This window comes from Clavibacter sp. VKM Ac-2873, from assembly GCF_015351075.1.
Taxonomy (GTDB): domain Bacteria; phylum Actinomycetota; class Actinomycetes; order Actinomycetales; family Microbacteriaceae; genus Clavibacter.
Genome location: NZ_JADKRS010000004.1, coordinates 280,340 through 336,787, shown reverse-complemented (window position 1 = coordinate 336,787; position 56,448 = coordinate 280,340). Strand labels below are relative to the sequence as shown.

The window sequence follows — 56,448 nt, the reverse complement described above, 5'->3', positions numbered from 1 at the left end:
GGCATCGAGGTGAGCGTGCGCACCTCGACCGCGCCGCCCGCGAGCTCCACGAGCCGGTCGAGGTCGACCTCGGCGAGCGCCACGCGCTCGGGCAGGTCGAGCTCGGCGGCGAGCGCGGGCAGCAGCTCGCCGGCGAAGCCCACGATCACGGGACCGTCCGCGGTCACGGCCTCGACCGCTGCCGTGCGTCCCGGGTGCATCGCGATGTGGGCACCCTGCTCGAAGCGGATCTCCACGCCCACCGCGTGCGCGAGCTGCCGGACGGCGTCGAGCGCGTCGACGAGTCCCGCGCGCTGCGCCGGGGTGCCCGGCTGCTTCGGCACGGCGTCGCCGAGGATCAGCACGCCGACGTGGCGCGGCTGCGGTGGGATGCCCGCGTCGAGCGCCTGCAGGGCGTCCGGGTCGGGGCGCGCGGCGCCGGGCGGCATCTCGGGAGAGCCGTACGCGACGCCCGCGCGGGGCAGGAACACGGTGCCGGTCTCGAAGACCGCCAGGTCCGTGGATCCGCGCGACAGGTTGCGGCGGGCGATGTCGATGAGCCCCGGCAGCAGCGAGCGGCGGAGGTACGGGAACGCGACGTCGAGCGGGTTCGCGAGGCGCACCGCGGGGGCGTCGTCGCGGTCGGCCGCGCCGAAGCGCGCGTTCTGCGCCTCGGAGGCGAACGGCGATCCCATGACCTCGGTGAGCCCGCCCGCGGCGAGCGCGATCGAAGCCTGCCGACGGAGGCGCTGGGCGGCGGTCAGCCCGCGGCCGGGAGGCGCGACGGGCAGCACGGCCGGGATCCGGTCGTAGCCGACGATGCGCGCGACCTCCTCCACGAGGTCGGCGCGGTGGCGCAGGTCCGGGCGCCACGTCGGCGGCGTGACGACGAGCAGGCCGTCGCGCTCCTCGAGCGCGCAGCCCACGTCGACGAGCGCGTGGCGCACCTCGTCCGCCGTGTAGTCGACGCCCACGAGCGACGCCGGGTAGCCCCGGGGCAGCTCGATCGCCTCGCGCGGCGCCGTCGTGTCGAGGACGGAGCCGATGCCCTTCGCGTGGCCGCCGGCGAGCTCCTCGAGGAGCTGCACGGCGCGCGCCGCGGCGGCGGGGGCGATGCGGGGATCCACGCCCCGCTCGAAGCGCTTGGACGCCTCGCTCGGCAGCTTGTGCCGACGGGCGGTGCGCGCGATCGACACGGGGTCGAAGCCCGCCGCCTCGATCAGCACGCGGCTCGTGCCGGCGCCGATCTCGGTGGCCGCGCCGCCCATCACGCCCGCGAGCCCGACCGGGCCCGAGCCGTCGGCGATGACGAGGTCCTCGACGTGGAGCGCGCGCTCGCGCCCGTCGAGCGTGACGAGCGTCTCCCCATCGGCCGCGCGGCGGACGACGATGCCGCCCTGCAGCCGGTCGAGGTCGTACGCGTGCAGCGGCTGACCGAGCTCGAGCATGACGTGGTTGGTGATGTCGACCACGAGCGAGATCGACCGGACGCCCGCGAGGGTGAGCCGGGACACCATCCACGGCGGCGTCGGACGGGACACGTCGAGGCCGGAGACCACGCGCGTGACGAACACGTCCGCGCCGACACGGCCGCGGATCGGGGCGGCGTCGTCGACGCGCACGTCCACGCCCTGGACGGGCGCGTCGGCCGCGAGCAGCGCGAGCGCGTCGGCGGGGTCGGTGAACGCGGCGCCCGTGGCGTGCGCGTACTCCCGGGCGATGCCGCGGATGGAGAACGCGTAGCCGCGGTCGGGCGTGACGTTCACCTCCACCGCGCGGTCGTCGAGGTGCAGGAGCGCGAGCGCGTCCGTGCCGACCTCCGGGTCGAGGCCGAGCGAGGAGAGGACGAGGATCCCGTCGTGCTCCTCCCCGAGGCCGAGCTCCCGCGACGACGCGATCATGCCGTCGGACACGTGCCCGTAGGTCTTCCGCGCGCTGATGGGGAACGGGCCGGGGAGCACCGCGCCGGGCAGGCTCACCACGACCTTGTCGCCGACGCGGAAGTTGTGCGCTCCGCAGACGATGCCGCGCACGTCCTCGCCGCCGTCGGCCGCCGTGGCGCCCTCGGGCGCGACGCGGACGGAGCACCAGTTGATGGTCTTGCCGTTGGTCTGCGGCTCGGGGCTCGCCTCGAGCACCTGCCCGACGACGACGGGGCCGGAGATCGCGAACGCGTGCACGTCCTCCTCCTCGAGGCCCACCTTCACGAGGGAGGCGTGGACGTCCTCGGGGCTCACGCCCGCGGGGAGCTCGACGTGCTCGCCGAGCCAGCTGATCGGGATCCTCACGACTACACCACCATCCCGAACTGCGCGCCGAATCGGATGTCGCCCTCGACGATGTCGCGCATGTCGGAGAGGTCGTTGCGGAACATGAGGGTGCGCTCGGTGCCCATGCCGAACGCGAAGCCCTGGTACTCGTCGGGGTCGATGCCCGCGGAGCGCAGCACGTTCGGGTTCACCATGCCGCAGCCGCCCCACTCGATCCAGCGGGGTCCGCCCGCGGCGGCCGGGTGCCAGACGTCCATCTCGGCGCTCGGCTCGGTGAAGGGGAAGTAGTTGGGGCGCAGGCGGATGCGGGCGTCCTCGCCGAACATCGAGCGCGCGAAGTGCTCGAGCGTGCCGCGCAGGTGCGCCATGGTGAGGCCGCGGTCGATCGCGATCCCCTCGACCTGGCGGAACGCGGGCGTGTGCGTGGCGTCGAGCTCGTCGCTGCGGAACGTGCGGCCCTGGGCGATCGTGTACACGGGCAGCTCGTCCGCGAGCAGCGTGCGGATCTGCACGGGCGACGTGTGCGTGCGCAGCACCAGGTGGGCGTCGGTCGGATCCACGTAGAAGGAGTCCTGCATCGCGCGCGCCGGGTGGTCGGGCGGGAAGTTGAGCGCGTCGAAGTTGAACCACTCGCTCTCGAGCTCGGGGCCCTCGTTCACCTGCCAGCCCATCCCGACGAAGATGTCGGCGATGCGCTCCTCGAGCATGGTGAGCGGGTGGCGGGCGCCGGCGCGCCAGCGGCTCGGCAGCGCGGTGACGTCGACGGCCTCGGCGACGAGCCGCTCGGCGGCCTCCTGCTCCTGGATCTCCGCCTCGCGCGCCTGGAACGCCTGCGTGACGCGGGCGCGCGACTGGCCGACGAGCTTGCCGGCGTCCTTGCGCTGTTCGGGCGGCAGCGAGCGGAGCGATCCGTTCAGCCGGGCGAGCGGCGAGGCCTCGCCGATGTGGGCGGAGCGCGCCTCGGCGAGCGACGCGGAGCCGGTGGTCGCGGCGAGCGCGGCCATCGCCTGCTCCACGGCGGCGCCGACGGTCTCCTCGGAGATCTGGGGTTCGGACATGAGGCCCGAGTCTACCGATCGGGGGCGGCGCTCCCGGCCCGCGACCGGGCTCCGGGACGCGCCTACGCGCCCTGCGAGGTCCCCGCTGCGACGGTCTTCGCCACGCGCGGTCCGCGCTTCCGGGCGAGGCGCCGCGCGACGGTCGACACGGTGAGGTTGAGCACGAGGTACATGCCCACCATCACCACGAAGATCGGCAGCGAGTTGGCGCGGCTCGTGGCCTCGAGGATCAGCTCGCCCTGCTTGGTGAGGCCGACGAGGCTGACGATCGTGCCGAGCGCGGTGTCCTTGATGAGCACCACGAGCTGGGCGACGATGATCGGCAGCATCGTGCGGAACGCCTGCGGGAACTCCACGAGCAGCCGGTTCTGCAGCGGGCGCAGGCCGATCGCGAGACCGGCCTCGCGCTGTCCGCGCGGGAGGCCGAGGATCCCCGAGCGCAGCGCCTCGCCGATGATCGCGCCGTTGTAGAGCGCGAGCGCGGTGACGACCGACCAGTACGGGCCGATCGGGAAGATCAGGTAGATGAACAGCATCATCAGCAGCACGGGCATCCCGCGGAGGAACTCGAGCACGACGGTGACGGCATAGCGGATGACCCGGTGCTCGCTCATCCGGAGGAGCGCCAGCACCATGCCGAGGAGGACCGCGAGGACGGCGGCCACGGCAGCCGACTGCAGCACCACCCACAGGCCGCTGAGGAGCAGGCCCCACACGAGCGGGTCGTTGAGCACGAGCCAGCGCTCGGCGCTGAACTGCCCAGCCTCCTGGAGCTTGACCGCGGCGAAGGCGAGCACGGCCACGACAACGACGCCCGTGACGACGGAGAGGATGCGGGATCGACGGCGGGCCTTCGGGCCGGGCACGTCGTAGAGGACCTGGCTCATCGGGAGACCGCCACTCGCTTCTCGAGGTGGTCCGCCAGCTGGCCGAGCGGGACCGTGATGATGAGGTAGAAGAACGCGACGCCGACGAACACCCAGACGACCGCGTTCCCGTTGGCGTTCGCGACGTCGCGACCCACGTTGAACAGCTCGTAGATGAAGTACGCGCCCGCGATCGAGGTGTTCTTGGTCAGCGCGATGACCACGTTGATCAGCGGCGGGATGACCGTGCGGACGGCCTGGGGCAGGATGACCGACCCGAGCGTCTGCGAGAACGTCAGCCCGATGCTGCGCGCGGCCTCGGCCTGGCCGACCGGCACGCTGTTGATGCCGGAGCGGATCGCCTCGGCGAAGAACGGCGCCGTGTAGAGCGTGAGCGCGAGCACCGCGGCCGTCATGAACGGCAGCGCGCCCGAGATCGACGTGATCACGACGCTGAAGAAGGTGAAGACGAGCAGCAGCGGGGTGTTCCGCAGCAGCTCGACGTAGACCGTGGAGGTGGCGCGCAGGCTCGCCACCGGCGAGATCCTCATCGCGGCGATCACGATCCCCAGCGGGAGGGCGAACAGCACGGTGAGGCCGAGGAGGCGCAGCGTGCCGCCGAACCCCCGCAGGAACACGTCGAGATTGTCGAGGATCACATCCACGGCGCACCTCCTATGGTCGGCGCCCGGCGCGGCCGGGCGATGGTCGGATCCGGGCTCTTCGTGCCCGGACGAGGGAGGGTCCCGCGCGCGCGTCGGCGCACGCGGGACCCGGTGGGACTAGTAGCGGTCGATCGCCGGCGGCTGCGGCGTGTCGATGACCGTGCCGGCCGTCGCCTCGAACAGGCGCGCCCAGGTGCCGTCGTCGTAGGCCTCCTGCAGCGTGTCGTCGATGAAGGTGCGGAAGGCCACGTCGTCCTTGGCGACGCCGATGCCGTAGGGCTCCTCGGTGAAGGTCTCGCCGTCGCCGACGAGCTTGAACTCGCCCTCGTTCTGCGCGATGAAGCCCGAGAGGATCACGTTGTCGGTCGTGACCGCGGACACCTGGCCGTTGCGCAGCGGGTCGAGGCACTTGCTGTAGACGTCGGTCGGCACGACGACCGCGCCGTAGGTGGCCTCGATGTTCGCGGCAGGGGTGGATCCGGCGACGGAGCAGACCTGCTTGCCGCGGACGTCCTCGGGCGTGTTGATCGTGGTGTCGTCCGCGAGGACCATGAGCGCCTGGCCGGCGACGTAGTACGGTCCCGCGAAGCCCACGACCTCCTTGCGCTTGTCGTTGATCGTGTAGGTCGCGACGACCGCGTCGACCGAGCCGTTCTGGATGAAGGGCTCGCGGTTCGCGGACACCGTCTCCGTGAACGTGATGCCGTCGAACGGGATGCCCATCTTGCTGGCGACGAGCGCCGCGATGGCGACGTCGAAGCCGGCCGGCTTGCCGTCGAGGCCGGCGAGGCCGAAGAGCGGCTGGTCGAACTTCGTGCCGACCTTCATCTCGCCGGCGGCCGCGAGGCGCGCCATGGTGGTGCCCTCGTCGAACGTCGGGTTCTCCGCGAGCGCGAGCTTGTAGGGGCCGTCGCCGTTCTCGGGGGCGTTCGTGCCGGCGTCGATGCCGCTGTTCGACGCGCTGCCGGCGGCGCCGCAGCCCGTGAGGGCGACGACGACGATCGCGGCGGCCGCGGCGATGGTCAGTTTCCTGTTCTTCATGGTTCCCGTTTCTCTGCTGGTGAGGTGGATGACGGAGGCGATGGGGATCGCTCGTGGTGCGTGGTGCGGGTCGTGCCGTGGTGCGGCGCCCGGACGCGCCTGCCTCGGCGGCGTCCGGATGCGGGAGGGCGGGAGGGCGCGTGCCCCCCGCGCGCGTCAGTGGGCGAGGATCTTGGAGAGGAAGTCCTTCGCGCGGGGGCTCTGCGGGTCGTCGAAGAAGGCCTGCGGGGTGGTGTCCTCCTCGATGGCGCCGTCGGCCATGAAGATCACGCGGTCCGCGGCCTTGCGGGCGAAGCCCATCTCGTGGGTGACGACCATCATCGTCATGCCGTCCTTCGCGAGGCCGACCATCACGTCGAGGACCTCGGTGATCATCTCGGGGTCGAGCGCCGACGTGGGCTCGTCGAGGAGGATCAGCTTCGGGTCCATCGCCAGCGCGCGGGCGATCGCGACGCGCTGCTGCTGGCCGCCGGAGAGCTGGGCCGGCATCTTCTGCGCCTGGTTGGCCACGCCGACGCGGTCGAGGAGCTCCATCGCCCGCTTCTCCGCCTCGGCCTTGCCCTGCTTGCGCACCTTGATGGGCCCGAGCGTCACGTTCTCGAGCACGGTCTTGTGCGCGAAGAGGTTGAACGACTGGAACACCATGCCGACGTCGGCGCGGAGGCGCGCGAGCTCAGCGCCCTCGGACGGGAGGTCCTGGCCGTCGATCGTGATGGTGCCGTCGTCGATGGTCTCCAGCCGGTTGATCGCCCGGCACAGCGTCGACTTGCCGGATCCGCTGGGGCCGATGACGACGACGACCTCGCCGCGGTTCACCGTGGTCGAGATGTCCTTGAGGACGTGCAGGTCCCCGAAGTGCTTGTTCACGTGGGATACGACGACCAGGGGCTCGCCGACCGCTGCTGCGGCGGGCGAGGCGGGGTCCGTCGTCGGGCTCTGCTCCATGCGAACACCATATCCATGACGGTGTTTCGTCCGCGTTTCCGCGCGGCATCGTCACCCCATCGTGACGCGTAGGCCGCATTACCGCCGATCAGGGGCGGTCTCAGCGCCGGTCAGACAGCTGGCACCCGACAGGTGTCCGACGCCGGAGGATCAGGCGCGCTGCGCGAACGCGGACTCGTAGAGGCAGACGGATGCGGCCGTCGCCAGGTTCATGGACTCGGCCTGTCCGTAGATCGGCACGACGACGGCGCGGTCGGCGAGGGCGAGGTGCTCGTCCGGGAGACCGCGCGCCTCGTTGCCGAAGAGCCAGGCCGTGGGACCGGCGAGGCCGCCCGAGGTGCGCTCCGCGAGGAGGTCGTCGCCCTTCACGTCCGCGGCGAGGACCTGCAGCCCCGCCGCCTTCACGCGCTCGAGCACGGCGTCGAGCTCGGGCATGATCGCGACCGGCAGGTGGAAGAGCGAGCCCGTCGTCGCGCGGACGACCTTGGGGTTGTAGAGGTCGACGGAGCGTCCCGTGAGGATGACCGCGTCGGCGCCCGCGGCGTCGGCCGCGCGGATGATGGTGCCCGCGTTGCCGGGGTCGCGCACCTCCTCGAGGATCGCGATGAGGCGCGGCTCGTCGCCCAGGATCTGCTTGAGCGAGGTCGGGAACTGCCGGCAGACGCCCACGACGCCCTGCGGCGTGACCGTGTCGGCCATGGACGCGATCACGTCCTCGGTGACGAACTCGACCTCGACGTCCGCCTCGCGGACGGCGCGCGCCAGGTCCGGGTAGCGATCGAGGGCCGTGGGCGTCGCGAACAGCTCCTGGACGAGGTCCGGTCGGAAGGCGAGCGCCTCGGAGATGGCCTGCGGCCCCTCGAGGAGGAAGAGGCCCGTGTCGGCGCGCGCGTCCCGCTTCGCGAGCTTGGCGACGCCACGGACACGCGGGGAGCGGGGGTTGTCGAGCATGGCCCAACACTAACGGCGCGCCCCCGGATGGGGACGCGCCGTCGGCGGTGGGGCGGGATGCGCTACGCGTTCGCCGCGACCTTGGGGGCCGAGGTGTTCGCGGGCAGGGCGGCCTTGGCCGTCTGCACGAGCGACGCGAAGGTCGCGGGCTCGTGGACCGCGAGCTCCGCGAGGATGCGGCGGTCGACCTGGACGCCGGCGAGCGACAGGCCCTGGATGAGGCGGTTGTACGTCAGGCCGTTCGCGCGGGCGGCGGCGTTGATGCGCTGGATCCAGAGGCGGCGGAACTCGCCCTTCTTCGCACGGCGGTCGCGGTACGCGTAGACGAGGGAGTGGGTGACCTGCTCCTTGGCCTTGCGGTACAGGCGCGAGCGCTGCCCGCGGTAGCCAGCGGCGCGCTCGAGGATGACCCGACGCTTCTTGTGGGCGTTGACGGCCCTCTTGACTCTTGCCATTTCAGTGATTCCTATTCGAGTTCAGGTGTCGCGGACGACGAGGGGCCTAGCGGCCGAGGAGCTTCTTGGCGACCTTCATGTCGGCCTTGGCCAGGGGCTGGTCCTGGTTGAGTCGCGCCTTGCGCTTGGAGGACTTGACCTCGAGGTTGTGCCGCATGCCCGCCTGCTGCTTCATGATCTTGCCGCTGCCGGTGACCTTGAAACGCTTCTTGGCACCCGAGTGGGTCTTCTGCTTAGGCATTGTTCTCTTCTCTCGCTTCTCGTGCGCTCGCCTTGGTGGCGTCGCGCTTCGCGTTGGCCTCGGCCTTGGCCTCGGACTTGTTCTTGTGGGGTCCGATGACCATGACCATGTTGCGGCCGTCGATCGTGGGGGTGGACTCGACGCTGCCGAACTCGGCGACGTCCTCCGCGAACATCTTGAGCAGTCGCACGCCCTGGTCCGGACGCGACTGCTCGCGCCCGCGGAACAGGATCATGGCCTTGACCTTGTCGCCGTCCTGCAGGAAGCCCTCGGCGCGCTTGCGCTTGGTCTCGTAGTCGTGCTTGTCGATCTTCAGGCGGAAGCGCACCTCCTTGAGGATGGTGTTCGCCTGGTTGCGACGCGCTTCCTTGGCCTTCTGCGCGGCCTCGTACTTGAACTTGCCGTAGTCCATGATCTTCGCCACAGGGGGCTTGGAATTGGGCGCGACCTCCACGAGGTCGAGGTCGGCTTCCTGCGCGAGCCGGAGTGCGACGTCGATGGATACGACGCCGACCTGCTCGCCTGCTGGGCCAACGAGGCGAACCTCGGGAACTCGGATTCGATCGTTGGTACGGGGATCGCTGATGGACTGCTCCTCTTCGTGTCTTCGGGTGGCCCTGCGGCTGCGTGCCGCTCGGATTCGAGACGAGGAGAGTTCTTCACCAGGGTGCGACGGTACGTCGTACTCGGCAACACGCCCATTCCCCGCGTGTGCGGGGCTCCCGTCCTCCGGTCCCGGTGAGGGGCGCCGTGCGGACGGGGGAGCGAAATCGACCCGGTAACCTATGGAGGCGGTCAAGCGCGGGTGGGAGATCAATCCTCTTTCGAACCGGGACTGTGACAGCCCCGGAGCCGTCGATCAGCATAGCAGACGCCGACCCCGACCCGGAAGGGCGGGTGCCGATGGGCTCCGCGGTGGTCCTGCGCCGTCCGGCCGCCCCGAGCAGGAGGACAGACATGACCGACCCGACCCCCGATCCCGAGGCGACCGCGCCCGACGCGCACGTCCACCGCTTCGAGGAGCCCGCCGACGCGACCGGCGCCGCCGCGGGCGTCCCCGACGACGACACCGCCGACTTCGTGGCCGACCAGTACGCGCGGGACATCGCGGAGGTCTCGGCCGTCGAGGTCATCACGACGACGGCCGTGCACCTCATGAGCGCCGCCGCCGTCAAGTGCGGGCTCGCGGACGACCCGGCCACGCAGACCGACCTCGCCGAGGCGCGGAAGCTCATCATCTCGCTCGCGGGTCTCGTCACCGCCGCCTCCCCGGAGCTCGGCGACCAGCACGCGCGCAGCCTCCGCGACGGCCTGCGCTCCCTCCAGCTCGCCTTCCGCGAGGCGTCCCCGTACCCCGACGCCGTGGGCAAGGGACCGGGCGAGAAGTACACCGGGCCCGTCTCCTAGGCGGCCGTCGCTCCGGGACGGCGCCGGACAGCGCCTCCCGGAGGAGCCGAGACGGCAGCTCAGCGCGCGGAAGTGATGCGCAGGCCCATGCTGTCGACGCGATCGGCGAGGACCGCGCTCCGGGACCACTCCCCCTGCAACCGCGCGATCAGCGCATCCAACGCCGCGCGATCCAAGCCGTCGATGAGCTCGAGCGCGATCATCAGCTCGGGCCCCTCGAGGCGCGCCCGCGGATCACCCGGCGCGACGCTCAGGTCCACGACCGCGGGCTCGTCGGCGACGCTCGCCCGGAGAGCCCGGACGACCTCCGGATCCTCGGGGCTCGGGATCCACGGCAGCGACCGCGCGACCGCCCACACCGCCGGCCGGCGCAGCACGAACTCGGTGTCCGACATCGGGTCGACGACCACGAGGTCGGTCTCCTCGCTCGCCGCCGCCAGCGCGACGCGGACGGCATCGGCGGGGACGGGACGCGCCTTCGCGTTCCACCTGCCCATCGCCGCGACGGACGTGAAGACGGGCATGACGCTCCGGCCGTCGGGACCGGCGACGGTGATGATCGACAGCTCGGCGCTCTTGTCGGCCTTCAGGCCGTGCGCTCCCTCGCCCTCCTCGCCGAGGCGCGCCACGAGCGGGATCAGCAGGCGCGCGTCCCGGAGGGCCTCCACGACCGCAGCCGGCCCGACCTCGCCGCGCGCGTGCCGCGCGAGCGCCTCCGCGACGGCGGGCGGCGCGGAGCCGTCGTCGTCCGGGAACGGGGTCGGCTCGAACGAGCGGCCGGCCCAGGGGGTCCCGGCCGAGTCGGCGTGCGGGGTGGATCCGGTCATCGATCCCCGGCGACGTCGAGCGCCTCGCCGAGCGTGAAGGCGCCCGCGTAGAGGGCCTTGCCGACGATGGCGCCCTCGAGGCCGAGCGGCACGAGCTCGCGGAGCGCGGCGATGTCGTCGAGGCTCGAGACGCCACCCGAGGCGACGACGGGGCGCTCGGTGCGCTCCAGCACGTCGCGCAGCAGCTGGAGGTTCGGGCCCTGGAGCGTGCCGTCCTTGGTGACGTCGGTGACGACGTAGCGGGCGCACCCGGCGTCCTCGAGGCGCTCGAGCACCTCCCAGATGTCGCCGCCGTCCTGCGTCCAGCCGCGCGCGGAGAGCGTGCGCCCGCGGACGTCGAGCCCGACCGCCACGGCCTCGCCGTGCTGGGCGATGACGCTGGCGGCCCACTCGGGGTTCTCCAGCGCCGCCGTGCCGAGGTTGATCCGCGTCGCGCCGCTCTCGAGCGCCACGTCGAGCGACCGGTCGTCGCGGATGCCGCCGGACAGCTCGATCTGCACGCCGTCGATGGCGCGGATCACGCGGGAGATGACCGACAGGTTGTCGCCGCGGCCGAACGCGGCGTCGAGGTCGACGAGGTGCAGCCACTCCGCTCCCTGCTCCGCCCAGTCGCGGGCGGCGTCGACGGGGTCGCCGTACCCGGTCTCCGTGCCGGCGGCGCCCTGCGTGAGGCGGACGGCCTGGCCGCCCGCGACGTCGACGGCGGGCAGGAGGGTCAGACGGGGCGTGCGGGTGAACTCGCTCATGGGGGCCTTCCATCGATCGGGCGTGCGGGCGGTGCCGTCGGCGACGGCGGTGCGGGTGCGGAGCGTCAGGCGGCGCGGAGTGTCCCGAGCCAGTTCGCGAGCAGCCGGATCCCGGCCGCTCCCGACTTCTCGGGATGGAACTGCGTGGCGGAGAGCGGGCCGTTCTCGACGGCCGCGACGAACCGCTCGCCGTGGGTGGCCCATGTGACGCGAGGTGCCGGCAGCGGAGGGAGCGGATCGATGCCCCATGTCCGTGCGGCGTAGGAGTGCACGAAGTAGAAGCGCTCCTCCTCCAGCCCGGAGAACAGCGCGGACCCTTCGGGGACCTCGACCGTGTTCCACCCCATGTGCGGGAGCACCTCGGACCGCACGCGATCCACCGTGCCGGGCCACTCGCCCAGTCCCGCGACGTCGACGTCGCGCTCGACGCCGCGGTCGAACATGACCTGCATGCCGACGCAGATGCCGAGGACGGGACGACCTCCCGCCAGACGACGGTCGACGATGCGGTCGCCACCGGCCTTCCGCAGCGCGGTCATGACGGCCGAGAAGGCGCCGACTCCGGGGACGAGGAGGCCATCGGCCTCGTGCGCCCGCGTCGCGTCGCCCGTGAGCTCGACGTCCGCGCCCGCCAGCTCGAGCGCCTTGACGGCGGAGTGGACGTTGCCGCTGCCGTAGTCGAGGACGACGACGGAGGGCCGCGTCACAGCGCGCCCTTGGTGGACGGGATGCCGGACACCCGCGGGTCGAGCTCCTTGGCCTGGCGGAAGGCACGCGCGAAGGACTTGAACTCCGCCTCGGCGATGTGGTGGGGGTCGCGCCCGCCGAGCACGGTGACGTGCACCGTGAGGCCCGCGTGGAAGGTGATGGCCTCGAAGACGTGGCGGACCATGGATCCGGTGAAGTGCCCGCCGATGAGGTGCATCTCGAAGCCCGTCGGCTCGCCCGAGTGGACGAGGAACGGACGGCCCGAGATGTCGACGACCGACTGCACCAGCGCCTCGTCGAGCGGCACGAGCGCGTCGCCGAAGCGCGCGATGCCCGACTTGTCGCCGAGCGCCTCGCGAATGGCCTGGCCGAGGACGATCCCCACGTCCTCCACGGTGTGGTGCACGTCGATGTGCGTGTCGCCCGTGGCGGTGACCTTCAGGTCGGTGAGCGAGTGCTTCGCGAAGGCGGTGAGCATGTGGTCGTAGAACGGCACCGAGGTGGTGATCTCGGAGGCGCCGGTGCCGTCGAGGTCGAGCTGGAGGTCGATGCTGGACTCGCTGGTCTGCCGCGTGACGTGCGCGGTGCGCGCGAGGGTGGTCATGGGCTCCATGCTACCGATCGCATCCCGCCCACCGGCCGCGTTCCCGGCCGCCACCGGGAGCGCGGCCGTGGACAGCGCCCGCCCGAGACGGGCGACGCGACGCCGACGGTCAGTGCGCGTACTGCGCGGGGACGGCGAGCTGCTGGCCGGCCGCGACGTCCGACGAGGGCAGGCGGTTGAGGTCGACGACCGACGCGATGACGTCGCGCGGGTCGGCCGAGGGCGCGATCTCCTCGGCGAGGTCCCACAGGGACTGGCCGCTGGCGACGGTGACGTACTCGAAGGTGGTGCCCGATGCGTCCTTCGACGCGACGGCCGCGCCACCGTTGAGCGCGACGAGGCCCACGCCGAGCGCGAGCGGGACGGCGACAAGCGCGGTGAGGACGGCACGGCCTCGGCGCGTGATGCGCAGGCGCGTGCGCGGCGCGATGGCGAGCTCCGCGACGGGAGCTGCGGGGGTGGTGACGGCGGAGATGCTGACGGCGGGGGCGATTGCTGCGGTGTTCATGGTGACCTCTCGTGCGAGACGGTGGGGCGTCGAAGCGACGCGCTCAGCGGTGCAGTGCGATACGGCATGCGATGCGGGTCGGGCAGCTCGCACCCGGCTCTCGGCCGGGAGAGCCGGGTGCGAAGCTGTGTTCCGAACATACATTCGAAACGAGCCCCGCGCAAGCCCACATAGCCTCGATCCGGCCCTCCGACGCGCGACACGCTCGAACAGGTGTTTGTACGAGGTGCCTCGGCTGGATACAGTTTCGAGTGCCTGGTGTCCATTCCATCGGGCACCACCGACATCGCCCCCGCGAGGGCGTCGGCCCGCCGGGTCGCACGTGCCGCGGCGGCGTCGGCGACGAGAGGCGGGCCGTGGCATGACGGACGAGCGAGCGGCGGGAGGCGGCGCGACGAGGCGCCGCAAGAGCCTCAGCGACAAGCAGATCTCGATCCTGGAGTTCATCCAGCGCACCATCGCCGGCCAGGGCTATCCGCCGAGCATGCGCGAGATCGGCGATGCCGTGGGCCTCGCCTCGCTGTCGAGCGTGACCCACCAGCTCAACCAGCTCGAGCTCTCCGGCTACCTCCGGCGCGACCCGAACCGGCCGCGCGCCCTCGAGGTCCTCATCGACCTGCCGGGCACCGGCGCCGCGGAGAGCGGTGAGCCGTCGACCCCCGTGGGCGACGCCGCCATGGTGCCCATGGTCGGCCGCATCGCCGCCGGCATCCCCATCACCGCGGAGCAGATGGTGGAGGAGGTCTTCCCGCTCCCCCGCCAGCTCGTCGGCAAGGGCGACCTCTTCATGCTGCGGGTCGTCGGCGACTCGATGATCGACGCGGCCATCTGCGACGGCGACTGGGTGGTCGTCCGCCAGCAGAAGACCGCGGAGAACGGCGACATCGTCGCCGCCATGCTCGACGACGAGGCCACCGTCAAGGTGTTCCGCCAGCGCGACGGCCACACCTGGCTGCTCCCCCGCAACAGCGCGTTCGAGCCGATCCTCGGCGACTTCGCCGAGGTCGTCGGCAAGGTCGTGGCGGTCATGCGCTCCGTCTGATCCGCAGCGCACGACGCACGAGAGCGGCCGGTCCCGAGGGGGCCGGCCGCTCTCGTGAATGACGGCGCGCGGGCGCCGCGCGTGTCAGACCGCGGGGACCACCGAGTACGCCTGCACCTGCGCCTGCTGCTCGGCCGTCACGAGCGCACGCACGCGCGTGCCCGCCTCGACGTACGAGGTCTCGAGCACCTTGGCGCCGTCGTGCAGCATGGCGACGACCTCGCCGTGCTCGAACGGCACCAGGAGGTCGACCTCGATGGTCGGCTGCGGCAGCAGCTCCGCGATGCGGCGACGCAGCTCCGCGACGCCCTCGCCCGTGCGGGCGGAGACGAAGATGCCCTGGGGCGCGAGGCCGCGCAGGACGACCCGGTCGCCGTCGGAGGCGAGGTCGCTCTTGTTGAACACGACGATCTCGGGGATGGACGAGGCGTCCACCTCCGCGATGACCTCGTGCACGGTCGCGAGCTGCGCCGCGGGATCCGGGTGCGACGCGTCGACGACGTGCACGAGCACGTCGGAGTCGGCGAGCTCCTCCAGGGTCGAGCGGAATGCCTCGACCAGCTGGTGCGGCAGGTTCCGCACGAAGCCGACCGTGTCCGCGAGCGTGTAGAGCTGACCCTGGTCCGTCTCGGTCTTCCGCACGGTCGCGTCGAGGGTCGCGAACAGCGCGTTCTCCACGAGCACGCCCGCCTTCGTCACCCGGTTGAGGAGCGACGACTTGCCGGCGTTCGTGTACCCGACGATCGCGACCGAGGGCACCTGGTTCCGGTCGCGGTTGGCGCGCTTGGTGTCCCGCGCCGGCTTCATCGCCGCGATCTGCTTGCGGAGCCGCGCCATGCGCGTGTTGATGCGCCGGCGGTCGAGCTCGATCTTCGTCTCACCCGGACCGCGCGATCCCATGCCCGCGCCCGCGCCGCCGACCTGGCCACCGGCCTGGCGGGACATCGAGTCGCCCCATCCGCGGAGACGCGGGAGGAGGTACTGCAGCTGCGCGAGCTCGACCTGGGCCTTGCCCTCGCGGCTCTTGGCGTGCTGGCTGAAGATGTCGAGGATCACCGCGGTCCGGTCGATGACCTTGACCTTCACCACGTCCTCCAGCGCGCGCCGCTGGCTCGGGGCGAGCTCCGTGTCGGCGATGACGGTGTCGGCGCCGACCGCCGCCACGAGCGCGCGCAGCTCCTCGGCCTTGCCGCGGCCGAAGTAGGTGCTGGGATCCGGTGTGGGACGACGCTGCAGGAGGCCGTCGAGCACGACGGCGCCCGCGGTCTCGGCGAGGGCCGCGAGCTCCCGCATGCTGTTCTCGGCATCGTCGACGGAGCCCTGCGAGTACACGCCGATCAGCACGACGTTCTCGAGGCGCAGCTGCCGGTACTCGACCTCGGTGACGTCCTCGAGCTCGGTGGAGAGGCCGGGGACGCGACGGAGCGCCTGCCGGTCGGCGCGCTCGCTCTGGTCCCCGTCCGACCCCTGCTCCGTGTCCGGGTTCGCGGACAGGGCCTGGGCGCCGGATCCGCGGAAGAGGGCGTAGCCGGCCGAGCGGTTCTCCGCCCGCCCGAGGACGCGCGCGACGACGTCGTCCCGGTCGGTGTTCTCGGTGGACGTCGTCGTCGTGTCCGCGGGCTCGTGGTCGTGCTCGTCGTGCGTTGTCATGTGCTCCCATCGTAGCGCGGGCGTCCGGTATCGTCCCCGTATGGCCGACGCGCACTACTTCTCCTCGTCGCCGGCCGGCCCCCTGCGCACACGCACCATCACGGTGGAGCTCGGCGGTCGCACGGTGGACGTCGAGACCGCCGGTGGCGTCTTCAGCCCCGAGCACGTCGACCAGGGCACCCTCGTGCTGCTGCGCACCGTCCCGCGGCCCCCCGCCGAGGGCCATCTGCTGGACGTGGGCTGCGGCTGGGGGCCCGTCGCGCTCGACCTGGCGATGCGCTCGCCGTCGGCCACCGTGTGGGCCGTCGACGTGAACGAGCGGGCGCTCGACCTGACCCGGGCGAACGCCCGGACCCTCGGCCTCGCGAACATCAACGCCGTGCTCCCCGAGGACGTCCCCGCGGGCCTCACGTTCAGCACCGTGTGGTCGAACCCGCCCATCCGCGTGGGCAAGGAGGCGCTGCACGGCATCCTGCTCGACTGGATGCCCCGGCTCTCGCCCGACGCCGACGCCTGGCTCGTCGTGCAGCGCAACCTCGGATCCGACTCGCTGCAGCGCTGGCTGGTCGACGCGCTGCCCGCGGGCCTCGAGACGACGCGCGCAGCCTCCGACAAGGGCTTCCGGGTCCTGCGGGTGCACCGCGCCGTGGAGTCCTAGGCCGGCTCGCCGCCACGTCCGCGAGCGGGCGGTGCGCCCGTGGGACGGGACGACGCGATCAGGCCAGCGCGACGACCCCGTCGAACACCAGCTCCGCGGGACCGGAGAGGCCCACGTGCTCGCCGTCCTCCGTCGGGAACATCCGCACGCCCAGCGCTCCCCCGGGCAGCTGCACGCGCCACTGGTGCGGAGCGGCGGAACCCGCCCAGTGCCGCGTCGCGAGCGCGGCGGCCGCGGCGCCCGTGCCGCAGCTCAGCGTCTCGCCGCTGCCGCGCTCGTGGACGCGCATCGTGATGTGACCCACGCCGTCCACGACGAGCGGATCCGCGGGGACCACGAGCTCGACGTTCGCGCCGTCGGCGGGCTCCGGATCCAGGTGCGGCACGAAGGCGAGGTCGGCCTCCGCGAGCTCGTCCTCGCTCGACAGCGCGACCACCACGTGCGGGTTGCCGACGTCGATGCCGAGCCCCGGACGCGCGACCTGGAGGTCCTTGGCGCGGACGAGCGGCTCGCCGCCCGCGAGCGACCAGCGGCCGAGGTCGACCTGGAAACCCGATCCGCTGCGCTGCACCTCGCGCACGCCGGCCCGCGTGCCGATGGGCACCGTGCGACCCGCGGGCAGCTCGATCAGGCCGTTCTCGATGAGGAAGAGCGTGAAGACGCGGATCCCGTTGCCGCACATCTCGGCGAGGCTGCCGTCGACGTTGCGGTAGTCCATGAACCACTCGGCGTCGGGGTCCTCGTCGAGGGCGGCGCGTCCCTCGGGGATGCGGCTGGAGAGCACCGCGCGGATCGTCCCGTCGGCGCCGATGCCGAAGTGCCGGTCGCAGAGCGCCTGCACCTGCGTGTCGGTCAGGTCGATCTCGCCCGCGGGATCCGCGAACAGCACGAAGTCGTTGCCCGTGCCCTGGCCCTTGGTGAACTGCAGGTCTGCCATCCCGCCAGCCTACGGGCGCGCCGCCGGGAGGGCGTCGAGCGCGTGCTCGAGCAGGCGGTCGTCGCGCGCGTCGAGCCGCACGGCGTCGGCGTAGCGGCCGAACCACGACACCTGCCGCCGCGCGTAGCGACGGGTGAGCGCGCGGGTCTCCTCCACCGCCTGCTCCTGGGTGAGCTCGCCCGCGAGCTGCCGGGCCGCCTGCGCATAGCCGATGGCACGCGAGGCCGTGACCCCGTCGGCGAGTCCGGCCGGCAGGAGACCCGCCACCTCGTCCACCAGGCCGTCCGCCCACATCCCGGACACGCGGGCGTCGAGCCGCGGAACGAGCTCCTCGCGCGGCAGCGTGAGCGTGAGGATCCGCGCCGGATGCCAGGGCCGCGGTTCCGCCGACGCCCGCTCGGGCTGAGGACCCGTGATCTCCACGACCTCCAGCGCGCGCACCAGGCGACGCCCGTTGTGGGCGCCGATCCGCTGGGCAGCAGCAGGATCGACCTCGCGGAGCCGTCGGTGGAGCATGCCGGGCCCGGTCGCCGCGAGCTCCTGCTCCAGCCGCTGTCGGATCTCGGGGTCGGTCCCGGGGAAGTCGTAGTCGAAGAGCACCGACGAGACGTAGAGCCCGGATCCGCCCACGAGGACGGGGACGGCCTCGCGCCCGAGGATGTCGCCGATGACCCGCCGCGCCTCCTCCTGGTACGCGGCGACGGTGGCCTCCGCGGTCACGTCGAGGACGTCGAGCATGTGGTGCGGCACACCGCGACGCTGGGCCTCGGGGAGCTTCGCCGTGCCGATGTCCATGCCCCGGTAGAGCTGCATCGCGTCGGCGTTCACGATCTCCGCCGCGCGGCCCTCCGCCCGCAGCCGGTCCGCGATGTCGAGGGACAGCGCGGACTTGCCGGTGCCGGTGGCACCGACGACCGCGACGACCGGGATCACGCGCGGTGGCGCGGGTGCGCGGACCCGTCGGCCGCAGCCGCGGGCACGCGCAGCGAGGGCAGCCCGAGCGAGACGCGGGGCGCCCCGCCGTGGCTCGTCCCCGCGCCCGCCGTCGGGGCCGGCACGCCGCAGGAGTCGGCCTGCGCGCGCTCCCATGCGTCACCCGCCCGGGTGCGGCGGATGCGGAGCGGGGCACCGTCCGCGGAGTCCGCGATGAGGTGGAACGGCGCCGCGCGGCTGATCTGGACCTCGACGGCGTCTCCGGGGCGCGGCTCGCCGCTGCCCGGGGGCACCTCCAGGTGGACGAGGCGCCCGTCCTCGGCGCGCCCCGTGACCCGACTCGTGTCGCCGTCCTTCCGGCCCTCGTGCGCGCTCACGAGGACCTCGACCGTCCGTCCGACCACGCGCTGGTTCTCCTCGTGGCTGATGCGCTCCTGCAGCGCGATGAGCCGCCCGTAGCGCTCCTTCACGACGTCGGCGGGCACCTGCTCCTCCATCGTGGCGGCCGGGGTGCCCGGACGGATCGAGTACTGGAACGTGAAGGCTGAGGAGAAGCGGGCCGCCTCGACGACGCGCAGGGTCTCCTGGAAGTCCTCCTCCGTCTCCCCGGGGAAGCCCACGATGATGTCGGTCGTGATCGCGGCGTCCGGGATGCGCGTGCGCACCCGGTCGAGGATCCCGAGGAAGCGCTCGGAACGGTACGACCGGCGCATGGCCTTGAGGATCCGGTCGGATCCCGACTGCAGCGGCATGTGCAGCTGCGGCATGACCGCCGGCGTCTCGGCCATCGCATCGATGACGTCGTCGGTGAATGCGGCCGGGTGGGGGCTCGTGAAGCGGATGCGCTCCAGCCCCTCGATGGCGCCCGCCGCACGCAGCAGCTTGCCGAACGCCTGCCGGTCGCCGAACTCGACGCCGTAGGAGTTGACGTTCTGGCCGAGCAGCGTGACCTCGACCGCCCCGTCGTCGACGAGCGCCTGGATCTCGGCGAGGATGTCGCCCGGCCGCCTGTCCTTCTCCGTGCCTCGGAGTGCCGGCACGATGCAGAACGTGCAGGTGTTGTTGCACCCGACGGAGATCGACACCCAGCCGCTCGCGATCTCGTCGCGCTTCGTGGGCAGCGTCGAGGGGAACGTCTCGAGGCTCTCCAGGATCTCGAGCTGCGCCTCCCCGTTGTGCCGTGCGCGCTCGAGCAGGGTCGGCAGCGCGCCCATGTTGTGGGTGCCGAAGACGACGTCGACCCACGGAGCCCTCTCGAGCACGGTCGCCCGGTCCTTCTGCGCGAGGCATCCGCCGACGGCGATCTGCATCCCCTCGTGCCGGCGCTTGACCCCGGCGAGGTGGCCGAGGTTGCCGTAGAGCTTGTTGTCCGCGTTCTCGCGCACCGCGCAGGTGTTGATGACGACGATGTCGGCCTCGGCGCCGTCGGCCGACACGTAGCCGGCGGCTTCGAGCGATCCGGTGAGCCGCTCCGAGTCGTGGACGTTCATCTGGCAGCCGTAGGTGCGGACCTCGTACGTGCGGGGCCGGTCGGCTGCGGGCGGGGCGACGCGGACGTGCTCGGCGACGGTGCTCATGATGACTCGATCCTACGTGCGGAGACGCCTCGCGCTGCCGGGCGGCGGGTCAGCGGAAGCGGACGCGGGACGAGCCGCGGCGGGTGGCGAGCGCGGCCTTCGCCGCATCACGCACGACGCCGCCGCCGTAGCCGCGGCGCATGAGGAACGACGTGAGGCGGCGCTCGGCCGTCTCGTCGTCATAGGACGAGAGCTGCCCCACCCGCTTCATGGCGACCTCGGTGGCGCGCGCGAGCTCCTCGTCGGGCTGCTCGGCCATGGCCTCCTCGATGACGAGGGGATCGAGCTTGCGGCGGCGCATCTCCATCTCGACCGAGCGCCGGCCGAGCCCCTTGCGGTCCAGGTGCGTGTGCAGGATCTGCTCCGCCAGAGCTGCCTCGTCGATGTACTGGAGGGAGACGTACCGGGCGAGGGTCTCCTCCGCGATGTCCGGATCGATGTCCGCCCCGTCGAGGACATCGCGGGCCTCCGCGAGCGAGAGCCCCCGCCCGCGCAGCCGGTTGGCGAGGACGTTGTCGGCCCGGCGCCGCTGGCGCTCGGGCGTCCGCTCCGCGGCGCGCTCCTCCTCGGCCTCCGCCTCGCGGCGCTCGTCCTCGACGCGGTCCTCCTCGAGACGGATCATGTCCCGCCGATACGCCTCGTCCTGCTCCGCCTGCGCGCGCGCCCGCGCGGCACGCTCCTGCTCGGCACGCCATGCGGCTGGGGTCGCGTCGTCCCCGGCGCCCTCCGCTACCGCAGGCGCGTCCGGCGCCGAGGGGACGCCGCCGTCGGATCCTCGAGCTGCCTGGGCCTCGGCCTCGGCGAGCACTCGCCGCGCCTCCGCGATGCGCTCCTGCGCCGCGAGGGCGCGGCCCGCCTCCGACTCGTCGACCGCAGCGCCGATCGTGACGATGCCGTCGACCTCGGTGACGGAGCGGCCACGCGCCGGATGCGATGGCTCGACGCGAGGTGTGGGCGCCTCCTCGACATGCGCCCCGGGCTCGACGAGAGGGCGAGCCGCGGCTCGACGCGAGCGCCGGTCGGCGAGGGACGCGACGGGTGCGATCTCGTCCGGCCCGGGGCCGGTGCCCTGCTCGCCCTCGGAGGGGAATCTGACCATGGTGCTTCCGTCCTCAGGAGGCCCGAGCGCGCATCACGCGGAGCGTGACGTCAGGCCGAGCCGGTGTCGTGCGGGGACGGGGTGCGTCGCGGGACGCACCCCGTCGAGGGAGCGCCGGGTCAGGCGCTCTTGCGTGCGGACGCCTTGGGCGCCACGGCCGCGACCGGAGCAGGAGCGGCGTCCTCCGCAGGGGCCGCGACCGCGTTCGGGTCCTTGACCAGGCCCAGCTTGACCTTGATCTTCTGCTCGATCTCGGCGGCGATCTCCGGGTTGTTCAGGAGGTGCTTGCGCGAGTTCTCCTTGCCCTGGCCGAGCTGGTCGCCGTCGTAGGTGTACCAGGCGCCCGACTTGCGGACGATCTCGTGCTCGACGCCGAAGTCGATGAGGCTGCCCTCGCGGGAGATGCCCGTGCCGTAGAGGATGTCGAACTCCGCCTGCTTGAAGGGCGGCGCCATCTTGTTCTTGACGACCTTGACGCGGGTGCGGTTGCCGACCGCGTCGGTGCCGTCCTTCAGCGTCTCGATGCGGCGGATGTCGAGGCGGACCGAGGCGTAGAACTTCAGTGCCTTGCCCCCCGCGGTGGTCTCCGGGCTGCCGAAGAAGACGCCGATCTTCTCGCGCAGCTGGTTGATGAAGATCATGGTGGTCTGCGTCTGGTTGAGACCACCGGTGAGCTTGCGGAGCGCCTGCGACATGAGGCGCGCCTGGAGGCCCACGTGCGAGTCCCCCATCTCGCCCTCGATCTCCGCGCGCGGCACGAGCGCCGCCACGGAGTCGATGACCACGAGGTCGATGGAACCCGAGCGCACGAGCATGTCGGCGATCTCGAGCGCCTGCTCGCCCGTGTCCGGCTGGGAGACGAGGAGCGCGTCGATGTCGACGCCGAGCTTCTTCGCGTACTCCGGGTCGAGCGCGTGCTCTGCGTCGATGAATGCCGCGATGCCGCCGGCGCGCTGCGCGTTGGCGATGGCGTGCAGGGTCAGCGTGGTCTTTCCCGAGGACTCCGGGCCGTAGATCTCGACGATCCGGCCGCGCGGAAGGCCGCCGATGCCGAGCGCCACGTCCAGCGCGACGGAGCCGGTGGGGATGACGGCGACGGGCGCGCGCTCGTCGCTGCCCAGTCGCATGACCGAGCCCTTGCCGAACTGCCGGTCGATCTGTGCGAGCGCGGTCTCGAGTGACTTCTCGCGGTCTGCCGATGATGCCATGGGGTGCTCCTCGTGTCGAAGGTGGGTTGCCTGCAGGCTGTCGCTCCGCTCCCGCTGGCCGCGGGTCCGGTGCCGACAAGGCGACGGGTGATCTCCGCGAGGTGCACGTTATGCGGCGCCGCCGACATCGCTGCCGGAGGGGCCAGACCTGTGCAGTCCGCGCTTCGAATCGCTCCTGTGGGGAGACTACGCGCGTTCGAAGGGATATTCGAACGACGCGCCGCGTGTCGTGGACGGATCCAGCGCGCGTCGGAGGAAGGAGGGCGTCAGGCGCGCGGCTCGGGGACCCCGGCGCCGTTCCAGCGCGCGCGCGGCACGTCCTGCGCGCGGCAGAGGGCGAGCCAGACCTCGCGGGCGGGCGTCCCGTCCTTCAGCGCCTGCGCGCACGTGCGCCCACCGAGCTCGCCGAGCACGAGGTCCGCGACGAGGACCGGCCCGTAGCCGGCGCCGAACTCGTCGCTGACGGCCCGCTGGAACTCGCTCAATCGCATGCCGACCACGCTACCTGCTGCCGCGTGATCGACGACGCCCCGCCCGTCGCGAGGACGGGCGGGGCGGGAGGAAGGGAGGAGCGGATCAGCGCGCGACGAGGTCGCTGTCGAAGCCGGCGACGAGGTCGTCCGGGATGGTGTCGGGGATGGGGTTGAGCCCCTCGATGACGGCGAGCCGGTCGCCGACCTCGCGCATGATGACCGAGATGGGGGTGTCGAGCGCGTCGGCGACGGAGGCGAGGATCTCGCTCGACGCCTCCTTCTGGCCCCGCTCGACCTCGCTGAGGTAGCCGAGCGCCACGCTGGCCTTGCTCGCGACCTGACGGAGCGTGCGCCCCTTCTGCAGGCGGAAGTCGCGAAGGACGTCGCCGATCTCCTGACGGACTAGAACCACGGGAGCCTCCTCGTTGCGCCTGGTGCCTGATCGAACCGGAGGTCCGGGGCTGATGGGTGAGCATCTGGCCGAGGACTCAGGCTAAGCAGGGGCACTGGGCGTTGCTTGTGAACGTGATTACGACAACGCCGGAGCCGCATCAGATGTTCCCCGCGGGTTCGAGCACGTCGACGAGGACCTCGAGGGCCGCTCGGACGACGCCCGCTCGGACCGCCTGGCGGTCCCCGTCGAGGTGCAGGGCGATGGCGCGCGAGTCGCCGTCGACGGACAGGCCGACGAACGCGGTGCCCGGACGCTGGCCGTCCTGGGGATCCGGACCGGCGGCTCCCGTCGTGGAGATGCCGACGTCCGCGGGGCGCCCGTCGATCGCGCACGCCTGACGCACGCCGAGGGCCATCTGCCGGGCGACGTCGGGGTGGACCGCCCCATGGACCGCGAGGATCGAGGACTCGACCCCGAGGATCGTGCGCTTGAGGGCCGTGTCGTAGGAGACGATGCCGCCGAGGAGGGCTTGCGAGGCGCCGGGGACGCCCACGAGGGCGGCGGTCAGCAGGCCGCCCGTCAACGACTCCGCGACCGCGATGCGCCGGCCGCTGCCGACGAGGGCCGCGATGACGCGTTCGGCGAGCTGCGCGTCGGTCGCGTCCTCGGACCCGCTCACGAGGCGCGCCCCGCTCGGAGCGCCTGGCGCATGTAGTCGAGTCCGGACAGGACGGTGAGCGCGAAGGCGATAGACATGAGCACCGTGTTCACGACGTGCATGCCGTCGCCGACCACGTCCCACAGCGGGAGCAGCGCCACGCTGATCGCCACGGCCTGCGCGACCGTCTTGAGCTTGCCGCCGCGCGACGCCGCGACCACCCGGTCGCGGAGCACGGCGAAGCGGTAGGCCGTGATGCCGAGCTCGCGCACGAGGATCACGATGGTGATCCACCAGGGGAGCTCGCCGAGCACCGAGAGCATCACGAGCGCGGCGCCCGTGAGCACCTTGTCGGCGATGGGGTCGAGGAGCTTGCCGAGGTCGGTGACGAGGTTCCGGCTGCGGGCGATGTGCCCGTCGACCCCGTCGGTCGCGATCGCGAGGATGAAGAGCGCCGCGGCCGCGTAGCGGAGCGGGCCGTCGGCTCCGTCGTCCGCCACGAGGAGGACGACGAACACCGGGGCCAGGAGGATCCGCACGATCGTGAGGACGTTGGCGACGTTCCAGGGACTCGCCGGGGAGTCGCCCGCGCGCCAGACGCGCGGCGCCCCGATGCCGGTGGTTCCCGATGCGCTCCGCTCGACCACGGGTCAGTCCCTTCCCGTCAGGCCCCAGGCGTCGTCGTCGCCCTCGGCCTCCACCTGCTCGTAGGCGTCCAGGTCCTTGTGCAGCGGATCGGACGCGTAGCGGTTCCCGTCGTCCGCGTCGGCCGCCGGCGGCATCGCCGGGACAGCGCCGGCAGGCGCCGCGGATGCCGGCGCGGCCGCGGGCGTCTCCCCGCGCAGCGTCGCGAGCACGCCAGGGAGCTGCTCGGCCGACACGAGCACGTCGCGCGCCTTGGATCCCTCGGACGGGCCGACGATCTCGCGCGCCTCGAGGAGGTCCATGAGCCGGCCGGCCTTGGCGAAGCCGACGCGGAGCTTGCGCTGCAGCATCGACGTGGATCCGAACTGCGTGCTGACGACGAGCTCGGCGGCCGCGAGCAGCACCTCGAGGTCGTCGCCGATGTCCGCGTCGATCTCCTTGCGCTCGGCGACGACGGCGACGTCCTGCCGGTACTCCGGACGCGCCTGCCGCGTGACGTGCTCGACGACCTTCTGGATCTCCGACTCCTGCACCCATGCGCCCTGCACGCGGGTGGGCTTGTTCGCGCCCGAGGGGAGGAAGAGGCCATCACCCTGCCCGATGAGCTTGTCGGCGCCGGGCTGGTCGAGGATCACGCGCGAGTCCGTCATGCTCGACACCGCGAAGGCGAGGCGCGAGGGCACGTTGGCCTTGATGAGTCCGGTCACGACGTCCACGCTCGGACGCTGCGTCGCGAGCACCAGGTGGATGCCGGCCGCGCGCGCGAGCTGCGTGATGCGGACGATGGAGTCCTCGACGTCGCGCGGCGCGACGATCATGAGGTCGGCGAGCTCGTCGACCACCACGAGCAGGTAGGGATAGGGGCGGAGGGTGCGCTCGCTGCCGTCGGGCAGCACGATCGAGCCGCTGCGGACGGCCTTGTTGAAGTCGTCGACGTGGCGGAAGCCGAAGCTGGCGAGGTCGTCGTACCTCATGTCCATCTCCTTCACCACCCACTGCAGCGCCTCCGCCGCCTTCTTGGCGTTGGTGATGATGGGGGTGATGAGGTGCGGCACGCCGGCGTAGATGGTGAGCTCCACGCGCTTGGGGTCGATGAGGACCATGCGCACGTCGCTCGGCTTGGCGCGCATGAGGAGCGACGTGATCATGGAGTTCACGAAGCTCGACTTGCCGGAGCCCGTGGCTCCCGCGACGAGGAGGTGGGGCATCTTCGCGAGGTTCGCGATGACGAAGCCGCCCTCCACGTCCTTGCCGACCCCGATGGTGAGCGGGTGCGCGCTGCTCGTGGCCGCCGAGGAGCGCAGGACGTCGCCGAGGGAGACGATCTCGCGGTCGGTGTTGGGGATCTCCACGCCGATGGCGCTGCGACCGGGGATGGGCGAGAGGATGCGGACCTCGTTGGAGGCGACCGCGTAGCTGATGTTCTTCGCGAGCGCCGTGACGCGCTCGACCTTGACGCCGGGCGCGAGCTCCAGCTCGTAGCGCGTGACCGTCGGGCCGCGCGAGAAGCCCGTGACGGTCGCGTCGACCTGGAAGTTCGTGAGCACCTCGGTGAGCGCGCGCACCACGTCGTCGTTGACGGACGAGCGCGACTTGGCGGGCGTGCCGGGCGACAGCGTGCTCGCGGCGGGCAGGCGGTACGGCGCCTGCGGGGCGTCGGCGTCCCCCGAGACGATCGCCGCGTCGGAGCCGTCGTCCTCGAAGCCGGGGAGGACCGCGGACTCGTCGTCGTCGCGGATGCCGGTGGGATGGACGGGGACGGAGGGCAGGATCGCGGTGGCCGCGGCGTCGACGGGCGGGTCGAGGTCGATGCGTCGGGTCGCGGCGTCGTCGCCCGCGAAGGCGCCGGGCTCGGGGCGGGAGGCGTCCGGGTCCACCGTGCGGTCGATGACGGTCGTGGGCGCCTCGGCGGCGGCGCGGCTGCCCGCGTCGTCTTCGGATCCCGCGTGCGGCGCGAGGACCGGGCTGTCGAACGCGGGCGCGTCCTCGCGCTGGCTGCGGTTGCGGCGCCACCACGGGAGGCTGTCGGTGTCGACCGGGCCCTCGTCGTCCAGGCCCTCGAGCTCGACCTGCTCGGTCGCCTGCGTCTTGCGGGCCGCGCGGTCGGCGGCACGCTGCTCCTCGTCCACGGGCGGGGCGCCGAAGAGGTACGAGTACAGCTCACGCAGCCGCATGCCGACGCGGTTCGGCGGCGTGCGCGTGATGATGAAGAGGGAGAGCACCAGGAGGATCCCCGCCACGATCCCCGCGCCGATCGACGTGACCAGGAGGGACAGGGGCGCCGCGAGCACCCAGCCGAGGACGCCGCCGGCGCGGGCCAGGGCGAGCATGCCGTCCCGCGGATCCGGCGCCCCGTTGAAGATGTGGCAGAGCGCGGCGATGGAGACGAGGAAGAGCGAGACGCCCACGCCGATCCGCCCGTTGTCGCTCACCGACGACGGGTGGCGAAAGAGCCAGAGGGCGAGGAGCACCATCACGATGGGCAGCGCGAACGCCACCCGGCCGAAGAGGCCGCCGAACGTGTACGCGTCGAAGGACATCGCCACGTCGTTGAGCGGGTTGAACCACTCGACGACCACGCCCGCGATCGCGAGCACCACGAGGAGGAAGGGGATGCCGTCGCGGCGTTCCTCCTTGGCGAGCTTCTCCGGACCGAGGGCCCGGAAGAGCGCGCCGGTGGCGTGCGCGAGCCCCATCCACGCGGCCACGAGCGGGCCGCGCCGCTCCGACTGGACGGGGTAGGCGACGGTCTGCTGCTTCGTCTCGGCGGCACGTCCCTTGCGCGGGGGCGTGGCGCGCGGCGCGCCCGAGGAGGTCTTCCCGGCGCGGCTGGTCGACCTGGTGCTCGTAGCCATGCGACCCACGTTATCCCGCGCCGCCGTCGCGGGCGGTGCGCCGGGCCGGGCAGGACGGTCCCCGCGCGGCCCCGGCATCAGTACCGGATGGCGTCGATGACGGACACGCGCACGGCGACGAGCGCCGGCAGGAGGCCCGCGATCGCGCCCACGGCGAGCGAGGCGCCGAGCCCGAGCAGCGCCGCCGAGAGCGGGAACGGCGGGAACTCGGTGACGCCGGAGGCGACGAACGAGAGGATCCACGGGTTCTTCACGATCGCGACCGCCGCCATCACCCCGACCACGCCCGCGGCGACCGTCGCCACGATGCTCTCCATCATCACGGCGAAGAACACGCGGCCTGCGCTCGCGCCGAAGCTGCGCCGGACGCCGATCTCGCGGATCCGCTGCTTCACCGTCACGAGCGAGATGTTCACGAGGCCCAGCGCCCCGAGCAGGAGCACGAGGCCCGCCACTCCCCCGACGAGGATCTTGAGCGAGAGCAGCGGGTCGTAGTCGTACGTGCCGTAGTCGTTCCGGTTGACGGTCGCCTGCACGCCGTCGGGGGCGGACGCCGCGACGTCCGACTGGATGGCGGCGGTCAGCCCGTCGGACTCCTCCTCCGGGACCCAGAGCTCCATCTGCGGCTGCAGGGCGGTGAGAGCCTCCTGGCCGAGGAGGCGCTCGGCGGTGGACGACAGGACGTACATCGACGCCCCCTCCTCCGCGTACTGGTCCGGGACCGCGCCCACGACCACGGCCGTGACGTCTCCCTGCTCCCCCTGCAGCACGACCGTCGGGTGCGTCGCGACCTCGGGCGAGCCGAGCTCCGCGAGGAACGCGCGGTTCACCACGATCGTGGGGGCGAGAAGCGTGGCGTCGCGGTCGTCGAACCAGCGCCCCTCGGTCACGTCGACGCGGCGCATCTGGCCGAAGTCCGGATCCACGACGGTCGCCGGCACCTGCACGCCTCCGCCCGGCAGCTCCACGGGCAGCTGCGAGTAGCCGATCGCCGTCGACCACGTGATGCCGTAGCGGTCCGCGACCTCGGAGAGGAGCGCACGCTGGTCGGCGAACGCCATCCCCTCCCCCGTCTCGGAGTACATCGAGACGGACAGCGACGCGGGACGCCCCGACTGCCGCTCCATCTGCTCGGTCTGGGACTGCTGCACGACCGCGCCGAGGCCGACGACCGACGTGATCGCCGCGACCGCGACCGCGACGCCGATCAGGGAGAGGAGGACGCGCGTGCGGTGGATCCGCAGCTCGGCCCACGCCTCGACGACGGCGCCGACGAGGCCCGTGCCGGTGCGTGCGAGCCAGCCGCTCACGCGAGCACCTCGCGGGTGAGGGCCTCGGCGGGCGCGAGGACGCCCGCCTCGAGGCGATGGTGCCGATCCGCGCGGGCCGCGACGGTCGGGTCATGCGTGATCGTGACCAGCGCCGCGCCGGACGCGTGCGCGACCTCCGCGAGCAGCGTCATCACGGTCGCGCCGGTCTCGATGTCGAGGGCGCCGGTCGGCTCGTCCGCGAGGATCAGCCGCGGCGACCGCACCAGGGCCCGCGCGATCGCGACGCGCTGCTGCTCGCCGCCGGACATCGTCTCCGGCATCGAATCGATCCGGTGGCCGAGGCCGACCCGCTCGAGCATGTCCGCCGCGATCGACGCCCGCCGCCAGAACGTGCGGCCCGTCGAGTACAGCAGCGGGGTCATCACGTTCTCGCGGGCCGTGCGGCCCTGGAGCAGGTTGAACTGCTGGAAGATGAACCCGATGTCGCCACCCCGGGCCCGGTCGCGCCGGGACCCCGAGACACGCGCCATCGGGACGTCGTCGAGGTACACCTCGCCGGTCGTCGGGGTGTCGAGCAGGCCCAGGATGTTCAACAGCGTCGACTTCCCCGAACCCGACCGGCCCACGATCGACACGTGGTCACCCACGGACACGTCGAGATCGACGCCGTGCAGGATCGTCAGCGGCGCATCATCCGGACGCTGCACCGTGCGCGTCACCTGCTCGAGACGGATCAGGCTCATCCGCCGTACCCGCCCTGCATCATCATCGCCTCGTCCTCGGGCGCGGGGGCGCCGGGCACGAACTCCAGCACCATGTCGCCCTCCGCGAGGCCCGACGTGATCTGCACGACCTTGCCGTCGCTGATCCCCAGGCCGACCGCACGCTCCTCCGGCTCGCCGGACTCCGACGCGAGCCACACGTTGCCCGTGTCGGCGAGGCCCTCGACCGCCGTCGTCGGCAGCGTCAGGACGTCGGGCGCCTCGCCCGCGGGGATCGTGATGTCCGCGGCCAGGCCCGGGAAGACGCGCGTCCCGGCCGGCACCGCGCAGGAGACGGTCGCGCCGGTGGAGGCCGACTCTGCGCCCTCGGTGGACGCTGCGCCGGCGCCGCCGCCGGCACCCTCGGCGGAGGCCGCCGCCTGCTGGCCGATGCGCAGCTCCCCGCACTCGAAGGGCGCGGGGCCCGACGTGATCGCGACCGTGGCCGCCGTCGGCTGCGTGACGAGCCGGTACTGCTCCTCCGCGGTGAGCGGCGCGGTCGCGCGGAAGGTGGGCGGCGCGATCCGGCCGACCGCGTCGCCCACGGCGACCTCCTGGCCGACCAGGACGCCGAGCTCCGCGAGCGATCCGGCGGCCGACGCGGTGACCGTCTCGGTGACGACCTTGGGCTTCTGCTGCGTGACCGTGCCGTCCGCGGCGACCACCGGATCCACCGGCGTCTCCTGGCGGATGACGAGGATCGGGTCGCCGGCCTTGACCGTCGCGCCCTGACCGGCGACGAGCTTCGAGACCTTGCCCTGCAGCGTCGCCTTCACGGACACGTCGGGATCCGGCTGGATGCTGCCCTTCACGGTCACGTCGTTGACCACGGTCGCGATGGACGCGGGCACCTGCGACTCCACGACCGAGCCCGTCGGCACCTCAGCGGTCTCCTCCGTCGTGGTGCCGAAGAACGCCATGCGCACGAGCGCCACGGCGATCGCGGCCAGCACGACGAGCCTCGTGATCGGGAGGATCCATCTCCGCCAGACGCCCACGGCCGCTCCTTCCCCGGCGGTCCCCAGCGGCCCGTCCGGTCGCCTCCGACGCTAGGGGCGCCGACCGGCGCGGCGGGTCGGCCGCGCGGATGAGATGCCCACCCCCGAGAGGGGGCCGTGCGGCGGAGCGCGCCGGCTCCCGCCGGCGCTCGGCCTACGCCTCGATGACCACCGGGATGATCATCGGACGGCGGCGGTGCGACGAGTTGACCCAGCGCCCGACGGTGCGGCGGACGACCTGCGCGTACGCGTGCGTGTCGCGCGTGCCGTTGGCCGCGGCCTCCGCGAGCGCCTTCACGACGAGCGGCTTGACGCTGTCGAACACCTTCGAGTCCTCGGCGAACCCGCGGGCCTCGATCTCCGGGCCGACGATGACCTTCCCGGTCTGCGGCTCGACGACGGCGAAGATCGTGACGAAGCCCTCCTCGGAGAGGATGCGGCGGTCCTTGAGGTCGGCGTCGGTGATCTCGCCCACGGTGGAGCCGTCGACGTACACGTAGCCGACGTCGAGCTGGCCCGTGACGCGCACGTGCCCGTCCTTCATGTCGAGGACGGTGCCGTCCTCCGCGAGGAACGTGTTGCGCTCCGGGACGCCGGTCTGGATGGCGAGCTGCTGGTTGGCGACCAGGTGGCGGTACTCGCCGTGCACCGGCAGGACGTTGCGGGGCTTGAGGATGTTGTAGCAGTAGAGCAGCTCGCCGGCGGCCGCGTGACCCGAGACGTGGACCTTCGCGTTGGCCTTGTGCACCACGTTCGCGCCGAGCTTCGTGAGCCCGTTGATCACGCGGTAGACGGCGTTCTCGTTGCCCGGGATCAGGCTCGACGCGAGGATGACGGTGTCGTCCTGCCCGATCTCGATCTGGTGCTCGAGGTTCGCCATCCGGCTGAGCACCGCCATCGGCTCGCCCTGCGATCCCGTGCTCATGTAGACGATCTCGTGGTCCGGCAGGTTGACGGCCTTCTTGGAGTCGATGAGGACCCCGTCCGGCACCTTGAGGTAGCCGAGCTCGGCCGCGATGGTCATGTTGCGGATCATCGAGCGGCCGATGAACGCCACGCGTCGGCCGTTCGCGTGCGCGGCGTCGAGCACCTGCTGCACGCGGTGCACGTGGCTGGAGAAGCTCGCGACGATGACGCGGCGCGGCGCCTTCGAGATGACGGCCTCCAGCACCGGGCCGATGGAGCGCTCGGTGGGCGTGAAGCCCGGGACGTCCGCGTTGGTGGAGTCCGACATGAAGAGGTCGACCCCGGCCTCGCCGAGCCGGGCGAACGCGCGGAGGTCCGTGATCCGGTCGTCGAGCGGGAGCTGGTCCATCTTGAAGTCGCCGGTGTGCAGGACGCGGCCCGCCTCGGTCGTGATGGCGACGGCCAGCGCGTCCGGGATGGAGTGGTTGACGGCGACGAACTCGAGCTCGAACGGCCCGAGGCGCTCGCGGTCGCCCTCCTTCACCTGGAACGTGTACGGCGTGATCCGGTGCTCCTTGAGCTTCGCCTCGATGAGGGCGAGCGTGAGGCCGGAGCCGATCAGCGGGATGTCCTGCTTCAGCTTGAGGAGGTACGGCACGGCGCCGATGTGGTCCTCGTGCCCGTGCGTGAGGACGATCCCGACGACGTCGTCGAGGCGGTCCGCGATGGAGGAGAAGTCGGGGAGGATCAGGTCGACGCCCGGCTGGTGCTCCTCGGGGAAGAGCACGCCGCAGTCGACGACGAGGATCTTGCCGTCGATCTCGAACGTGGTCATGTTGCGGCCGATCTCGCCGAGGCCGCCGATGGGCGTGATGCGCAGGGTGCCTGGCTTGAGCTCGGGCGGGTCGTAGACGCCGTGGGGCATGGGACTCCTCTGATGACGGTGCGGCCGATGCGGCCGGCGGGGATGCTCGGGGCGCGCGTCAGCGCGTGGTGCCGGCGACCTGGGGCAGCGCACCGCCCGCGGCGGCGTTGCGGTCGGGGCGGAAGTTGCGGAAGTCGACGCCGGGGACGTCGCGTAGAGGATCGATCTCGTCCTCGATCTGCGCGGCCTCCCACTCCTCCGGCCCCACGAGGGGCAGGCGCACGCGGGGGCTGCCGATGCGGCCGAGCCCATGGAGGATGTACTTCGCCGCGACCGTGCCGGGCACGTGGGTCATCACCGCGCGGACGAGCGGCTCCAGCTGCTGGTGCGCGTGCGTGGCGGCGGCGAGGTCGCCCGCGTTCACGGCGTCGACCATGGTGCGGTACGGCGTGGCGGTGACGTTGGCGGTGACGCCGATGAGGCCGGTGCCGCCGATCGCGAGGGTCGGCAGCGCGTTCGCGTCGTCGCCCGCGAAGTACATGAGGCTCGTCTGGTTGAGAACGCGGCTGGCCTGCGCGAGGTCGCCCTTGGCGTCCTTGATGGCGAGGATGTTCGGGTGCTTCGCGGCGCGGAGGATCGTGTCGTACTGGATCGGGATGCCCGTGCGGCCGGGGATGTCGTAGAGGATGACCGGGAGGTCGGTCGCGTCCGCGATCATCCGGAAGTGCGTGAGGACGCCGGCCTGCGTGGGCTTGTTGTAGTAGGGCGTGACGATCATGTTGCCGTCGGCGCCGGCCTTCTCGCTCTGGCGCGCGAGCTGCATGGCGTGCGCGGTCTCGTTGGATCCGCCGCCCGTGATGATCTTCGCCCGGCCGGCGCTCACCGAGCGCCCGACCTCGACGAGCCTGATCTTCTCGGGGTCGGTCAGCGTGCTGGTCTCCCCCGTGGTGCCCGTGACGACGATGCCGTCCGCGCCCGCGACGATGACGTCGTCCATGTGCTTCTCGACGCCCGCCCAGTCGACCTCGCCGTCGGCGGTGAACGGGGTGACGAGCGCCACCAGGACCTGGCCGAACGGGTTCTCTGTGGACACGCGCTCCATCGTAACGGTCGGACCGTCGTCGAGCGGGGTGTTCGGCAGCCCTCCCGTGGGCCACGCCGGTGCACCCCTGTGCGGAGCGCGTCGGCTCCGACCGGAGGGTCCGCCGAGGGCCGGCCGCGCCGCGCGCTACCCTCTACGGCGCGACGCGGCCGTTCTTCTGGAAGGCCGCGTGGGTGAGGGGCATGAGCCGCGCGAACTCGGTCTCCATCTTCTCGGCGCACATCTCGATCTCCCGCTGCGGGAAGCTCGGGAACGTCGAGTCCTCGTGCTTGGTGCGCAGCGACAGGAAGTTCATGAGCGCGCGCGCGTTGAGCGTGACGTACATCGACGAGTAGATGTTGAGCGGCAGCACGATGCGCGCGACCTCGCGCGCCACGCCCTGCTCGAGCATGCGCTGGTAGGAGGCGTAGGCCTCGGCGGAGGTGCGACGGGTCTCCTCCTGCACCAGCGCGGTCTGCTCGGGGGTGCCCGCGTGGAACTCGTAGGCGCCGGGCTTGCCGACCTGCACGAGGTTGCGCTCGGGGCCGGGCACGTAGAACACGGCGTCGAGCTCCTTGTATCGGCCCGACTCCTCGTTGTAGGACGCCATGCGGTGCCGCATGAACTCGCGGAACACGAAGATCGGCGCCTGCACGTAGAAGGTCATCGAGTTGTGCTCGAAGGGCGAGCCGTGGCGGTCGCGCATGAGGTAGTTGATGAGGCCGCGGTCGCGCTTGACGCGCTTCTCCTCCGCCTCGGTGTCGACGTCGCCCTCGAGGGCGCGGTCCTGGTCGTCGGGCTCGTCGAGCGCGCGCTCGAGGGTCTTCTCGCCGGCGGTGGACACGCGGGCGGCGAAGATCACGTCGGAGTCGTGGGCGCTGGAGCGGACGAGCTCCACGGTCATGTCGGAGCGGAAGGCGATGTCGTCGTGGGGCACGACGGTCACTGTACGCGACGCCCGTCGGGTGGCCGCGCCGGCCTGCTCCCGGCCGGCGTGCGGGGCCGCGTCCTAGGCTGATGGGCACCGACGAAGGGCTCGACCATGTCCGACAGCACCGCATCCCCCGCCCCGCTCACCGTCCTCATCTCCGGCGCCGGGGGCACGATCGGCACCGAGCTGCAGGCGCAGCTGCACGCTGCCGGGCATCGCGTGCAGACGCTGGTGCGCCACGCTCCGTCATCGCCCGACGAGCACGAGTGGCAGCCGGCCGAGGGTCGCCTGGATCCCGCGGTGCTCGACGGCGTCGACGCCGTCGTGAACCTCTCGGGCGCCTCCATCAGCCGCCTGCCCTGGACGAAGCCGTACCAGGAGGAGATCCGCGCGTCGCGCGTCTCCGCCACGCGGACGATCGTCGGCGCGATCGCGTCGGCGGCGAACCCGCCGCGGGTGCTGCTGAACGGATCCGCCGTGGGCTTCTACGGCGACCGCCCCGCCGCGCGCCTCACCGAGGACTCGCCGCGTGGCGCCGGCTTCCTCGCCGAGGTCGTGGAGGCGTGGGAGGCAGAGGCGTTCCAGGCGTCGGCCGACGTGCGCGTCGCCACGCTGCGCACCGGCCTGGTGCTCGCGCAGGCGGGCGCCCTCGCGCCGCTCCGCCTCCTCACGAACCTCGGGCTCGCCGGGAAGCTCGGCACCGGCGGCCAGGTCTGGCCGTGGATCTCCCTCCGCGACGAGGCTGCCGCCATCGTCCACCTGCTGTCGTCGCCCGTCTCCGGACCCGTGAACCTCACCGGTCCGGAGCCCGTCATGGCCGACCGGCTGATGCGCCACCTCGCGAAGCGCATGCACCGGCCCTACCTGGTGCCGGCGCCCGAGTTCCTCATCCGGCTCGCGCTGCAGGACGCCGGGCAGGAGCTGCTGCTGTCGAGCCAGCCGGCGCGGCCCGAGAAGCTGCTCGCCGACGGGTTCGCCTTCCGGGATCCCACGGTCGAGCTCGCGATCGACCGGCTGCTCGCGAAGAGCTGACCTCGGCGCGCTGAGTCGCCCGAGGGTCGTTCAGGCGGCGGGCTCGGCGCGGTGCAGCGAGATCGCCCGACGGATCGCACCCCGCGCCCGGCGCCGGTCCCCGCTCGCGTCGTAGGCGAGGCCGAGGCGGAACCAGGCGCGCCAGCTGGCGGGATCCTGCTCGACCTCGGCCTGGTAGGCGGGAAAGGCCGCGTCGGCCGCGTCGCGGAGCGGCCGGCCGCTCGCACGCGTCGGCAGATCGGCGACGGGCAGGCCGTCCTCCTGGTCGAGGATCCGCACCAGGCGCGCGCTGCGCACCCCGAAGGACAGCTCTCGCACGAGCGCCCACACCCCGACCAGCGGGAGGATCAGGAGCGCGAGCCCGAACACGACGCCGACGGGCTCGCCCGAGATCAGGAGCAGGACGGCGATCTGGCCGGCCAGCGCCAGGTACAGCACCATGAGCACCGCCATGACGGCGACGCCGATGCGCGTCCCCATCAGGCGCTCGTGACGGTGGCGGCCTGACCGCTCGGCCCGCCGTCGTCGACGGGTCCCGATGCCGCACCTGCCGACGCCTCCTGCGTCGCGCGATCGCGCGAGCCGTCGAGGTCGATGAGGCGGTCGAGCCCGACGGTGACGCCGCGCGCGGTGCGGGTCGCGCGGAGGGCCAGGAGGATCCCCGCCTCGTAGGCGCTCGGCGCGAGCGTGTCGTGGCTGATGGTGAGCACCTCGCCGTTGCCGCCGAACACCACGTCCTGCTTGGCGACGACGCCCTGCATGCGGAGGCTGTGCACGGGGATGCTCGCGACCTGCTGGCCGCGCGCCCGCTGGTCCGTGTGCGGCGCCTGCACCGGACCGCGGGTGCCGCGCGCCTGCGACATGAGCTCAGCCGTGCGGACCGCGGTGCCCGACGGGGAGTCGATCTTGGACGCCCCGTGCGCCTCGATGATCTCGATGGAGTCGTAGAACCGGGCCGCCATCTGCGCGAAGGAGGTCGCGAGCACGCTGCCGACGGAGAAGTTCGGGATGATGACGACGCCCACGGCGAGGTTGCCGGTGATCCGCCGCTCCAGCTCGGTGATGCGCTCACCGGTCCAGCCGCTCGTGCCCACGAGGACGTTCATGCCGTGCGCGACGGCGAACTCGACGACGCCCTGGCTGACCGCCGGCAGCGTCACGTCGACGGCGATGTCCGCGCCGAGCATGTCCGACAGCTCGTCCTTGGAGTCGAGGCTCGCGACGAGCTCGAACTCGGTGCTCGCGTCGACGATCTGCGAGATCAGCTGGCCCATGCGTCCCGTTGCGCCGACGACGGCGACCGTGGTTGTCATCCGTCCAGCGTACCGGCGCGCCCGGCCGAGACGCTGGGCGACGGACGTGGCGGGACCTCTAGTACGGCTGCTGCTCCGGGAGGCCGGTGCGCAGCTCGGCCGGCAGGTGACCGAGGTCGTTGTGCACCACGAGCACGGGCGGCTTCGCGGAGCGCACGCGGATGATGGTGAGGCCGCAGTTGGCCTGGTTGATGCCCATCCACCGCCACTCGGGCGCGTCGAAGACGTGCCGCACGAACCAGGCGATGACGAAGTTGTGGGTGATGAGCAGGTCGTGGCGGTCGCCGCGCGCCGGTGCCAGGAACTCGCTCACGGCGTCGGCCATCTGGGCGCTGCCGGCGTCGATCTCCTCCTCGGTGATCCCGCCGAAGAACGACGCGAACGCGTGCGGCATGTCCGGCGTGGGCCCGGACGGGATGCAGTCGAACAGGAGCGACGACGGCTCCGGCTCGATGGCGGGCATGCGCTCCGCCATGATCGCGGCCGTCTCCTCCGCCCGCGCGAGCGGCGAGTGGCGCACCGACGTGAACGGGACGCCGCTCAGCCGGTCGGCGATGCAGTGCGCCTGGCGCTTGCCACGGCCCGACAGCGGCCCGTCCGGGAGGCCGTGCTCGGCGTCCTGCTGCTCGCCGTGGCGCACGAGGTAGATGTAGTGGGACACGGTTCCTCCTACAGGAGCGCGGGGGTCTCGAGCAGCGGGGCGAACGCGTCGGCGCCGACGGTGCCCACGGCGGCGACCGAGAGCGGTCGGGAGATCAGGTCGGCCGCGAGGGCACGGACGTCGTCGGAGGTGACGCGGGAGAGACGGGAGAGCGTCTCGTCGAGGTCGACGTACTCGCCGGTCGTGATCTCCGAGCGCCCGAGCCGCGACATGCGCGTGTCCGAGTCCTCGAGCGCGAGGGCCGACTGGCCGGAGAGCTGCCCGAACGCGCGCGCGAGCTCCTCATCCGTGACGTGCTCCTCGGCCAGCTTCTGGAACTCGTCGACCATGAGGCGCGAGACCTGGGCGGTCTTCGCGGCCGTGCATCCGGCGTAGAGGCCGAACACGCCCGCGTCCGAGTAGGAGGCGCCGAACGAGTACACGGAGTACGCGAGGCCGCGCTTCTCGCGCACCTCCTGGAACAGGCGCGAGGACATCCCGCCGCCGAGCACCGAGTTGAGCATGGCGAGGGCGGGCCGACGGTCGTCGGACGCCGCGAGGCCGGGCACGCCGAGGAGGATGTTGGTCTGCTCGATGGGGCGGTCGACGACGACGAGGTCGCTGCCGCGCGTGATGAGCGGGGTCGCGCCGGTGCGACGCGCGACAGGGGCCGCGGCGACCGACAGGTCCCAGCCCGCGCGCTCGAGGCCGGCGGTGACGCGCGCGACGAGGGCGTCGTGGTCCACCGAGCCCGCCGCCGTGATGACGAGGTCCTGCGGGCGGTAGTTGCGGCGGAAGTGCGCGACGACGGCGTCGCGCTCAGCGGCCTCGATGTCCGCGGGGCTGCCCCCGATGGGACGGCCGAGCGGGTGGTCCCCCAGCACGGCCTCGAAGAAGCGCTCGCTGACGACGTCGCCCGGGTCGTCGTCCGCCATGGCGAGCTCCTCGAGGATGACCCCGCGCTCGGTCTCGAACTCCTCGACGTCGATGAGGCTGGAGGTGACCATGTCGGCGAGCACGTCGACCGCCATGCCGAGGTCACGGTCCTGCACCTTGGCGTAGTAGCAGGTGTACTCCTTGGCGGTGACGGCGTTGTGCTCGCCCCCGACCGCGTCGAAGGACACGGCGATGTCGAGCGCCGTGCGCGACGCGGTGCCCTTGAAGAGGAGGTGCTCGAGGAAGTGGGTGGATCCGAGGTCGCCTGGCTGCTCGTCGCGCGAGCCGACCGCGACCCACATGCCGATGGTGGCGCTGCGGCTGCCGGGCACGTCCTCGCTGAGGATGCGGACGCCCGACGGAAGGACGGAACGCCGGACACGGGCGCCGCCCGTCGACTGCACGGTGAGCTCGGGGAGGTCGAGGGGGAGTTCTACGGCGCGGGACATCAGCGTCACCCTACGCCACGGGCCCCGCGGCGACCCGGGGGCCGACGCCGGAGGACAGCGACGTCATGGGCATCCGGGTCCGGCGTTCCGCTCCCCGCACGCACCACCCACCAACACCGTCGACCCCTGCAGGACACGGATCGTGACCGGCCCGACCTGCACCGGCAACGTGCCCGGGATCGGCAGCCAGCCACCGCCATCGAACCGGTAGGCCGGCGAATACGCGATCGTCAGCGACACCTGCCGATCCCCGACGCTCGAATACACGTGACTCGTGTCCGTCTGGGTGAAGTCCTGCTGCCCCAACTCCTTCCACGACGCACCAGCCCCCACCACCGTCGTAGTGGTCCCGTCGCCGTGATCCCACGAGAACGACACCGGCACGAACCGCACCTGCGCCGGCCGACCCAACAACACCCCGTCGACCACCTGCGTGGCCGCATCCGTGAACAGATTCACCGGAGCCCCCACGATCGCCCACCCGTTCGGCTGCGACCTGATCCCCGCATCCCGCGGCACGAACTGCGCCACATCCGCCAACGACACCCCCGGCACCACCGCTGCGACCGGCACCGGATCCGCCGGCTTCACCGGCGCCTTCGCCGGCGGCAAGAACGCATGCTGCCCATCCGAACACTGACCCCCGCCTGGAAGGCGAGCGCTCGGGGTGCACGGCACGTCAATATCCGCTGCCATCCGACCCCGCGGCACCGGCGCCTCAACGTGTGGCGCCGTAGACGCTGGGGGTTGCAAGGGATCGGCCCGCGAATGAGCACCTGCGCGGGAGGAGGAAGCAGCCCCCGCGCGGGTGGTGTCCGCCTGCAAGGCCACTCCCCCGCTCTGAATGCCTCCTGTCGTGCAGATGCCTTCACCGTCGAATTTGACGCTGCAGGGATCGTCCGATGATTCTGCGTCGGCGACGAGAGCAGGCGACAGGGCGAGGATCAGAGCCAGCAGAGGCGCGAGCAGACTCAACCGCATGCGTGCACGTCCTCATTGCGCACGATGTCGCTGATACGCCAGAGCGCATCGTCAGATTTGACAGCCTTCACTTGCAGGGACTGGCGTACCGCACGATCGGGCGTCACATCTGCACCGCTCGAGTCGATGATCCTCGTGCCACTGACGTCAAGGCAGACCTGGGCAGTCATGTATTGCGCTCCCTGCGGGTCGATGCCGCGATCCGTGACCTCGAATCCCGACACCAGCTCCTGACCGTCGGTCCGCTGCCCCTTCTGACGTGCCTTGAGAAGCCCCGCCTCCTCGCTTTTCAGCACGCTCCCCGTGAGCAACGCCGCGAGGTCCTCATCCGTCAGGGAATTCGCGTCGAGGTCGATATATCGGTTAATTACGTCATGGAACGCCTCGTCGTCCCGCTGCTCCTGCGTCAGCGACGGGGCCGGAGCTGGCACGGGAGCCGGGGCCGCTGCCGTGGCGCATCCAGTGAGCAGCAGGCTCGTGACGAGGACGGTCAGCGCGAGCGCCACCACTCCCCCTCGTCGTCGCATCGGAACGCGCAGTCGCTCGTACAAGGTCGTCTCCCCCGGGCCATACGGAACCCGCGCGGACAAGCAGGCGCCGGAGCGCCGGGCAGCACGGGTCCAGGAAAGGTAGCCGCCGGATCACGCGCGTGACCCCCGCCTTCCACATGACGAGTTGGACCGGGCCGGGATGCGCTCTGGGGAGGACTACTCGGACGCGCGGTCGAGCCGGGCGACGTCGTGGCGCGAGAGCTGCACATGTGCCGCTTGGACCAGATCGTGGATCTGCTCCGGTCGGCTCGCGCTCGCGACGGGTGCGACGATCCCGGGCTTGGCGAGGAGCCACGCCAGGGCGATCGTGGCGACGCTCGTCGAGTGGTGGTCGGCGATCTCGTCGAGGGCGGTGAGCACGCGGAGGCCCCGACGGGTCAGGTACCTGGCGGCACGGGCACCGCGGGCGCCCTCCCGCACGGAGTCGCGGGTGCGGTACTTGCCCGTCAGGAACCCGTTCGCGAGAGCGAAGTAGGGCATCACCGCGAGCTGTTGACCGCGGACGACGTCGAGGTACTCCGACTCGAAGGGCGCGCGGTTGACGAGGTTGTAGTGCGTCTGCAGCGCGACGAAACGTGGTGCGTCGTACAGCCCGCCCATGATCCGCGCGTGCAGCAGCCGCTCGGCGGCGTAGTTCGACGCCGCGAGATGCCGGACCTTGCCCGACGCGATGAGGCGACCCGCGGCGGCGAGGCTCTCCTCGAGCGGCACGTCGAGGTCGTCCCAGTGGAAGTAGAGGAGGTCGATGAAGTCGGTGCCGAGCCGCGAGAGGCTGGCGTCCACGGCGCGCTCGATGCGGGACGCGCCGAGCCCGGGGAAGTCCTCGCTCTTGCCGATCTTGGTGGCGACGACCATCGAGTCGCGGTTGCGGCGCTCCCGCATCCACGAGCCGATCATGTGCTCGCTGCGGCCGCTCGCGTAGGAGTCGGCGGTGTCGATGAAGTTGCCGCCCGCCTCCTGGTACCGGTCGAGGATCGCGGCGGTGTCCTCCGGGCCCGCTGTCCAGCCGAAGACGTTGCCGCCGAGCGCGAGCGGGAACACACGGAGATCGGTGTCGCCGATGGCCCGTCGGCGGGCGGGCTGCGGGATGCTCCCGCCGGTGCGCAGGCCGGGTGCGGACGTCGACGCGGCCTCGAGGACGAGGGTGCCGGCCGCCTGGACGGCGGTCTCGACGAGGGATCCGGTCGGGGTCGCCGTGTCGACCGGTCGCGCGCGACGCGAGAGGAGCGATCCCCCGCGACGGGGCCGCGGCGGCGAACCGGGCGCGACGTCGGAGGCGGAGGGAGGGGACGTCGTCACACCCCTCAGAGTACCGTCCAGCAGGCGAAAGGTTTGCGTACCAAGGAAATGCGCGCACCGTCGTTCGCCCCCGGGACATCGGCCTCGTGCCGACTCGCGGAAGGCCGGTGGCGAGTCGGCATCGGCGCCGGAAGGGGTGCCGTGGATCCCCCGACCCCGGCACCCCTCGGCGGTCAGCATCCCCCGATGCGTCCCCCGGAGGCGGGCGGTCACATGGACCTGCCCGCGACCTCCACGCTAACGAGGTGCCCGCATCGAGACCCAGCCCCTCTTCGGGGGCCCTGCCCGGGCCCACGCGGCCGCATGCGCCGTCCGGCGGACTTCCCCGAGGCGCATGGCGGACGATTCCGGCCGCATCACGAGCCATCGTGCGAGGCTGGGGCGGTCAGCACCACCGAGAGGAACCCCCGTGCCCAACGACCCGCTGCACCGCCTGCCGGATGCCGCCCCCTTCCACCTCACCAGCCCCGACTTCGCCGACGGGGCACCGCTGCCCGGGTTCGCGCGCGGCGCGAGCCAGGGCGGCGAGGACCGCTCCCCCACCCTCACCTGGACGGGCGCGCCGGCCGCGACCCGCAGCTACGTCCTCACCGCCTACGACCCCGACGCGCCGACCGGCAGCGGGTTCTGGCACTGGGCGGTGCGCGGGATCCCGGCGTCCACCACCTCGCTGCCCGCCGGTGCGGGCGATCCGGAGGCGGGTCTCCTGCCGGCCGGCTCGGTGACGCTGCACAACGACGCGCGCGAGACCCGGTTCTACGGGGCGACGCCGCCCGCGGGCCACGGCACGCACCGTTACTTCTTCACCGTCACCGCGCTCGACGTGGAGTCGCTGGACATCCCGGAGGGCGCGACACCGGCGATCCTGGGCTTCCTGATGCTCCCGCACGTGATCGGGCGCGCACAGCTCGTCGGCACCGCGATCACCGTCGCGGACTGAGCGTCCGGATCGAGGCGACGACGTGACCCACGAGGGAGATCGACCGACGCCGGGCAAGGGCGATGACGCCCCGGCTCGGCGCCGGCGCCTCCGCCTGGTTCTCGCGGTCGTCGCCGCGATCCTCGTCATCGCCGGGGTCATCGCGGCGATCGCGCTGTCGCAGGGCGACGCCGAGCGGGTGGCGCCCGTCCCGACGACGGGCGAGCCGGGCACCACGCCCGGCGTCACGCCGTCATCGAGCCCGGCGCCGTCGTCGAGCCCGGCGCCGACGGATGAGCCGGCGCCGACGCCGGCACCCGGTCCGTCCGCGGATCCGACCCCGGCCCCGTCCCTCACGGAACCGCCCGTGCAGGACGTGCCGTACCCGACGGATCCGAACCACGGCAAGTAGCCCGCGCACGACGGATGCCCGCCCCACCGAGGTGGGACGGGCATCCGTGTCGTGCGGGTGCTGCGGCGGGGTCTAGCCCTCCGCGGGCGCCTCCGAGCCGTGGCTGGCGGCGTCGCGGCCCTCCTGATCGGCGGCCTCCTCCAGCACGGGAGCGAGCGACAGCTTGCCGCGGTCGTCGATCTTGGTGATCTCCACCAGGATCTTCTGGCCGACCCCGAGCACGTCCTCGACGTTCTCGACGCGCTTGCCGCCGGCGAGCTTGCGGACCTCGCTGATGTGCAGCAGGCCGTCCTTGCCGGGGAGCAGCGAGACGAACGCGCCGAACGTCGCGATCTTGACGACGGTGCCGAGGAAGGACTCGCCGACCTCGGGGTTCGTCGGGTTCGCGATGGCGTTGACCTGCGCACGCGCGGCCTCCGCCGACGGGCCGTCGACGGCGCCGATGTAGACGGTGCCGTCCTCCTCGATGGAGATGTCGGCGCCGGTCTCGTCCTGGATGGCGTTGATCGTCTTGCCCTTCGGGCCGATCAGCTCGCCGATCTTGTCGACGGGGATGTTGACCGAGATCACGCGGGGCGCGGTCGGGGCCATCTCGTCGGGGGCGTCGATGGCCTGGTTCAGCACGCCGAGGATGGCCGTGCGGGCCTCCTTCGCCTGCTTGAGCGCGCCGTCGAGGACCGACGTGGGGATGCCGTCGAGCTTCGTGTCCAGCTGGATGGCCGTGACGAACTCCGACGTGCCGGCGACCTTGAAGTCCATGTCGCCGAGCGCGTCCTCCGCACCGAGGATGTCGGTGAGGGCCGCGTAGCGGACCTGGCCGTCGACGGTGTCGGACACGAGGCCCATGGCGATGCCGGCGACGGGCGCGCGCAGCGGCACACCCGCGTTCAGCAGCGACAGGGTCGAGGCGCAGACGGAGCCCATCGACGTGGAGCCGTTGGACCCGAGGGCCTCGGACACCTGGCGGATCGCGTAGGGGAACTCCTCGCGGCTCGGCAGCACCGGCACGAGGGCGCGCTCGGCGAGGAAGCCGTGCCCGATCTCGCGACGCTTCGGCGACCCGACGCGACCGGTCTCACCGGTGGAGTAGGGCGGGAAGTTGTAGTGGTGCAGGTAGCGCTTCTTCGTGATGGGGCTCAGCGAGTCGATCTGCTGCTCCATCTTGAGCATGTTCAGCGTGGTGACGCCCAGGATCTGGGTCTCGCCGCGCTGGAAGATGGCCGACCCGTGGACGCGCGGGATGACCTGCACCTCGGCGTCGAGCGGGCGGATGTCGGCGAGGCCGCGACCGTCCATGCGGATGCCGTCGCGGAGGATCCGGCCGCGGACGACCGTCTTCGTGACGGACTTGTACGCCGCGGAGAACTCGGTGAGCGCCGACTGCGGCAGCTCGCCGGCCTCGACCTTGGCGGCCACGGCCTCCTTGGTGCGGGTCTTGAGGGCGTCGTCCGCGTCCTGGCGCTCGATCTTGTCGGCGGTCTGGTACACGGTGCCCAGCTCGTCGAGGGCGAGCGCGCTCACGGCGTCGTAGGTCTCCTGCGCGTACGGCAGGAAGACGGGGTAGTCGACCGTGGGCTTCGCGGCCTGCTGCGCGAGCGAGGCCTGCGCGGCGACGAGCTGGCGGATGAACGGCTTCGCGGCCTCGAGGCCCTGCGCGACGACGGCCTCGTCGGGCTTCGTGGCGCCGCCCTGGATGAGGTCCCAGGCACCCTCGGTGGCCTCGGCCTCGACCATCATGATCGCGACGTCCTCGTTGCCCGCGGAGTCGGTGACGACGCGGCCGGCGACGGTGATGTCGAAGACGGCCTCCTTGAGCTGCGAGTGCTTCGGGAAGACGACCCACTGGTCGCCGATGAGCGCGAGGCGCACACCCGCGATGGGGCCGGAGAACGGGATGCCCGAGAGCATGCTCGATGCGCTCGCCGCGTTGATGGCGAGGCTGTCGTAGAACTCGTCCGGCGCGATGCTGAGGACGGTGATGACGACCTGGACCTCGTTGCGGAGGCCGGTGATGAACGACGGGCGCAGCGGCCGGTCGATGAGGCGGCAGACGAGGATCGCCTCGGTGGAGGGGCGGCCCTCGCGGCGGAAGAACGAGCCGGGGATCTTGCCCGCGGCGTAGCTGCGCTCCTCGACGTCGATGGTCAGGGGGAAGAAGTCGAAGTTGTCCTTCGGGTGCTTGCCCACCGAGGTGGCGGACAGCAGCATGGTGTCCTCGTCGAGGTACGCGGCGACCGCGCCCTGCGCCTGCTGCGCGAGGCGGCCGGCCTCGAACCGGACCGTGCGCGTTCCGTACTTGCCGTTGTCGAGGACTGCCTCGGCGAACTTGATCTCTGGACCTTCCATTGAGGTCTCTCTCCTTCGTGTTGCGCCTCTCGGCGACGCCCGTCGGGCGCTCGTCCTGCATCCCGTGTGGATGCGGACCTCCTGCGACAGAGGAGGAGCGGGCGAGGCGACACCACGGCGCCCGCCTGATGCGGATCCCGGGTGCACGTGCGCGGCTGGTTCCGCTCGGCGGCCGGTGGCCGACGGCGGCGGGCGCATGTCTGGCCATCAGTGGGAATGCTCCGAGCGACTCGGAATACCACCACCAACGACCAGCTCCTGCCGGCCAGCTCCATCTGTCGTGATCGCATCGTGACGCTGGGCGTCCGCTGGATCACTTCGGCCATGGTAGCACCCGGCCCCTCGCGGGCCCCGGAGGGCGGGCGCGGGCGGGTGTCGGGAGGACGTCGCGCTCGTTAACGCGGAACGAGCCGCCACCCCGGAGGGTGGCGGCTCGTCCGTCCGCACGTGATGCGATCAGCGACGCGTGGTGCGTGTCAGCGGCGGATGCCCAGGCGCGCGATCAGGGCGCGGTAGCGCTCGATGTCGACGTTGGACAGGTAGCCGAGGAGACGACGACGCTGGCCGACCAGGAGGAGCAGGCCACGACGCGTGTGGTGGTCGTGCTTGTGCTCCTTGAGGTGCTCGGTGAGGCCCGTGATCCGCTTGGTGAGGAGCGCGATCTGCACCTCGGGGGATCCGGTGTCACCGGGGTGGGTCGCGTACTCGTCGATGATCGCCTTCTTGACGTCTGCTTCCAGAGCCATGTGATGATCCCCTCTCGTGTTCGTTGCGCGGCGCCCGTCACAGGATGTGCGAGCTCTCTTGATCCGCGGCCGTTCAGACGGCAACCGCACGAGCATACCAGAGGGGCAGGGCCGCCCCCGCGGGCGGACGGGAGCCTCGCGCGGGGGCGACGTCGGTGATCTCGGCTAGCGTGGAAAACCACCCGACAGAGACGACGCAGCGACACGTGAGCACCCCGCCCGAGACCTCCCCCATCCCGATCCCCGACGAGCGGCAGGTGCGTGGCAGCCACTTCGTCGACCTGACGCCGCTGAAGGAGAGCCCCGCGTTCGCGCGGCTCTGGGCCGGCAACGCGATCGCGGGGATCGGCAGCCAGATGACCGTGGTGGCGATCGGGCTGCACGTGTACGAGCTGACGGGATCCACCGGCTCGGTCGCGCTCGTGGGCGTGCTGTCGCTCCTGCCGATGATCGTCGCGGGGCTCTACGGCGGCATGCTCGCCGACGCGTTCGACCGTCGGAAGGTCGCGCTCATCGCGTCGTGCGTGGCCTGGGGGTCGACCATCCTGCTGGCGGCGCTCGCGTGGACCCACGCGGAGACGGTGTGGTCGCTCTACGCGCTGAGCATCCTCAACGCGGTCGCGGCGACGGTGATCGGGACCAGCCGGCAGGCGATCCTCCCCCGCATCCTGCCGCCGCACCTCCTGCCCGCGGCCAGCGCGCTCGGCGGGATCAGCCTGGGCGTCATGGTCACGGTGGGACCGGCGCTCGCGGGCGTGCTCGTGGCGTCGGTCGGGTTCCAGTGGACCTACACGGTCGACGCCGTGCTCTTCCTCGCCGCGTTCACGGGCGTGCTCGCGCTGCCGCGGATCGCGCCGGAGGGCGAGGTGCAGCGGCCAGGGCTGGCATCCATCAGGTACGGGCTGGGCTTCCTCCGGACGGCGCCGAACATCCGGATGTCGTTCATCGTCGACATCATCGCCATGACGCTCGGGCAGCCGCGCGTGCTGTTCCCCGCGGTCGGCGCCGTGGTGCTGGGCGGCGGGCCGGTGACCGTCGGGATCCTCACGGCGGCGGGCGCCGTGGGCAGCCTGGTGAGCAGCGTGCTGAGCGGATCCGTGGGGCGGGTCACGCGCCACGGCCGGGCGATCCGCTGGGCCATCGTCGCGTACGGCCTCTCCACCGCGGGCTTCGGCCTCGTGCTCCTGCTCGCGTCGCGGCCGGGCGTGCTGCACGGCATCGGGTCGCGGATCGAGGACGCGAGCGTCCCGGGCATCGTCGCGGCCTCCGTGCTGCTCGCGCTCACGGGCGCGGCCGACAACATCTCCTCGATCTTCCGCAACACGATGCTGCAGACCGCGGTGCCCGACAACATGCGCGGGCGGCTGCAGGGCATCTTCATCGTCGTGGTGACCGGCGGGCCACGGCTCGGCGACGCGTACATCGGCATCGTCACGCTGTTCGCGGCGCTGTGGGTGCCGTCGCTCGTGGGCGGCTTGCTGATCGCGGTGCTGGTGTGGACCCTGATCCGGGCGCTGCCGTCGTTCGAGCGCTACGACTCCCGGAACCCGACCCCGTGACGCGGCGACGCCGACGGCGGACGCCCGTGCTCGTGACGCTGGCGGCCCTCGCCATCGTGATCGTCGCGGCGGTCGCGCAATGGCGGGGGGACCCGGGCACGGATCCCGCGGGCACGGGCGGCGGATCCGCGACGGGGCTCGGCTCGGAGCCGGGCGCGACCGGATCCGCGCGCCTCGCCCTGGACGGGCTCGAGGTGCGGACGGAGGAGAGCGTGGCCGGCTACGACCGCGAGTCCTTCGCGTGGCGCACGGACGTCGACCGCAACGGCTGCGACACCCGCGATGACGTGCTCCGGCGGGACCTCGCGGATGCGGAGATCCGCGGCGGGACGCGCGGCTGCGTCGTGCAGGCCGGCGTGCTGGAGGACCCGTACTCGGGCGTGCGCGTGGCGTTCGACCGGTCGCGGGATCCCGAGGCGGTGCAGATCGACCACGTGGTGTCGCTGTCGGACGCGTGGTCGTCCGGTGCGTGGCGCTGGGACGCCGACTACCGCGTGGCGTTCGCGAACGACCCGCTGGAGCTGGTCGCCGCCTCGGCCGCCGAGAACAACGCGAAGTCGGACGCGACGGCCGACGCGTGGCTGCCGGAGGACCCGGGCGACGCGTGCGCGCTCGTCGCGCGGCAGGTGTCGGTCAAGGTGCGCACGGAGCTCAGCGTGACGCGCGCCGAGCACGACGCGATGGCGCGCGTGCTCGACGGGTGCGGCGACGTGCCGCTCCTCACGTCCGACGACGTGGGCTGGCCGGCGCCCGCACGCTGAACGCGCCCGGCGGCGCCCAGGCAGCCGTCACCTTCGCGCCCCAACCGATCGTGCGCTCGGTCCGAAGACACTGCAATGCGCCGGACCACCAGAGACGCGATGCACAACGGGTCCGGATGTCATGGGGAGAGCGGTCGCACGGACAGCGCATGGAGAGGGGTCTCGGCACTGGGACCACGACCGCAGGGCCGGCCCGTCATCGGGTCGGCCCATCTCCCTGCCCTCGGGCGATCGGGCGGTCAGGCCAGGAGGCCGAGCACGCCCATCCACGCGGTGCCGACGACACCCCAGATCACGATGAGCACCACCGCCATCGCGAAGCCGACGCGGAACCACTCCGTGGTCGTGACGTAGCCGGATCCGAAGACCACGCCCGACGGCCCCGACGCGTAGTGCGAGATGCCGCCGAAGAGGTTGCCGATGAAACCGAGCACGAGCGCGGCGAACAGCGGCGGCGTACCGGTCGCGACCGCGGCGCCGAGGAAGACCGCGTACATCGCGACGATGTGCGCCGTGTTCGACGCGAACAGGTAGTGCGAGAAGAAGTACACGAGCGCGAGCACCGCGAAGGCCCACGGCCAGGGCAGCCCGCCGACGGATCCGGAGACGGCCCCGCCCACCAGGTCGATGACACCGAGCGCGTCGAGCTGGTCGGCCATGCCCACGAGCACGGCGAAGAAGATGAGCGTCGACCAGGCCGACGCGTTCGCGGCCAGGTGCGACCACTTGAGGACGCCCGTGACGAGCAGCACCGCGATGCCGCCGAAGGCCGCGGCGGTGGCGGGGATGCCGAGCAGGGATCCGCCGCACCAGAGCACGAGCAGCAGGACGAACGTCGCGGCCATGATGCGCTCGTGGCCCGACAGCGGGCCGAGGCCGCGCAGCTCCGCGCGCGCGTGGGCCGGTGCCTCGGGCGTGCGGGTGAGGGTCGGCGGGTAGACGCGCGCCATCGCCCACGGGACGACCACCAGGCTGAGGAGCCCGGGGACGAGGGCCGCGAGCGCCCAGCCGCCCCAGGTGATCTCGATGCCGAGGTCGGCCGCGGCCTTCTGTGCGACGGGATTGCCCGCCATCGCCGTGACGAACATGGCGGAGGTGACCGTGTTGACCTGCACGCTCGTGAGCGCGAGGTAGGAGCCGAGGCGGCGGCGCGACGCGTCCGAATCGGGCGTGGATCCCTGCACGCGGCTGAGCGACGCCACGATCGGGTACACGACGCCGCCCGCCCGCGCGGTGTTCGACGGCGTCGCGGGCGCCAGCACCAGGTCGGTGAGGGCCATGCCGTACGCGAGGCCGAGGCTGGATCCGCCCAGCCGCGAGACGAAGACCAGCGCGATGCGGCGGCCGAGGCCCGTGACGAGGAAGCCGTCCGCGATGAAGAACGACGCGACGATGAGCCAGATGGTGGGGTTCGCGAAGCCGACGAGCGCCTCGCCGTCGGTGGTCATGGTGCCGGTGAGCATGGCGACCGCGAGGCCGACCAGCGCGACGGGCGCGGTGGGCAGCGGCTGCAGGATCAGGGCGAGGACGGTGCCGACGAAGATGCCGGCCATGTGCATGCCGCGCGGGTCGACGCCGGCGGGCGGCGGGACGAGCGCGATGCCGACCGCGACGGCGACGATGACGACGACCTGGATGACGCGCGAGCGGCGGCCGCGGCGGGCGCGGCGGGCGGCCGCGGCGTCGGGCTCGTGCGCGGCGGCGACCGACGCGACCCCGTCAGGCGCCGGGTCCGCCTCATCCCGCGACGCTCCTCCCGGGCCGGGATCCGTCCCGGTGCCGGGTGCGGACGAGGGGCCGGAGGATGCAGGAGGAGGGGTCATGACCGGCCCATCCTCCGCGCGTGCGGAGCCGCGTGCCACTTGTCTTCATAGTGTTCACGCGAGCGCCGCGCGCCGGCCCACGATGCGCCGGGCGGGCACCGCGGATCAGGCGGAGAAGCCGGTCGACGTGACGATGTGCAGGCGCTGCGTCGGCCGCGTCATCGCGACGTAGAGGCCCGCCGCCCCGCGCGACGTGTGCGCGAGGATCTCGTCGGGCTCGGCGATGACGACGACGTCGAACTCGAGGCCCTTCGCCTCCTGCGACCCGAGCACCGCGATGGGCCGGCCGAGGCCGCCGACGCCGATGCCGACCGCGGATCCGAAGCGCTCGGCGAGCGCGCCGTGCAGCTCCTCGACGCGGTCGTCGCGGGCGATGACGGCGAGCGTGCCCCGGTCGCCGCCCTCGCGCTCCTCGTCGACCACGTCGACGACCGCGGACACGACCTCGTCGGCGTCCACCTCGACCGTGTCGATGGGGTGGTCGCCCTCGCGGACGGCGCGCGAGCGGGTGACCGGGAGGCCGTGCGCGATGGCCATGCGCTCCGCGGCCTCGGCGATCCGGGCGGGCGTGCGGTAGTTGACGGTGAGCTCCTCGAGGCGCCACTCACGCCCGAGCACGGGACCGAGCGCGTCCTGCCAGCTGCCGACGCCGACGGCGGAGCTCGCCTGCGCCACGTCGCCCACGATGGTGAAGGAACGCAGGGGGCAGCGACGCAGGAGCACGCGCCACTGCATGGGCGAGAGCTCCTGCGCCTCGTCGACGACGATGTGGCCGTAGGTCCAGGTGCGGTCGGACGCGGCGCGCTCGGCGGTCGTGCGTCGCGCGGCCTGCTCCGCGAAGCCCTCGGCGAGGCGCTCGGCCGTGACCATGCCGCCGACGCCCATGTTCTCGATGGCCTGCTCGGCGTTCTCGATGTCGCGGAGGCGCTGCTGCTCGCGCTCGCGGGCGCTCGCGTCGGCCTGCGCGCTGAACTCGCCGAGGAGCTCCGCGGCCTCGTCGAGGAGCGGCACGTCGGCGATCGTGAACGGCGCGTCGCGGTCGCGGCGGAGGAGCGCGCGCTTCTCGGGGCTCCAGCGCGGCGTGAGCGAGGCGAGCCAGTTCGGCCGCGCGTAGAGGTCCTGGATCAGCTTCTCCGGGGTGAGCGGCAGCCACGCGGTGTTGAGCGCGACCTTCACGTCGTAGGAGGTGCGGAGGTCCTCGCGCAGCATCGCGAGGTCGCTGTCGTCGAGCGCGCTGCCGTTGCGGCGCATCTGCGACGCGAGGACCTGCGCGAGGGATCCGAGCGCGGCCTTGTTGAAGACGACCCGCGCCTCGTTGTGCGGCTTCCTGCTGTCCTGCGCCCGGCGGAGCGCGCCGGCGACGAGCGACGGCTCGAGCACGATGCGCTCGCCGTTGACGTCGAGCGTGACGGCCTCGGTGGGGACGACCTGGCGCGAGCGGACGGCGCGCTGCAGGAGGCCCGCCATCTCGGATCCGCCCTTGACGGCCGCGACCTCGGGCGCGTCCTCCCCGGCGGCGTCGATGCCCGGGTACAGCTGGCCGACGCTCGCGAGCACGACGCCCGTCTCCCCGAGGGACGGCAGCACGGCCTCGATGTACTGGAGGAAGGAGCGGCTGGGGCCGACGACGAGGACGCCCGAGGACGCGAGCCGGTCGCGGTGGGAGTAGAGGAGGTACGCCGCGCGGTGCAGCGCGACCGCGGTCTTGCCCGTGCCGGGGCCGCCCTGCACGACGAGCACGCCGCGGAGGTCGGATCGGATGATGCGGTCCTGCTCGGCCTGGATGGTGGCGACGATGTCGTTCATCCGGCCGGTGCGGCCGGCGCCGAGCGCCGCGAGCAGCGCGCCCTCGCCCTGGAGGCTGGTGCGGCCCTCGTCGAGCAGCGTCGGGTCGAAGACCTCGTCCTCGACGTGCACGACCTCGCGGCCGTGCGTCGTGAGGTGCCGGCGCGCGCGGGCGCCGAGCGGGGTGGCGGCCGTGGCCTGGTAGAACGCGCTCGCCTGGGGCACGCGCCAGTCGAGGAGCAGCGGCTGGAGGTCGTCGTCGCGGAGGCCGATGCGGCCGATGTACCGGTAGACGGGATCCCCGTCGCCGGCGGCCCGCGCCGGGGATCCGTCGCGCGGCTCGTCCTCCGGCAGGTGCCCGTCCTCGAACTCGAGGCGGCCGAAGACGAGGCGCTCGTCGACCTCGCGGAGCGCCTGCAGCCGGTCCTCGTAGATGCGGGCGAACGCGTCGCGCTCGGAGCGGTTCTGGTGCGTGCCGCCCGTGGGGCTGTCGCGCACCGCCGTCAGCTGATCGCGGGTCTCCGCTCGCACCGCGTCGAGTCGCCCGTAGAGGCGGGTGACGTACGCCCGCTCGCGCTCCAGCTCCGTACCGGTCACCTGCACACCCCTTGGAATCCGGCGTCAATCCTATCGAGCCGAGGGGGCTCCGCCTGACCGCGCCCGGGGCCGGCGAGGGCTCCCCCGCGAGGCCCGCGCGGGGTCAGCGCCGCGTGCCGACCAGGCGCTGCGGGCCCGTCGCCGCCGGCCGCGGGCGCTGGCGGAGGGCACGGCGGCGGGCGTTCTCGGAGCGAGCCGTGAGGATCAGGACGACCACGACGCCGATGAGGGCGCCGAGGCCGTTGTGCACCACGTCGCGGACGTCGGAGACGCGCGTCGGGAGGAACGCCTGCGCGGTCTCGATGAGCGCCGAGAGGCCGACGCCGAGCGCGATGGCGAGCCACCAGCGTGACCGGCCGAGGAGCAGCACGAGGAACATGCCCACGGGCAGGAACATCGCGACGTTCGCGGCGCCCTCCACGAAGGAGTAGGTGATCCACGACGTGCCGTCGTGCCGGTGCAGCGCGCGGAGGGCGCGGAAGAGGTAGCCGTCGATGCGGCGGTCGTAGGGCTCCGGCGACAGCGTGATCCACGCGACGAGGCCGAGGTACAGGCCCGTGGCGGTTCCGAGGACGGGGTGGCGGAGGAGCATCCGTCCATCATCCGGGCTCGCCCCTGTGCGGCGGATCCGCCGGAGGTGCCGGTTCCGTGACGCCCTGTTGCGCCTCGCCCGTCCTCGGGGATGACCCGGTGGGACCATGTGCGTGCAGCGCACCCCGCGAAGCCTCGCGTCCCCTCCGCATCCGCGGCCGGACACCGCCTGCGATCAGTTCCCGCTCGCCGCGGGCGGTCGTGCCAGGCCGCCCGACGGCACGAGAGACCCGCGGAGGTCCCCATGCTCGACAGCACCGACGGAATCCAGACGTCCCACGCCGGCAGCCTGCCGCGGACGGACGCGCTCATCGCCGCCAACGCGGCGCGCGCCGACCGCAGGAAGGCCGTCCTCGTCGGCGCGGGCGACGCCTCGTCCGCGCCGGCCCCGGCCCCGGCGGACGACGGCCTCGACGCCGTGCTCGCCGACGCGGTCGACGGCCTCGTCGCCCGCCAGCGCGAGGTCGGGATCACCGTGCCCGGCGACGGCGAGTACGGCAAGGCCATGTCGAGCGCGATCGACTACGGCGCCTGGTGGTCGTACTCGTTCCAGCGCCTCAGCGGGCTCGAGCTCGTGCCGGGCGGCCCGTTCTCCTCGGAGCCCGTGCGCAGCTCGCCCGGGGACGTGCGGCTGACGACCTTCCCCGACCGCCGCGACTGGACGATCTTCGCCGACGCGTACCGGGATCCCGCGAGCGGCATCACGGTGGGCGACGCGCCCATCGAGTTCCCGAGCGCCACCGGCCCGGTCTCCTACACGGGCCATGCGGCCATCCAGGCCGACATCGCGCACCTGAAGCACGGGCTCGCCGCGAACGGGTACGAGGAGGGCTTCCTCACCTCCCTCTCCCCCGGCAGCGCCTCGCGCATCGGCAACCTGCACTACGCGACCGAGGAGGAGTTCATCTGGGCGTGCGCCGACGCGATGCGCGAGGAGTACGTGGCGATCATCGACGCCGGGCTCGTGCTGCAGATCGACGACCCGTCCATCGCGGAGAACTGGGACCAGATCAACCCGGAGCCGAGCGTCGCGGACTACGTGGCGTTCACGCGGATCCGCGTGGAGGCGCTCAACCACGCGCTGCGCGGGCTGCCGCAGGAGCGGATCCGCTTCCACCTCTGCTGGGGCTCGTGGCACGGGCCCCACACGACCGACATCGAGTTCCGCCACATCGTGCGGACGATGCTCGACATCGACGCGGGCGCGTACTCGTTCGAGGGCGCGAACGCCCGGCACGAGCACGAGTGGCGCGTGTGGGAGGACGTGGAGCTGCCCGACGGGAAGCTCATCGTGCCGGGCGTGGTCGGGCACGCGACCAACGTGGTCGAGCACCCGGAGCTGGTGGCCGACCGCATCGAGCGCTACGCGCGGCTCGTGGGCCGGGAGCGCGTGATCGCGTCGACCGACTGCGGGCTGGGCGGACGGATCCACCCGCAGATCGCGTGGGCGAAGCTGGAGAGCCTGGCGCAGGGCGCGGAGATCGCGACCCGGCGGCTCTGGCGCTGATGCAGCGGGTGGGTCAGAGCGAGAGGATCGCGTGCACGTCGTGGCCGCCGAGGCGCGCCCGACCGCCGAGGTCCGCGAGCTCGAGCACGACGCCGATGCCGGCGACCTCGTAGCCGGCGCGCTCCAGCAGCCGGGCGGCGGCCTCCAGGGTGCCGCCGGTGGCGAGGACGTCGTCGAGCAGCAGCACGCGGGATCCCGGCATCAGCTGGCCCGGGTGCAGCTCGATGGCCGCCTCGCCGTACTCGAGCGCGTAGGTCTCGCGGAGCACCTCGCCGGGGAGCTTGCCGGCCTTGCGGACCGCGAGCGTGCCGACGCCGGACGCGTAGGCGGCGGCCGCGGCGAGGAGGAAGCCGCGCGCCTCGACGCCCGCGACGGCGTCCACCGGACCGCCGGCGGCGACGAGGTCGTCGACCACGGCGCGGAGCGCGGTCCCGTCGGCGAGCACGGGCGTGAGGTCCCGGAAGAGGATCCCGGGCTGCGGGAAGTCGGGGACGGTGAGCAGCAGGGAGCGGACGAGGTCGGAGACGGGGGTGTCGGGCACCCGACAACGGTAGTCGCTGGGCGGGCGGCGGCGGTCCGCCAGGCGGATGTGGTGGGCTGGGCGCTCCCGCCCGATGCTCTGCATCGCCCGACGCCCGCATCCCCCGCCGACCCGAGGAGCGCCCATGGACCCCGTCGAGATCGTCCGCGACGTCGTCGCGCGCGCGACCGCCGTGGAGGCGCCGCTGGCTACGGGACCGGCGCTCGTCGCCGTCGCGCTGGCCGCGGCGCTCGTGCTGGTGCCCGCGGCGTGGCGCCTCACGCGCCACGCCGTGACGATCGTGCACGAGGGCGGCCACGGGCTCGCGGCGACGCTGAGCGGGCGACGGCTCGCGGGGATCCGGCTGCACTCGGACACCTCGGGCCTCACGGTGAGCGTCGGCCGGCCGCGCGGGCCGGGCATGGTCGTGACGCTGCTCGCCGGCTACCCGGCTCCCGCACTCGCGGGCCTCGGCGCCGCGTGGCTCGCGGGATCCGGGCGCTCGGCCGCCGTCCTGTGGCTGTGGCTGCTGCTGCTCGCGCTCGTCGTGATCCAGGTGCGCAACTGGTTCGGGCTGTGGTCGTGCCTCGTCGCCGGGGTCGTGGTCGGCGTCGTCGCCGGGATCGCGCCGATCGTCGTGCAGGGCGTCGCCGCGCACGCGCTCGCGCTGTTCCTGCTGCTCGGTGCGCTCCGGGCGACGCTGGAGCTGCAGCGGGCCCGTTCGCGGCGCGGCGGCGAGGCGTCGGACGCCGACCAGCTCGGGCGGCTGACGCACCTGCCGGGGATCCTGTGGGTCGGCGCGCTCGTCGTCGTCGCGGCCGCCTGCCTCGTCGCCGGCGTCGCGCTGCTCGGCATCCCGGCGCTCCTCGGGCGCTGACCCGCCCCGCACACGCCGCGGCCGCCGCGCCCCGGAGGGACGCGACGGCCGAGCACGCCAGAACGGGCGGGCTACATCTCCTCGTGCGTGTCCGGGTCGCCGTCCCAGAGGCGCGACTGCGGGCCGGAGCCGATCGCGCGCACCTCCTCCTCGGTGAGCTCGAAGCCGAAGACGTCGAGGTTCTGGCGCTGGCGCTCGAGATCCGTCGACCGCGGGATCGGCAGCGCGCCCGACTGCACGTGCCAGCGCAGCACGGCCTGCGTCGGCGTGACGCCGTGCGCCTCGGCGGCGGCCACCACGTGCGGGTCCTGCATGAGCCGCTCGCGCGTGCCGAGCGGGGACCAGCTCTCGGTCACGATGCCGTGCTCGGCGTGGAACGCGCGGAGCTCGCCTTGCGCGAACGTCGGGTGCAGCTCCACCTGGTTGACGACGGGCAGCACGCCCGTCTCGTCCCGCAGCCGCGTGAGGTGCGCGGGCGTGAAGTTCGAGACGCCGATCGAGCGGACGAGGCCGCGCTCCTTCAGCTCGACGAACGCGCGCCAGCTGTCGACGTACCGGTCGACGCTCGGGTTCGGCCAGTGGATGAGGTAC

At 72.5% G+C, this 56,448-nt stretch carries 56 protein-coding genes (2 of these 56 only partly in view); 10 read left to right on the top strand and 46 right to left on the bottom strand.

The features are described 5' to 3' along the window. From pheT to infC, 10 genes are all read right to left on the bottom strand, one after another. On the bottom strand, nt 1–2,267 hold the 5' portion of the coding sequence (pheT, locus tag ITJ44_RS13345) for a phenylalanine--tRNA ligase subunit beta (protein ID WP_194636030.1). 277 nt of this gene lie to the left of the window's left edge; 2,267 of the gene's 2,544 nt are visible here — the first part of the coding sequence; the start codon lies at nt 2,265–2,267; the stop codon falls past the left edge of the window. Nucleotides 2,268–2,269: 2 nt separating this feature from the next. Next, entirely contained in the window at nt 2,270–3,307 is a 1,038-nt protein-coding gene (gene pheS / locus ITJ44_RS13340; protein WP_194636029.1) for a phenylalanine--tRNA ligase subunit alpha, read from the bottom strand. A gap of 62 nt (nt 3,308–3,369) precedes the next feature. Then, nucleotides 3,370–4,194, bottom strand: a complete 825-nt coding sequence (locus ITJ44_RS13335) for an amino acid ABC transporter permease (RefSeq protein WP_194636028.1) — start codon at nt 4,192–4,194, stop codon at nt 3,370–3,372. Beyond that, nucleotides 4,191–4,838, bottom strand: a complete 648-nt coding sequence (locus ITJ44_RS13330; protein WP_194636027.1) for an amino acid ABC transporter permease — start codon at nt 4,836–4,838, stop codon at nt 4,191–4,193. Before ITJ44_RS13330 ends, ITJ44_RS13335 begins: the two co-directional genes overlap by 4 nt. Before the next feature lie 117 nt (nt 4,839–4,955). Further along, nucleotides 4,956–5,879 carry a glutamate ABC transporter substrate-binding protein gene (locus ITJ44_RS13325; RefSeq protein ID WP_194636026.1) on the bottom strand — a complete coding sequence of 308 codons (924 nt, stop codon included), beginning with the start codon at nt 5,877–5,879 and terminating at the stop codon, nt 4,956–4,958. Nucleotides 5,880–6,035: 156 nt separating this feature from the next. After that, nucleotides 6,036–6,824, bottom strand: a complete 789-nt coding sequence (locus ITJ44_RS13320) for an amino acid ABC transporter ATP-binding protein (RefSeq protein ID WP_370551701.1) — start codon at nt 6,822–6,824, stop codon at nt 6,036–6,038. Nucleotides 6,825–6,974: 150 nt separating this feature from the next. Further along, complete coding sequence (locus ITJ44_RS13315) at nt 6,975–7,775, bottom strand: RNA methyltransferase (RefSeq protein WP_194636025.1); 801 nt, start codon at nt 7,773–7,775, stop codon at nt 6,975–6,977. Nucleotides 7,776–7,837: 62 nt separating this feature from the next. Beyond that, nucleotides 7,838–8,230 (bottom strand): 50S ribosomal protein L20, encoded by a 393-nt coding sequence (gene rplT, locus ITJ44_RS13310; RefSeq protein WP_012038696.1) that lies wholly within the window; start codon nt 8,228–8,230, stop codon nt 7,838–7,840. A gap of 46 nt (nt 8,231–8,276) precedes the next feature. Continuing rightward, nucleotides 8,277–8,471 (bottom strand): 50S ribosomal protein L35, encoded by a 195-nt coding sequence (rpmI, locus tag ITJ44_RS13305; protein ID WP_012298616.1) that lies wholly within the window; start codon nt 8,469–8,471, stop codon nt 8,277–8,279. Next, entirely contained in the window at nt 8,464–9,057 is a 594-nt protein-coding gene (gene infC, locus ITJ44_RS13300) for a translation initiation factor IF-3 (RefSeq protein ID WP_015490649.1), read from the bottom strand. Before infC ends, rpmI begins: the two co-directional genes overlap by 8 nt. Nucleotides 9,058–9,428: 371 nt before the next feature. On the opposite strand from infC, the gene ITJ44_RS13295 reads away from it, so the two are divergent. After that, complete coding sequence (locus tag ITJ44_RS13295; RefSeq protein ID WP_194636024.1) at nt 9,429–9,878, top strand: DUF1844 domain-containing protein; 450 nt, start codon at nt 9,429–9,431, stop codon at nt 9,876–9,878. Nucleotides 9,879–9,937: 59 nt separating this feature from the next. Here ITJ44_RS13295 and ITJ44_RS13290 read toward each other — a convergent pair whose 3' ends face one another. The 5 genes from ITJ44_RS13290 to ITJ44_RS13270 form a co-directional block, all read right to left on the bottom strand. Beyond that, nucleotides 9,938–10,705: an SseB family protein gene (locus ITJ44_RS13290; protein WP_194636023.1), complete on the bottom strand. Its 768-nt coding sequence runs from the start codon at nt 10,703–10,705 to the stop codon at nt 9,938–9,940. Then, on the bottom strand, nt 10,702–11,451 hold the full coding sequence (priA, locus tag ITJ44_RS13285; protein WP_194636022.1) for a bifunctional 1-(5-phosphoribosyl)-5-((5-phosphoribosylamino)methylideneamino)imidazole-4-carboxamide isomerase/phosphoribosylanthranilate isomerase PriA: 750 nt from the start codon (nt 11,449–11,451) through the stop codon (nt 10,702–10,704). Before priA ends, ITJ44_RS13290 begins: the two co-directional genes overlap by 4 nt. Before the next feature lie 65 nt (nt 11,452–11,516). Then, a complete protein-coding gene (gene hisH, locus ITJ44_RS13280) occupies nt 11,517–12,158 on the bottom strand; it encodes an imidazole glycerol phosphate synthase subunit HisH (RefSeq protein WP_194636021.1) in 642 nt (213 codons plus the stop codon). Then, complete coding sequence (hisB, locus tag ITJ44_RS13275) at nt 12,155–12,763, bottom strand: imidazoleglycerol-phosphate dehydratase HisB (RefSeq protein WP_194636020.1); 609 nt, start codon at nt 12,761–12,763, stop codon at nt 12,155–12,157. The genes hisH and hisB overlap by 4 nt, the downstream gene beginning before the upstream one ends. Nucleotides 12,764–12,872: 109 nt before the next feature. Continuing rightward, entirely contained in the window at nt 12,873–13,271 is a 399-nt protein-coding gene (locus ITJ44_RS13270; protein WP_194636019.1) for a hypothetical protein, read from the bottom strand. 361 nt (nt 13,272–13,632) lie between these two features. Here ITJ44_RS13270 and lexA point away from each other — a divergent pair, with 361 nt between their 5' ends. Next, the gene (lexA, locus tag ITJ44_RS13265) at nt 13,633–14,313 is read left to right on the top strand and encodes a transcriptional repressor LexA (RefSeq protein ID WP_086521970.1); all 681 of its coding nucleotides are present in this window, start codon (nt 13,633–13,635) and stop codon (nt 14,311–14,313) included. Between the two features lie 84 nt (nt 14,314–14,397). Here the strand turns inward: lexA and hflX are convergent, their stop codons facing one another. Further along, a complete protein-coding gene (hflX, locus tag ITJ44_RS13260; protein ID WP_194636018.1) occupies nt 14,398–15,963 on the bottom strand; it encodes a GTPase HflX in 1,566 nt (521 codons plus the stop codon). Nucleotides 15,964–16,003: 40 nt separating this feature from the next. Between hflX and ITJ44_RS13255 the strand changes: the two genes are divergently transcribed. Then, a complete protein-coding gene (locus tag ITJ44_RS13255; protein WP_194636017.1) occupies nt 16,004–16,621 on the top strand; it encodes a class I SAM-dependent methyltransferase in 618 nt (205 codons plus the stop codon). 58 nt (nt 16,622–16,679) lie between these two features. Here the strand turns inward: ITJ44_RS13255 and dapF are convergent, their stop codons facing one another. The 16 genes from dapF to thyX all read right to left on the bottom strand — a co-directional run bounded on the left by dapF (nt 16,680) and on the right by thyX (nt 34,228). Then, nucleotides 16,680–17,558, bottom strand: a complete 879-nt coding sequence (gene dapF / locus ITJ44_RS13250) for a diaminopimelate epimerase (protein ID WP_194636016.1) — start codon at nt 17,556–17,558, stop codon at nt 16,680–16,682. 9 nt (nt 17,559–17,567) lie between these two features. Then, nucleotides 17,568–18,491, bottom strand: coding sequence for a tRNA (adenosine(37)-N6)-dimethylallyltransferase MiaA (gene miaA, locus ITJ44_RS13245; RefSeq protein WP_194636015.1), 924 nt, complete (start codon nt 18,489–18,491; stop codon nt 17,568–17,570). Beyond that, nucleotides 18,488–20,068 carry a tRNA (N6-isopentenyl adenosine(37)-C2)-methylthiotransferase MiaB gene (gene miaB, locus ITJ44_RS13240; protein ID WP_194636014.1) on the bottom strand — a complete coding sequence of 527 codons (1,581 nt, stop codon included), beginning with the start codon at nt 20,066–20,068 and terminating at the stop codon, nt 18,488–18,490. The genes miaA and miaB overlap by 4 nt, the downstream gene beginning before the upstream one ends. Nucleotides 20,069–20,117: 49 nt before the next feature. Beyond that, on the bottom strand, nt 20,118–21,167 hold the full coding sequence (locus tag ITJ44_RS15935) for a regulatory protein RecX (protein ID WP_228495051.1): 1,050 nt from the start codon (nt 21,165–21,167) through the stop codon (nt 20,118–20,120). A gap of 119 nt (nt 21,168–21,286) precedes the next feature. Further along, nucleotides 21,287–22,375: a recombinase RecA gene (recA, locus tag ITJ44_RS13230; RefSeq protein WP_194636013.1), complete on the bottom strand. Its 1,089-nt coding sequence runs from the start codon at nt 22,373–22,375 to the stop codon at nt 21,287–21,289. Nucleotides 22,376–22,641: 266 nt separating this feature from the next. Next, on the bottom strand, nt 22,642–22,875 hold the full coding sequence (locus ITJ44_RS13225; RefSeq protein ID WP_370532055.1) for a DUF3046 domain-containing protein: 234 nt from the start codon (nt 22,873–22,875) through the stop codon (nt 22,642–22,644). Nucleotides 22,876–22,951: 76 nt separating this feature from the next. Continuing rightward, nucleotides 22,952–23,260 (bottom strand): helix-turn-helix domain-containing protein, encoded by a 309-nt coding sequence (locus ITJ44_RS13220; protein ID WP_012298599.1) that lies wholly within the window; start codon nt 23,258–23,260, stop codon nt 22,952–22,954. Between the two features lie 139 nt (nt 23,261–23,399). Further along, nucleotides 23,400–23,921: a CinA family protein gene (locus ITJ44_RS13215; RefSeq protein ID WP_194636011.1), complete on the bottom strand. Its 522-nt coding sequence runs from the start codon at nt 23,919–23,921 to the stop codon at nt 23,400–23,402. After that, a complete protein-coding gene (gene pgsA, locus ITJ44_RS13210; RefSeq protein WP_194636010.1) occupies nt 23,918–24,547 on the bottom strand; it encodes a CDP-diacylglycerol--glycerol-3-phosphate 3-phosphatidyltransferase in 630 nt (209 codons plus the stop codon). The genes ITJ44_RS13215 and pgsA overlap by 4 nt, the downstream gene beginning before the upstream one ends. Nucleotides 24,548–24,550: 3 nt before the next feature. Continuing rightward, entirely contained in the window at nt 24,551–27,400 is a 2,850-nt protein-coding gene (locus ITJ44_RS13205) for a DNA translocase FtsK (RefSeq protein ID WP_194636009.1), read from the bottom strand. A gap of 77 nt (nt 27,401–27,477) precedes the next feature. Beyond that, nucleotides 27,478–28,710, bottom strand: a complete 1,233-nt coding sequence (locus tag ITJ44_RS13200) for an ABC transporter permease (RefSeq protein ID WP_194636008.1) — start codon at nt 28,708–28,710, stop codon at nt 27,478–27,480. Beyond that, the gene (locus ITJ44_RS13195) at nt 28,707–29,414 is read right to left on the bottom strand and encodes an ABC transporter ATP-binding protein (RefSeq protein WP_194636007.1); all 708 of its coding nucleotides are present in this window, start codon (nt 29,412–29,414) and stop codon (nt 28,707–28,709) included. The genes ITJ44_RS13200 and ITJ44_RS13195 overlap by 4 nt, the downstream gene beginning before the upstream one ends. Next, nucleotides 29,411–30,430: a hypothetical protein gene (locus tag ITJ44_RS13190; protein ID WP_194636006.1), complete on the bottom strand. Its 1,020-nt coding sequence runs from the start codon at nt 30,428–30,430 to the stop codon at nt 29,411–29,413. Before ITJ44_RS13190 ends, ITJ44_RS13195 begins: the two co-directional genes overlap by 4 nt. A gap of 154 nt (nt 30,431–30,584) precedes the next feature. Beyond that, nucleotides 30,585–32,261 carry a ribonuclease J gene (locus tag ITJ44_RS13185; protein WP_194636005.1) on the bottom strand — a complete coding sequence of 559 codons (1,677 nt, stop codon included), beginning with the start codon at nt 32,259–32,261 and terminating at the stop codon, nt 30,585–30,587. Between the two features lie 58 nt (nt 32,262–32,319). Next, complete coding sequence (dapA, locus tag ITJ44_RS13180; protein ID WP_194636004.1) at nt 32,320–33,303, bottom strand: 4-hydroxy-tetrahydrodipicolinate synthase; 984 nt, start codon at nt 33,301–33,303, stop codon at nt 32,320–32,322. A 133-nt stretch (nt 33,304–33,436) separates the two neighbouring features. Beyond that, nucleotides 33,437–34,228, bottom strand: a complete 792-nt coding sequence (gene thyX, locus ITJ44_RS13175) for an FAD-dependent thymidylate synthase (protein WP_194636003.1) — start codon at nt 34,226–34,228, stop codon at nt 33,437–33,439. A gap of 96 nt (nt 34,229–34,324) precedes the next feature. Here thyX and ITJ44_RS13170 point away from each other — a divergent pair, with 96 nt between their 5' ends. After that, complete coding sequence (locus tag ITJ44_RS13170; RefSeq protein WP_194636002.1) at nt 34,325–35,245, top strand: TIGR01777 family oxidoreductase; 921 nt, start codon at nt 34,325–34,327, stop codon at nt 35,243–35,245. Between the two features lie 30 nt (nt 35,246–35,275). Here the strand turns inward: ITJ44_RS13170 and ITJ44_RS13165 are convergent, their stop codons facing one another. From ITJ44_RS13165 to ITJ44_RS13135, 7 genes are all read right to left on the bottom strand, one after another. Continuing rightward, entirely contained in the window at nt 35,276–35,725 is a 450-nt protein-coding gene (locus ITJ44_RS13165; protein ID WP_194636001.1) for a hypothetical protein, read from the bottom strand. Further along, entirely contained in the window at nt 35,725–36,558 is an 834-nt protein-coding gene (gene dapB, locus ITJ44_RS13160) for a 4-hydroxy-tetrahydrodipicolinate reductase (protein ID WP_194636000.1), read from the bottom strand. Before dapB ends, ITJ44_RS13165 begins: the two co-directional genes overlap by 1 nt. Before the next feature lie 58 nt (nt 36,559–36,616). Then, entirely contained in the window at nt 36,617–37,219 is a 603-nt protein-coding gene (locus ITJ44_RS13155; RefSeq protein WP_194635999.1) for a histidine phosphatase family protein, read from the bottom strand. Nucleotides 37,220–37,227: 8 nt separating this feature from the next. Beyond that, entirely contained in the window at nt 37,228–38,583 is a 1,356-nt protein-coding gene (locus ITJ44_RS13150) for a pitrilysin family protein (RefSeq protein WP_194635998.1), read from the bottom strand. 63 nt (nt 38,584–38,646) lie between these two features. Beyond that, nucleotides 38,647–39,195 (bottom strand): hypothetical protein, encoded by a 549-nt coding sequence (locus ITJ44_RS15930; RefSeq protein WP_228495050.1) that lies wholly within the window; start codon nt 39,193–39,195, stop codon nt 38,647–38,649. Between the two features lie 359 nt (nt 39,196–39,554). Then, nucleotides 39,555–40,070 carry a hypothetical protein gene (locus tag ITJ44_RS13140; RefSeq protein ID WP_370551700.1) on the bottom strand — a complete coding sequence of 172 codons (516 nt, stop codon included), beginning with the start codon at nt 40,068–40,070 and terminating at the stop codon, nt 39,555–39,557. 201 nt (nt 40,071–40,271) lie between these two features. Further along, entirely contained in the window at nt 40,272–41,414 is a 1,143-nt protein-coding gene (locus ITJ44_RS13135) for an aldo/keto reductase (RefSeq protein WP_194635996.1), read from the bottom strand. 409 nt (nt 41,415–41,823) lie between these two features. Here ITJ44_RS13135 and ITJ44_RS13130 point away from each other — a divergent pair, with 409 nt between their 5' ends. Both ITJ44_RS13130 and ITJ44_RS13125 read left to right on the top strand, forming a co-directional pair. Further along, on the top strand, nt 41,824–42,354 hold the full coding sequence (locus ITJ44_RS13130) for a YbhB/YbcL family Raf kinase inhibitor-like protein (RefSeq protein ID WP_194635995.1): 531 nt from the start codon (nt 41,824–41,826) through the stop codon (nt 42,352–42,354). 22 nt (nt 42,355–42,376) lie between these two features. Next, complete coding sequence (locus ITJ44_RS13125; protein WP_194635994.1) at nt 42,377–42,745, top strand: hypothetical protein; 369 nt, start codon at nt 42,377–42,379, stop codon at nt 42,743–42,745. Between the two features lie 72 nt (nt 42,746–42,817). Here the strand turns inward: ITJ44_RS13125 and ITJ44_RS13120 are convergent, their stop codons facing one another. After that, a complete protein-coding gene (locus tag ITJ44_RS13120; protein WP_194635993.1) occupies nt 42,818–45,091 on the bottom strand; it encodes a polyribonucleotide nucleotidyltransferase in 2,274 nt (757 codons plus the stop codon). A gap of 476 nt (nt 45,092–45,567) precedes the next feature. Continuing rightward, nucleotides 45,568–45,837, bottom strand: a complete 270-nt coding sequence (gene rpsO, locus ITJ44_RS13115) for a 30S ribosomal protein S15 (protein ID WP_012038735.1) — start codon at nt 45,835–45,837, stop codon at nt 45,568–45,570. A gap of 206 nt (nt 45,838–46,043) precedes the next feature. Here rpsO and ITJ44_RS13110 point away from each other — a divergent pair, with 206 nt between their 5' ends. Further along, entirely contained in the window at nt 46,044–47,396 is a 1,353-nt protein-coding gene (locus ITJ44_RS13110) for an MFS transporter (RefSeq protein ID WP_370551699.1), read from the top strand. Further along, nucleotides 47,393–48,157, top strand: coding sequence for an HNH endonuclease family protein (locus ITJ44_RS13105; protein ID WP_370551698.1), 765 nt, complete (start codon nt 47,393–47,395; stop codon nt 48,155–48,157). The genes ITJ44_RS13110 and ITJ44_RS13105 overlap by 4 nt, the downstream gene beginning before the upstream one ends. A 239-nt stretch (nt 48,158–48,396) precedes the next feature. Here ITJ44_RS13105 and ITJ44_RS13100 read toward each other — a convergent pair whose 3' ends face one another. The 3 genes from ITJ44_RS13100 to ITJ44_RS13090 form a co-directional block, all read right to left on the bottom strand. Beyond that, nucleotides 48,397–49,980 (bottom strand): DASS family sodium-coupled anion symporter, encoded by a 1,584-nt coding sequence (locus ITJ44_RS13100; protein ID WP_194635992.1) that lies wholly within the window; start codon nt 49,978–49,980, stop codon nt 48,397–48,399. Nucleotides 49,981–50,085: 105 nt separating this feature from the next. Beyond that, nucleotides 50,086–52,362 (bottom strand): AAA family ATPase, encoded by a 2,277-nt coding sequence (locus ITJ44_RS13095; protein WP_194635991.1) that lies wholly within the window; start codon nt 52,360–52,362, stop codon nt 50,086–50,088. A gap of 103 nt (nt 52,363–52,465) precedes the next feature. Further along, complete coding sequence (locus ITJ44_RS13090; RefSeq protein WP_194635990.1) at nt 52,466–52,954, bottom strand: VanZ family protein; 489 nt, start codon at nt 52,952–52,954, stop codon at nt 52,466–52,468. 243 nt (nt 52,955–53,197) lie between these two features. Between ITJ44_RS13090 and ITJ44_RS13085 the strand changes: the two genes are divergently transcribed. Next, a complete protein-coding gene (locus ITJ44_RS13085) occupies nt 53,198–54,460 on the top strand; it encodes a cobalamin-independent methionine synthase II family protein (protein WP_194635989.1) in 1,263 nt (420 codons plus the stop codon). Nucleotides 54,461–54,473: 13 nt separating this feature from the next. Here the strand turns inward: ITJ44_RS13085 and ITJ44_RS13080 are convergent, their stop codons facing one another. Continuing rightward, nucleotides 54,474–55,001, bottom strand: coding sequence for an adenine phosphoribosyltransferase (locus ITJ44_RS13080; RefSeq protein ID WP_370551697.1), 528 nt, complete (start codon nt 54,999–55,001; stop codon nt 54,474–54,476). 124 nt (nt 55,002–55,125) lie between these two features. Between ITJ44_RS13080 and ITJ44_RS13075 the strand changes: the two genes are divergently transcribed. Continuing rightward, the gene (locus ITJ44_RS13075) at nt 55,126–55,857 is read left to right on the top strand and encodes a M50 family metallopeptidase (protein ID WP_194635988.1); all 732 of its coding nucleotides are present in this window, start codon (nt 55,126–55,128) and stop codon (nt 55,855–55,857) included. A gap of 71 nt (nt 55,858–55,928) precedes the next feature. Here the strand turns inward: ITJ44_RS13075 and ITJ44_RS13070 are convergent, their stop codons facing one another. Beyond that, on the bottom strand, nt 55,929–56,448 hold the 3' portion of the coding sequence (locus ITJ44_RS13070; protein WP_194635987.1) for an aldo/keto reductase. 314 nt of this gene lie beyond the right edge of the window; the window shows 520 of its 834 coding nt (coding positions 315–834); the start codon falls outside the window, past its right edge; its stop codon occupies nt 55,929–55,931.

What these genes read in the sequence shown, in the direction of transcription:
- pheS (WP_194636029.1), bottom strand. Translation starts at nt 3,307, where the DNA reads ATGTCCGAACCCCAGATCTCCGAGGAGACCGTCGGCGCCGCCGTGGAG.
- ITJ44_RS13335 (WP_194636028.1), bottom strand. Translation starts at nt 4,194, where the DNA reads ATGAGCCAGGTCCTCTACGACGTGCCCGGCCCGAAGGCCCGCCGTCGA.
- ITJ44_RS13325 (WP_194636026.1), bottom strand. Translation starts at nt 5,879, where the DNA reads ATGAAGAACAGGAAACTGACCATCGCCGCGGCCGCCGCGATCGTCGTC.
- ITJ44_RS13320 (WP_370551701.1), bottom strand. Translation starts at nt 6,824, where the DNA reads ATGGAGCAGAGCCCGACGACGGACCCCGCCTCGCCCGCCGCAGCAGCG.
- ITJ44_RS13315 (WP_194636025.1), bottom strand. Translation starts at nt 7,775, where the DNA reads ATGCTCGACAACCCCCGCTCCCCGCGTGTCCGTGGCGTCGCCAAGCTC.
- rplT (WP_012038696.1), bottom strand. Translation starts at nt 8,230, where the DNA reads ATGGCAAGAGTCAAGAGGGCCGTCAACGCCCACAAGAAGCGTCGGGTC.
- rpmI (WP_012298616.1), bottom strand. Translation starts at nt 8,471, where the DNA reads ATGCCTAAGCAGAAGACCCACTCGGGTGCCAAGAAGCGTTTCAAGGTC.
- ITJ44_RS13295 (WP_194636024.1), top strand. Translation starts at nt 9,429, where the DNA reads ATGACCGACCCGACCCCCGATCCCGAGGCGACCGCGCCCGACGCGCAC.
- ITJ44_RS13290 (WP_194636023.1), bottom strand. Translation starts at nt 10,705, where the DNA reads ATGACCGGATCCACCCCGCACGCCGACTCGGCCGGGACCCCCTGGGCC.
- priA (WP_194636022.1), bottom strand. Translation starts at nt 11,451, where the DNA reads ATGAGCGAGTTCACCCGCACGCCCCGTCTGACCCTCCTGCCCGCCGTC.
- hisB (WP_194636020.1), bottom strand. Translation starts at nt 12,763, where the DNA reads ATGACCACCCTCGCGCGCACCGCGCACGTCACGCGGCAGACCAGCGAG.
- ITJ44_RS13270 (WP_194636019.1), bottom strand. Translation starts at nt 13,271, where the DNA reads ATGAACACCGCAGCAATCGCCCCCGCCGTCAGCATCTCCGCCGTCACC.
- lexA (WP_086521970.1), top strand. Translation starts at nt 13,633, where the DNA reads ATGACGGACGAGCGAGCGGCGGGAGGCGGCGCGACGAGGCGCCGCAAG.
- hflX (WP_194636018.1), bottom strand. Translation starts at nt 15,963, where the DNA reads ATGACAACGCACGACGAGCACGACCACGAGCCCGCGGACACGACGACG.
- ITJ44_RS13255 (WP_194636017.1), top strand. Translation starts at nt 16,004, where the DNA reads ATGGCCGACGCGCACTACTTCTCCTCGTCGCCGGCCGGCCCCCTGCGC.
- dapF (WP_194636016.1), bottom strand. Translation starts at nt 17,558, where the DNA reads ATGGCAGACCTGCAGTTCACCAAGGGCCAGGGCACGGGCAACGACTTC.
- miaB (WP_194636014.1), bottom strand. Translation starts at nt 20,068, where the DNA reads ATGAGCACCGTCGCCGAGCACGTCCGCGTCGCCCCGCCCGCAGCCGAC.
- ITJ44_RS15935 (WP_228495051.1), bottom strand. Translation starts at nt 21,167, where the DNA reads ATGGTCAGATTCCCCTCCGAGGGCGAGCAGGGCACCGGCCCCGGGCCG.
- recA (WP_194636013.1), bottom strand. Translation starts at nt 22,375, where the DNA reads ATGGCATCATCGGCAGACCGCGAGAAGTCACTCGAGACCGCGCTCGCA.
- ITJ44_RS13205 (WP_194636009.1), bottom strand. Translation starts at nt 27,400, where the DNA reads ATGGCTACGAGCACCAGGTCGACCAGCCGCGCCGGGAAGACCTCCTCG.
- ITJ44_RS13195 (WP_194636007.1), bottom strand. Translation starts at nt 29,414, where the DNA reads ATGAGCCTGATCCGTCTCGAGCAGGTGACGCGCACGGTGCAGCGTCCG.
- ITJ44_RS13185 (WP_194636005.1), bottom strand. Translation starts at nt 32,261, where the DNA reads ATGCCCCACGGCGTCTACGACCCGCCCGAGCTCAAGCCAGGCACCCTG.
- dapA (WP_194636004.1), bottom strand. Translation starts at nt 33,303, where the DNA reads ATGGAGCGCGTGTCCACAGAGAACCCGTTCGGCCAGGTCCTGGTGGCG.
- ITJ44_RS13170 (WP_194636002.1), top strand. Translation starts at nt 34,325, where the DNA reads ATGTCCGACAGCACCGCATCCCCCGCCCCGCTCACCGTCCTCATCTCC.
- ITJ44_RS13165 (WP_194636001.1), bottom strand. Translation starts at nt 35,725, where the DNA reads ATGGGGACGCGCATCGGCGTCGCCGTCATGGCGGTGCTCATGGTGCTG.
- dapB (WP_194636000.1), bottom strand. Translation starts at nt 36,558, where the DNA reads ATGACAACCACGGTCGCCGTCGTCGGCGCAACGGGACGCATGGGCCAG.
- ITJ44_RS13150 (WP_194635998.1), bottom strand. Translation starts at nt 38,583, where the DNA reads ATGTCCCGCGCCGTAGAACTCCCCCTCGACCTCCCCGAGCTCACCGTG.
- ITJ44_RS13120 (WP_194635993.1), bottom strand. Translation starts at nt 45,091, where the DNA reads ATGGAAGGTCCAGAGATCAAGTTCGCCGAGGCAGTCCTCGACAACGGC.
- rpsO (WP_012038735.1), bottom strand. Translation starts at nt 45,837, where the DNA reads ATGGCTCTGGAAGCAGACGTCAAGAAGGCGATCATCGACGAGTACGCG.
- ITJ44_RS13100 (WP_194635992.1), bottom strand. Translation starts at nt 49,980, where the DNA reads ATGACCCCTCCTCCTGCATCCTCCGGCCCCTCGTCCGCACCCGGCACC.
- ITJ44_RS13090 (WP_194635990.1), bottom strand. Translation starts at nt 52,954, where the DNA reads ATGCTCCTCCGCCACCCCGTCCTCGGAACCGCCACGGGCCTGTACCTC.
- ITJ44_RS13085 (WP_194635989.1), top strand. Translation starts at nt 53,198, where the DNA reads ATGCTCGACAGCACCGACGGAATCCAGACGTCCCACGCCGGCAGCCTG.
- ITJ44_RS13075 (WP_194635988.1), top strand. Translation starts at nt 55,126, where the DNA reads ATGGACCCCGTCGAGATCGTCCGCGACGTCGTCGCGCGCGCGACCGCC.